At 60.7% G+C, this 57,671-nt stretch carries 49 protein-coding genes, 1 tRNA gene and 1 pseudogene (2 of these 51 cut by a window edge); 18 read left to right on the plus strand and 33 right to left on the minus strand.

Annotation, left to right across the window (positions count from 1 at the left end):
- On the plus strand, positions 1-761 hold the 3' portion of the coding sequence (locus ACM6I5_RS09020; protein ID WP_017339147.1) for a sugar kinase. 175 nt of this gene lie to the left of the window's left edge; 761 of the gene's 936 nt are visible here — the last part of the coding sequence; its start codon lies beyond the left edge, outside the window; it ends in the stop codon at positions 759-761.
- 163 nt (positions 762-924) lie between these two features.
- Here ACM6I5_RS09020 and ACM6I5_RS09025 read toward each other — a convergent pair whose 3' ends face one another.
- Both ACM6I5_RS09025 and ACM6I5_RS09030 read right to left on the minus strand, forming a co-directional pair.
- Entirely contained in the window at positions 925-1,200 is a 276-nt protein-coding gene (locus ACM6I5_RS09025; protein ID WP_007898282.1) for a peptidylprolyl isomerase, read from the minus strand.
- A 100-nt stretch (positions 1,201-1,300) separates the two neighbouring features.
- Positions 1,301-3,835 (minus strand): PAS domain-containing protein, encoded by a 2,535-nt coding sequence (locus ACM6I5_RS09030; protein WP_414883631.1) that lies wholly within the window; start codon positions 3,833-3,835, stop codon positions 1,301-1,303.
- 118 nt (positions 3,836-3,953) lie between these two features.
- Here ACM6I5_RS09030 and ACM6I5_RS09035 point away from each other — a divergent pair, with 118 nt between their 5' ends.
- Positions 3,954-5,063 (plus strand): PilT/PilU family type 4a pilus ATPase, encoded by a 1,110-nt coding sequence (locus ACM6I5_RS09035; protein ID WP_414883950.1) that lies wholly within the window; start codon positions 3,954-3,956, stop codon positions 5,061-5,063.
- 28 nt (positions 5,064-5,091) lie between these two features.
- Here the strand turns inward: ACM6I5_RS09035 and ACM6I5_RS09040 are convergent, their stop codons facing one another.
- From ACM6I5_RS09040 to ACM6I5_RS09090, 11 genes are all read right to left on the minus strand, one after another.
- Positions 5,092-7,047, minus strand: a complete 1,956-nt coding sequence (locus ACM6I5_RS09040; protein WP_017339144.1) for an acetoacetate--CoA ligase — start codon at positions 7,045-7,047, stop codon at positions 5,092-5,094.
- Positions 7,048-7,208: 161 nt separating this feature from the next.
- On the minus strand, positions 7,209-7,982 hold the full coding sequence (locus ACM6I5_RS09045; RefSeq protein ID WP_414883632.1) for a 3-hydroxybutyrate dehydrogenase: 774 nt from the start codon (positions 7,980-7,982) through the stop codon (positions 7,209-7,211).
- Between the two features lie 7 nt (positions 7,983-7,989).
- Positions 7,990-9,381, minus strand: coding sequence for a GntP family permease (locus ACM6I5_RS09050; protein ID WP_414879748.1), 1,392 nt, complete (start codon positions 9,379-9,381; stop codon positions 7,990-7,992).
- Between the two features lie 286 nt (positions 9,382-9,667).
- Positions 9,668-11,083 (minus strand): sigma-54 interaction domain-containing protein, encoded by a 1,416-nt coding sequence (locus ACM6I5_RS09055; protein ID WP_414883633.1) that lies wholly within the window; start codon positions 11,081-11,083, stop codon positions 9,668-9,670.
- Positions 11,084-11,128: 45 nt separating this feature from the next.
- Complete coding sequence (locus ACM6I5_RS09060; RefSeq protein ID WP_414883634.1) at positions 11,129-12,700, minus strand: ABC transporter ATP-binding protein; 1,572 nt, start codon at positions 12,698-12,700, stop codon at positions 11,129-11,131.
- Positions 12,701-12,716: 16 nt separating this feature from the next.
- Entirely contained in the window at positions 12,717-13,739 is a 1,023-nt protein-coding gene (locus tag ACM6I5_RS09065) for an ABC transporter permease (RefSeq protein WP_414879746.1), read from the minus strand.
- Complete coding sequence (locus tag ACM6I5_RS09070; RefSeq protein WP_414883635.1) at positions 13,739-14,800, minus strand: microcin C ABC transporter permease YejB; 1,062 nt, start codon at positions 14,798-14,800, stop codon at positions 13,739-13,741. The genes ACM6I5_RS09065 and ACM6I5_RS09070 overlap by 1 nt, the downstream gene beginning before the upstream one ends.
- Entirely contained in the window at positions 14,800-16,668 is a 1,869-nt protein-coding gene (locus ACM6I5_RS09075) for an extracellular solute-binding protein (protein WP_414883636.1), read from the minus strand. Before ACM6I5_RS09075 ends, ACM6I5_RS09070 begins: the two co-directional genes overlap by 1 nt.
- 137 nt (positions 16,669-16,805) lie before the next feature.
- Positions 16,806-17,087 carry a peptidylprolyl isomerase gene (locus ACM6I5_RS09080; protein ID WP_017339136.1) on the minus strand — a complete coding sequence of 94 codons (282 nt, stop codon included), beginning with the start codon at positions 17,085-17,087 and terminating at the stop codon, positions 16,806-16,808.
- 84 nt (positions 17,088-17,171) lie between these two features.
- Entirely contained in the window at positions 17,172-18,053 is an 882-nt protein-coding gene (locus tag ACM6I5_RS09085) for an esterase/lipase family protein (RefSeq protein WP_414883637.1), read from the minus strand.
- Positions 18,054-18,280: 227 nt separating this feature from the next.
- Positions 18,281-19,348 carry a 3-deoxy-7-phosphoheptulonate synthase gene (locus tag ACM6I5_RS09090; RefSeq protein WP_414883638.1) on the minus strand — a complete coding sequence of 356 codons (1,068 nt, stop codon included), beginning with the start codon at positions 19,346-19,348 and terminating at the stop codon, positions 18,281-18,283.
- 627 nt (positions 19,349-19,975) lie between these two features.
- On the opposite strand from ACM6I5_RS09090, the gene ACM6I5_RS09095 reads away from it, so the two are divergent.
- The 6 genes from ACM6I5_RS09095 to ACM6I5_RS09120 all read left to right on the plus strand — a co-directional run bounded on the left by ACM6I5_RS09095 (position 19,976) and on the right by ACM6I5_RS09120 (position 24,502).
- Entirely contained in the window at positions 19,976-20,734 is a 759-nt protein-coding gene (locus tag ACM6I5_RS09095) for a carbon-nitrogen hydrolase family protein (protein ID WP_414883639.1), read from the plus strand.
- A complete protein-coding gene (locus ACM6I5_RS09100) occupies positions 20,734-21,177 on the plus strand; it encodes a GNAT family N-acetyltransferase (RefSeq protein WP_414883640.1) in 444 nt (147 codons plus the stop codon). The genes ACM6I5_RS09095 and ACM6I5_RS09100 overlap by 1 nt, the downstream gene beginning before the upstream one ends.
- 126 nt (positions 21,178-21,303) lie before the next feature.
- Positions 21,304-21,945 carry a UvrY/SirA/GacA family response regulator transcription factor gene (gene uvrY / locus ACM6I5_RS09105; protein WP_008015884.1) on the plus strand — a complete coding sequence of 214 codons (642 nt, stop codon included), beginning with the start codon at positions 21,304-21,306 and terminating at the stop codon, positions 21,943-21,945.
- Between the two features lie 2 nt (positions 21,946-21,947).
- A complete protein-coding gene (uvrC, locus tag ACM6I5_RS09110; RefSeq protein WP_017339131.1) occupies positions 21,948-23,771 on the plus strand; it encodes an excinuclease ABC subunit UvrC in 1,824 nt (607 codons plus the stop codon).
- Positions 23,772-23,803: 32 nt separating this feature from the next.
- The gene (gene pgsA, locus ACM6I5_RS09115; protein ID WP_017339130.1) at positions 23,804-24,364 is read left to right on the plus strand and encodes a CDP-diacylglycerol--glycerol-3-phosphate 3-phosphatidyltransferase; all 561 of its coding nucleotides are present in this window, start codon (positions 23,804-23,806) and stop codon (positions 24,362-24,364) included.
- A gap of 62 nt (positions 24,365-24,426) precedes the next feature.
- Positions 24,427-24,502 (plus strand) — tRNA-Gly (locus tag ACM6I5_RS09120).
- A 182-nt stretch (positions 24,503-24,684) separates the two neighbouring features.
- On the opposite strand, the gene ACM6I5_RS09125 is transcribed toward ACM6I5_RS09120, so the two are convergent.
- The 7 genes from ACM6I5_RS09125 to ACM6I5_RS09155 all read right to left on the minus strand — a co-directional run bounded on the left by ACM6I5_RS09125 (position 24,685) and on the right by ACM6I5_RS09155 (position 32,324).
- Complete coding sequence (locus ACM6I5_RS09125; RefSeq protein ID WP_414883641.1) at positions 24,685-25,281, minus strand: sarcosine oxidase subunit gamma; 597 nt, start codon at positions 25,279-25,281, stop codon at positions 24,685-24,687.
- Positions 25,282-25,284: 3 nt separating this feature from the next.
- A complete protein-coding gene (locus tag ACM6I5_RS09130) occupies positions 25,285-28,182 on the minus strand; it encodes a 2Fe-2S iron-sulfur cluster-binding protein (RefSeq protein WP_414883642.1) in 2,898 nt (965 codons plus the stop codon).
- Positions 28,179-28,478 (minus strand): sarcosine oxidase subunit delta, encoded by a 300-nt coding sequence (locus tag ACM6I5_RS09135; RefSeq protein WP_123722572.1) that lies wholly within the window; start codon positions 28,476-28,478, stop codon positions 28,179-28,181. The genes ACM6I5_RS09130 and ACM6I5_RS09135 overlap by 4 nt, the downstream gene beginning before the upstream one ends.
- Before the next feature lie 13 nt (positions 28,479-28,491).
- Positions 28,492-29,733, minus strand: a complete 1,242-nt coding sequence (locus ACM6I5_RS09140; RefSeq protein ID WP_414883643.1) for an FAD-dependent oxidoreductase — start codon at positions 29,731-29,733, stop codon at positions 28,492-28,494.
- Positions 29,715-30,620 carry a bifunctional methylenetetrahydrofolate dehydrogenase/methenyltetrahydrofolate cyclohydrolase FolD gene (folD, locus tag ACM6I5_RS09145; protein WP_414883644.1) on the minus strand — a complete coding sequence of 302 codons (906 nt, stop codon included), beginning with the start codon at positions 30,618-30,620 and terminating at the stop codon, positions 29,715-29,717. Before folD (ACM6I5_RS09145) ends, ACM6I5_RS09140 begins: the two co-directional genes overlap by 19 nt.
- Positions 30,617-31,483, minus strand: a complete 867-nt coding sequence (gene purU, locus ACM6I5_RS09150; RefSeq protein WP_414883645.1) for a formyltetrahydrofolate deformylase — start codon at positions 31,481-31,483, stop codon at positions 30,617-30,619. The genes folD (ACM6I5_RS09145) and purU (ACM6I5_RS09150) overlap by 4 nt, the downstream gene beginning before the upstream one ends.
- Positions 31,484-31,724: 241 nt before the next feature.
- A complete protein-coding gene (locus ACM6I5_RS09155; protein WP_123366042.1) occupies positions 31,725-32,324 on the minus strand; it encodes a helix-turn-helix domain-containing protein in 600 nt (199 codons plus the stop codon).
- Positions 32,325-32,606: 282 nt separating this feature from the next.
- Here ACM6I5_RS09155 and glnT point away from each other — a divergent pair, with 282 nt between their 5' ends.
- From glnT to ACM6I5_RS09180, 5 genes are all read left to right on the plus strand, one after another.
- Positions 32,607-33,941, plus strand: a complete 1,335-nt coding sequence (gene glnT, locus ACM6I5_RS09160; RefSeq protein ID WP_414883646.1) for a type III glutamate--ammonia ligase — start codon at positions 32,607-32,609, stop codon at positions 33,939-33,941.
- Positions 33,942-34,013: 72 nt separating this feature from the next.
- Positions 34,014-34,919: a class II glutamine amidotransferase gene (locus tag ACM6I5_RS09165; protein WP_414883647.1), complete on the plus strand. Its 906-nt coding sequence runs from the start codon at positions 34,014-34,016 to the stop codon at positions 34,917-34,919.
- A gap of 11 nt (positions 34,920-34,930) precedes the next feature.
- The gene (locus ACM6I5_RS09170) at positions 34,931-35,614 is read left to right on the plus strand and encodes a protein glxC (RefSeq protein WP_414883648.1); all 684 of its coding nucleotides are present in this window, start codon (positions 34,931-34,933) and stop codon (positions 35,612-35,614) included.
- Positions 35,615-35,629: 15 nt separating this feature from the next.
- Complete coding sequence (locus ACM6I5_RS09175) at positions 35,630-36,958, plus strand: FMN-binding glutamate synthase family protein (protein WP_339491984.1); 1,329 nt, start codon at positions 35,630-35,632, stop codon at positions 36,956-36,958.
- A gap of 229 nt (positions 36,959-37,187) precedes the next feature.
- Positions 37,188-38,513, plus strand: a complete 1,326-nt coding sequence (locus ACM6I5_RS09180) for an ammonium transporter (RefSeq protein WP_414883649.1) — start codon at positions 37,188-37,190, stop codon at positions 38,511-38,513.
- 53 nt (positions 38,514-38,566) lie between these two features.
- On the opposite strand, the gene folD (ACM6I5_RS09185) is transcribed toward ACM6I5_RS09180, so the two are convergent.
- From folD (ACM6I5_RS09185) to ACM6I5_RS09225, 9 genes are all read right to left on the minus strand, one after another.
- Positions 38,567-39,490: a bifunctional methylenetetrahydrofolate dehydrogenase/methenyltetrahydrofolate cyclohydrolase FolD gene (gene folD, locus ACM6I5_RS09185; RefSeq protein ID WP_414883650.1), complete on the minus strand. Its 924-nt coding sequence runs from the start codon at positions 39,488-39,490 to the stop codon at positions 38,567-38,569.
- Positions 39,491-39,586: 96 nt separating this feature from the next.
- Positions 39,587-41,266 carry an APC family permease gene (locus ACM6I5_RS09190; protein WP_414883651.1) on the minus strand — a complete coding sequence of 560 codons (1,680 nt, stop codon included), beginning with the start codon at positions 41,264-41,266 and terminating at the stop codon, positions 39,587-39,589.
- Positions 41,267-41,341: 75 nt separating this feature from the next.
- Complete coding sequence (locus ACM6I5_RS09195) at positions 41,342-43,684, minus strand: DUF1989 domain-containing protein (protein ID WP_414883652.1); 2,343 nt, start codon at positions 43,682-43,684, stop codon at positions 41,342-41,344.
- A gap of 15 nt (positions 43,685-43,699) precedes the next feature.
- Positions 43,700-45,067: an NAD(P)-binding domain-containing protein gene (locus tag ACM6I5_RS09200; RefSeq protein WP_414883653.1), complete on the minus strand. Its 1,368-nt coding sequence runs from the start codon at positions 45,065-45,067 to the stop codon at positions 43,700-43,702.
- Positions 45,068-45,106: 39 nt separating this feature from the next.
- Positions 45,107-45,973, minus strand: a complete 867-nt coding sequence (gene purU, locus ACM6I5_RS09205) for a formyltetrahydrofolate deformylase (protein WP_414883654.1) — start codon at positions 45,971-45,973, stop codon at positions 45,107-45,109.
- Positions 45,974-46,004: 31 nt separating this feature from the next.
- Positions 46,005-47,135, minus strand: coding sequence for an aminomethyltransferase family protein (locus ACM6I5_RS09210; RefSeq protein ID WP_414883655.1), 1,131 nt, complete (start codon positions 47,133-47,135; stop codon positions 46,005-46,007).
- A 34-nt stretch (positions 47,136-47,169) separates the two neighbouring features.
- Positions 47,170-48,186, minus strand: a complete 1,017-nt coding sequence (locus tag ACM6I5_RS09215; RefSeq protein WP_414883656.1) for a heme-dependent oxidative N-demethylase family protein — start codon at positions 48,184-48,186, stop codon at positions 47,170-47,172.
- 9 nt (positions 48,187-48,195) lie between these two features.
- Entirely contained in the window at positions 48,196-49,125 is a 930-nt protein-coding gene (locus tag ACM6I5_RS09220) for a PDR/VanB family oxidoreductase (protein ID WP_414883657.1), read from the minus strand.
- Positions 49,122-49,634, minus strand: a complete 513-nt coding sequence (locus ACM6I5_RS09225) for a dimethylamine monooxygenase subunit DmmA family protein (RefSeq protein ID WP_414883658.1) — start codon at positions 49,632-49,634, stop codon at positions 49,122-49,124. The genes ACM6I5_RS09220 and ACM6I5_RS09225 overlap by 4 nt, the downstream gene beginning before the upstream one ends.
- A gap of 189 nt (positions 49,635-49,823) precedes the next feature.
- Here ACM6I5_RS09225 and ACM6I5_RS09230 point away from each other — a divergent pair, with 189 nt between their 5' ends.
- Genes ACM6I5_RS09230 through ACM6I5_RS09240 form a run of 3 tightly spaced genes read left to right on the plus strand, consistent with a single transcriptional unit; the run spans position 49,824 to position 52,368 of the window.
- Positions 49,824-50,969 carry an ATP-binding protein gene (locus tag ACM6I5_RS09230; RefSeq protein WP_414883659.1) on the plus strand — a complete coding sequence of 382 codons (1,146 nt, stop codon included), beginning with the start codon at positions 49,824-49,826 and terminating at the stop codon, positions 50,967-50,969.
- Entirely contained in the window at positions 50,938-51,609 is a 672-nt protein-coding gene (locus tag ACM6I5_RS09235) for a response regulator (RefSeq protein ID WP_414883660.1), read from the plus strand. The genes ACM6I5_RS09230 and ACM6I5_RS09235 overlap by 32 nt, the downstream gene beginning before the upstream one ends.
- Positions 51,610-52,368: a PAS domain-containing protein gene (locus tag ACM6I5_RS09240; protein WP_414883661.1), complete on the plus strand. Its 759-nt coding sequence runs from the start codon at positions 51,610-51,612 to the stop codon at positions 52,366-52,368.
- Positions 52,369-52,433: 65 nt separating this feature from the next.
- Here the strand turns inward: ACM6I5_RS09240 and ACM6I5_RS09245 are convergent, their stop codons facing one another.
- The 4 genes from ACM6I5_RS09245 to ACM6I5_RS09260 form a co-directional block, all read right to left on the minus strand.
- Positions 52,434-53,795 carry a purine-cytosine permease family protein gene (locus tag ACM6I5_RS09245; protein WP_414883662.1) on the minus strand — a complete coding sequence of 454 codons (1,362 nt, stop codon included), beginning with the start codon at positions 53,793-53,795 and terminating at the stop codon, positions 52,434-52,436.
- A 5-nt stretch (positions 53,796-53,800) separates the two neighbouring features.
- Positions 53,801-54,478, minus strand: a complete 678-nt coding sequence (locus ACM6I5_RS09250) for an isochorismatase family cysteine hydrolase (RefSeq protein WP_414883663.1) — start codon at positions 54,476-54,478, stop codon at positions 53,801-53,803.
- A 91-nt stretch (positions 54,479-54,569) separates the two neighbouring features.
- Positions 54,570-54,722 (minus strand): hypothetical protein, encoded by a 153-nt coding sequence (locus ACM6I5_RS09255; protein ID WP_197281746.1) that lies wholly within the window; start codon positions 54,720-54,722, stop codon positions 54,570-54,572.
- A 63-nt stretch (positions 54,723-54,785) separates the two neighbouring features.
- Positions 54,786-55,829, minus strand: coding sequence for an LLM class flavin-dependent oxidoreductase (locus ACM6I5_RS09260; RefSeq protein WP_414883664.1), 1,044 nt, complete (start codon positions 55,827-55,829; stop codon positions 54,786-54,788).
- Positions 55,830-56,041: 212 nt separating this feature from the next.
- Between ACM6I5_RS09260 and ACM6I5_RS09265 the strand changes: the two are divergent.
- Positions 56,042-57,130: pseudogene (locus ACM6I5_RS09265) on the plus strand (cache domain-containing protein); the annotation flags it as partial.
- Positions 57,131-57,259: 129 nt separating this feature from the next.
- Positions 57,260-57,671, plus strand: the 5' portion of a protein-coding gene (locus tag ACM6I5_RS09270; protein WP_414883951.1) for a methyl-accepting chemotaxis protein. The gene runs 317 nt beyond the window's last position; 412 of the gene's 729 nt are visible here — the first part of the coding sequence; the start codon lies at positions 57,260-57,262; the stop codon falls past the right edge of the window.

The following is a 57,671-nucleotide window of genomic DNA, read 5'->3' on the forward strand; positions in this document are numbered from 1 at the left end:
ACGTCACTGCCCTGGGCGATGACAGTTTCAGCGACGCCATGTGCCAGAGCTGGGCCGACGAAAACATCGGTCTGGGCAGGGTCCAGCGCTTGCCCGGCCGCTTGCCCGGGCTGTATTGCATCCAGACCGACGCCGCCGGCGAGCGCCGTTTTCTCTATTGGCGCAACGAAGCCGCGGTCCGTGACTGCTTCACCACCCCGGCGGCGGCCCCCATTCTCGCGGCGTTGCCGGACTACGACGTGCTGTATTTCAGCGGCATCACCCTGGCGGTGCTTGGCGTGCAAGGTCGGGCGAAACTGCTGGAAACCCTGATCGAAGCCCGGCAGCGCGATGCGCGCATTGTGTTCGATAACAATTACCGGCCACGTTTGTGGGCGTCGATCGAGGAGGCTCGGGCGGCTTATCGCAGCGTGTTGCCGTATGTCGACCTCGCGTTGCTGACGGTGGATGACGAGCAGGCGCTGTTCCATTTTTCCGGTTGCGAGGCGGTGTTTGCCGCTTACGCGCAAATGGGCACGCCGGAAGTGGTGCTCAAGCGCGGCGCCGAGGCGTGTCTGATTCGTTGTGACGGCGAGTCGTTCGAGGTGCCGGCGCACAAGGTTGAACGCGTGGTCGATACCACGGCGGCGGGGGATTCGTTCAGTGCGGCGTACCTTGCCAGTCGGCTCAAGGGCGGCAGCCCGGTAGAAGCGGCCGAGGCCGGGCATCGGTTGGCGAGTCGAGTGATTCAGGTGCCGGGGGCGTTGATCCCCAAAGACTGAGACGAATGATTTGTGGTGAGGGCGCTTGCTCCCGTTGGGCTGCGAAGCAGCCCCAATACCTGAAAGCACCTACTGTCAGGCACACCGCATTCTCAGGTTTTACGACTGCTTCGCAGCCGAGCGGGAGCAAGCTCCCTCGTCGCAGGAGGTCTCGGCCAACCGATCAATCCCGGTAAAACACCTGCACCAGGTGATACCCGAACTTGCTCTTGATCGGTCCGTGCACCACCCGCAGCGGTTTCTTGAAGATCACCGCGTCAATCACACCCACCATCTGCCCCGGCCGCACTTCACCCAGATCACCGCCGCGCTTGCCGGACGGGCAGGTGGAGTATTTCTTGGCCAGCACATCGAAGGCTTCGCCCTTGGCGATGCGTTGTTTGAGCTGCTCGGCTTCTTCCGAGGTTTTCACCAGAATATGGCGGGCTTGAGCTTTCATTGGGGCAGATACCTTGCAACGGTGGTGGCTATGCGGGTGCTAGCGTGGGGCGCGCGATTATGCCTTAACTCGCTGAAAAGATCGCAGCCTGCGGCAGCTCCTACGGTTGGCCGATCATCGCGCGAATCTTGTTGGCCAGCAGATCAATGGAAAACGGTTTGGCCACCATGTCCATGCCTTCCTCGAGGAAACCCTGGCGTTCGGCGGCTTTCTCCGCGTAGCCGGTCATGAACAGCACCTTGAGTTCCGGCCGGTGCTGGCGCGCGATTTCTGCCAGTTGCCGACCGTTCATGCCCGGCAGCCCGACATCGGTCACGAGTAGATCCACGCGCACGTCGGACTCCAGCAAGGGCAGGGCAGACTTCGCGTCCTCGGCTTCATGGGCGTGATAACCCAGCTCATTCAGCAAGTCGAGGACCAGCATGCGCACGGCTGGATCATCCTCCACCAACATCACGGTTTCACCGGCAATCGCCGCTGGCGCCTCGCCGCTGAAAGGCATTAGCGTGTTCTCCGGTTCCGGGAAATACAGCCGCGGCAGGTAAAGGCGAACGCAGGTGCCCTGGCCTGGAGCGCTGTGGAGTTTGACGTGGCCGCCAGACTGCTGGGCAAAACCATAAATCATTGACAAACCAAGCCCTGTGCCCTGGCCGATGGGTTTGGTGGTGAAGAAAGGATCGAACGCCTTGGCCAGCACCGACGGGGTCATGCCGGTGCCGTTGTCGCTGACGGCAATCATCACGTAATCCCCGGGCTTGACTGTTTCCAGGGTGGTGATATCGCTGCCTTCGAGGTAAACATTGGCCGTTTCAATCAGCAACTCGCCGCCATCGGGCATGGCGTCGCGGGCGTTGATCACCAGGTTGAGCAACGCGTTTTCCAGTTGGCTGACGTCGGTGCTGACCGGCCAGGCTTCATCGGCCAGTCGCAGCTTCAGCGCGATGTGATCGCCTTTGGTGCGGCTGAGCAGGTCTTCCAGGGAATGAATCAGCGCGTTGGCATTCAGCGTCTTGCGATCCAGCGACTGGCGTCTGGAGAATGCCAGCAGGCGATGGGTCAGGGCGGCCGCGCGGTTGGCTGACGACACGGCCGCCTCGGTGAAACGGCCGATCTCGGCGGCGCGACCGTCAGCGATGTAGCGCTGCATCAGGTCGAGGCTGCCGATAATCCCGGTGAGCATGTTGTTGAAGTCATGGGCAATGCCGCCAGTGAGCTGACCGACCGCTTCCATTTTCTGAGCATGGCGCAAGGCGTCTTCAGCACGTTCGCGCTCGAACATCTCGTTTTGCAGGCGCTGGTTCGCTTCGGCCAATTGCTGGGTGCGGGCGGCAACGCGTTCTTCAAGGGTTTCGTTGAGATTGCGCAAGGCTTCTTCGGTCTGTTTGCGTTCGGTTTCATCGATCACGAAAATGTAGAAACCGTTCACCGCGCCATCCGGCCCGTGGCGGGGCAGGTAGTTCATCAAGGCCTGACGGGTGCTGCCATCACGATGCGGCGTGCTGATGCTGAAGCAACAGGTTCTGCCTGCCAGTGCTTCGGCGATGTATTCGGCGCGCAAGGCGTAGGCTTCGTCACCCAGCACCTCACGAATGGTCCGACCGTAGAGTTCCTGGGGCGTCAGGCCGTACCAATCCAGGTATGCGGCGTTGTTCAGGCGAAAGCGTTCCTCGCTGTCGACGTAACTGATCAGGATCGGTATGGCGTGGATGATCAGTTGCAGCTCGGTCTGGCTCTGGCGCAACGCCTGTTCGGTGTGTTTGCGTTCGGTCAGGTCCAGGGCAGCGCCGAGGAAACGGATGGGCCGGCCATGGTGATCCTTGTAGCAGCGGCCCCGGGCAAACACCCAGCGCAGCTGACCGTCGGGTTGCAGCAGGCGATACTCCTCGGCGTATTCGGTTCCGTGGGTGATGCAATGCTTGATGCTGCGGGTGACCATCGCACGGTCTTCCGGATGCACTGCTCCCAGGTAGTCGCTGATTGGCAATTGGCTGGCGAGTAGCGGATCGATACCGTGCAACTGGGCAAAGTGGGCATCGGCAATGAAGCGGTCTTCGCTGATGTCCCAGTCCCAGGTGCCGACGGCGTCGGTGGCGGCCAGCGCCAATTGCAGGCGTTCCTCGGTTTCGCGCTGAGCCTTCAGGCTGGCGGCCGAGCGTTGTTCAAGTTCGAGGGCAATGCGTCGGCGTTCGTTGGTTTCGATGGCGGTGACCAGAATCCCGGCGACCTCGGCGCTTTCATCGCGGATCGGACTGTAGGTCAAATCCAGCCAGAAGTCGGACTCGTCATTGTCACGTTGCAGGGTAAAGCGCTGTTCGCTGTAGGTTCGCACCTGGCCCTGTAGGACGGCGCTGTAAATCGGGTCGGTAAAGTCTTTGAGTTCTGGCCAGATCTGGTGTGTCGGTTGTCCGAAAGCGTGCGGATGCTTGCTGCCGGCCAACAGGGCGAAGCCGTCGTTGTAGATCTGCGTGAGTTCCGGCCCCCACAGCAACAGCATCGGCATCGGTGAGTGAATCACGATGTCCACTGCCGTACGCAGGCTCTGCGGCCAGGCACTGGCGCTGCCGAGCGGGGTGCGCGACCAGTCCAGTCTGGCAATCAGGGCCTGGGCATCGCTGCCGGTGGGTGTTGCGTTCATCAAAGTGTTCCTGCACGTCAGTCAGTTTGGCGGCGTACTATCCTAGAGCGTTAGTCGCGGTATGACCCGTTTTTGGGGTCATTTCTGTTCATTCAATGCTTCGCGGGTGCTTTTTGCCATGGAAATCGATGGGCTTTTGAAGATTCTGGCCAGCCAGGAGGGTTCCGATCTGTACCTGTCCACCGGCGCGCCACCCTGCGCGCGGTTTGATGGTGTGCTTAAACCTTTGACCGACCAGCCATTCAAACCGGGGGAAATCACGGCGATTGCCATGTCCATCATGGACGCCGAGCAGCGGCTGGAGTTCGATCGGGAACTGGAGATGAACCTGGCGATCTCTTTGCCGGGTGTCGGGCGTTTTCGGGTCAACATTTTCAAGCAGCGCAACGACATGTCGATTGTGGTGCGTAATGTCAAACTCGACATTCCACGTTTCGAAGACCTCCGGTTGCCAGCGGTCCTGCTGGAAACGGTCATGCTCAAACAGGGGCTGATGCTGTTCGTCGGCGCCACCGACTCAGGCAAGTCTACCTCACTGGCGGCGTTGATCGATTATCGCAACCGCCACAGCAGCGGCCATATCATCACCATCGAAGACCCGGTCGAATACATTCATCGGCACAAGAAGTCGATCATCAATCAGCGCGAGGTCGGCGTGGATACCCGCAGTTTTCATGCGGCGTTGAAGAACACCCTGCGCCAGGCACCGGATGTGGTGCTGATCGGCGAGATCCGCGACCGTGAAACCATGGAGCATGCGTTGGCGTTTGCCGACACCGGGCACCTGGTGATTTCCACCTTGCATGCCCACAACGCCCATCAGGCGCTGGACCGTATCATCAACTTCTTCCCGGAGGAGCGGCGGACGCAACTGCTGCATGACCTGGGCAACAATCTCAAAGCGTTCGTTTCCCAACGGCTTGTGCGTACCCGTGATGGGCAACGGAGGGCGGCGGTGGAAGTGATGCTCGGTTCGCCGACCATTGGTGACTTGATCCGCCGTAACGAATTCGATGAGCTCAAGGGAATCATGGAGAAGTCCGTCGAGCAGGGCATGCAGACGTTCGATAGCGCGCTGTTCGCGTTGGTTGAAGAGGGTGCGATCGATGAGGAGGAGGCGCTGAAGCACGCGGACTCGGTGAACAATTTGCGCCTGCGACTGAAGCTGCATGCGGAAACATCCCCGGGCCCCCAAGCACCACCCGGCGAATGGGGACTGATGGACTGACACCGGCAGCTCCCGCCAGAGACGTTGTTCAGTCCTTGAGCTCGGGGCGGTCGCGGAACTGTTCCAGGGCCTCTGGATTGGCCAGCGCATCGGTGTTTTTCACCGGCTGGCCATGCACCACATTCCGCACCGCCAGCTCGACCACTTTGCCGCTGATGGTGCGTGGAATGTCCGTTACCGCGACGATTTTCGCCGGCACATGCCGTGGCGTGGTGTTGGCGCGAATGACCTGGCGAATCTGCTGTTGCAGGGGCTCGTCGAGTTCGACGCCATCGCGCAAACGCACGAACAGCACCACCCGCACGTCATCCTGCCACTGCTGGCCGATGGCCACGCTGTCGATCACCTGCGGGACTTTCTCTACCTGACGGTAGATTTCCGCTGTGCCGATGCGCACGCCGCCGGGGTTGAGTACGGCGTCCGAGCGGCCGTGAATCATCATTGCGCCGTGAGTCAATTGTTCGGCGTAATCGCCCTGGGCCCAGACGCCCGGAAACTGGCTGAAGTAGGACGCGCGGAGCTTTTCGCCGGTCGGGTCGTTCCACAGGCCGATGGGCATCGCCGGAAAGTGCCGGGTGCAGACCAGCTCACCTTTTTCACCCATTACGGGAGCGCCGGCGTCATTCCAGACCTCGACGGCCATGCCCAGGCTCTTGCCCTGGATTTCACCGCGACGCACCGGCAGCCACGGATTGCCGTTCACGAAGCACGAAACGATGTCGGTGCCGCCGGACATCGACGCCAGGCACAGGTCAGCCTTGAAGTCGCGGTAAACATAGTCGTAACTCTGCGGCGATAGCGCAGAGCCGGTGCACAGCAGGGTTTTCAGGCTACCAAGATCATGACTTTGCCGAGGTTTCACCCCGGTGCTTTCCAGTGTCGCGAGGTATTTGGGGCTGGTGCCGAACACACTGATTCGCTCGTCGTCGATCAGGTCGATCAAACGCTCGGGGCCGGGATGAAACGGTGAGCCGTCGTACAGCACCACGGCGCTGTCCACGGCCAGGGCCGAGACCAGCCAGTTCCACATCATCCAGCCGCACGTCGTGTAGTAAAACAAACGGTCGCCGGGGCCGAGATCGCAATGCAGGCCGTGTTCCTTGACGTGTTGCAGCAGTACGCCGCCGGTGCTGTGAATGATGCATTTGGGCACGCCGGTGGTGCCGCTGGAATAGAGGATGTACAGCGGGTGTGCGAAGGGCACGGCGACAAAATCCGGCTCGCCACCGGGTTCGTAGAATTCATCCCAGAGTGCCACGTCGGCGTGGGTGCAGAAGTCTGCGGTACGTGCCTGTGGTCGAGCGTAAGGCACGACGATCAATTGTTGCAGCGACGGCAGGCGTTCGAGGATTTCGTTGACCTTGGTGCGCTGGTCGATGTCTTTGCCGGCATAACGGTAACCGGCGCAGGTGATCAGCACCTTCGGTTCGATCTGGCCGAAGCGGTCGATCACGCCTTGGGTGCCGAAGTCCGGTGAGGAACAGGACCAGATCGCCCCGAGACTGGTGGTCGCGAGCATGGCCACCAGGGTTTGCCAGGTATTGGGCATGCACGCGGCGACGCGATCGCCGAGGCCGACACCGGCGGCGATCAGACTGTTTTGAAAGCCGGCGACATGCTCGGCCAGTTCGGCCCAAGTCAGCTGTTCACGCTGGCCGTTTTCGGCGATGGCGATAACGGCCACGGCATCGTCGCGACGGCGCAGCAGGTGTTCGGCGAAATTCAGGGTGGCGCCTGGGAACCATTGGGCGCTGGGCATATGATCGCCTTCGATCAACACCGCGTCGGGTTGATCGTGGAAGCGGATATCAAAGAAATCGACGATGGCTTGCCAGAAGTCGACCCGCTGCTCGATGGACCATTGATGCAGATCGGCGTAGTCGGCGATGTCGAGGTGGTGACGTTGATTGATGAAGCGCCGGAAGGCCTCCATGCGGGTTTTGGCGACGCGCTTGGCGTCGGGTTGCCAGAGAATGTCGGACATGGTTTGCCTCTTCTTCTATGTGTGCACACAGTCTTCTTTGGCGAGGGAGCTTGCTCCCGCTGGGTGGCGAAGCCGCCGCAAAAATGGTCGGATCAGCCAATTTGCGACTGCTGCGCAGCCGAGCGGGAGCAAGCTCCCTCGCCACAGGGGTTAGCGGTCCATCACTGCGCCAACCACCCCCCATCAATATTCCACGCCGCGCCCCGCACCTGACTGCCGGCCTCGCTGCACAGGAACAACACCAGCTCACCCAGTTGCGGCGGCGTGACGAACTCCAGCGACGGCTGCTTCTCGGCCAGCAAATCATGCTGCGCCTGCTGCGGATCAATCCCGGTCGCGATGCGGTCATCGATCTGCTTCTGCACCAGCGGCGTCAACACCCAGCCTGGGCAAATCGCGTTGCAGGTGACATTGGTCGTGGCGGTTTCCAGGCCGACCACCTTGGTCAAGCCGATTACCCCGTGCTTGGCTGCGACGTAAGCGGCCTTGCCCACCGACCCGACCTGGCCATGCACCGAGGCGATGTTGATGACCCGGCCCCAGCCTTTCTGGCGCATGCCCGGCAGGCTCAAACGGGTGCTGTGGAACACCGACGACAGGTTGATCGCAATGATCGAATCCCAGCGCTCCACGGGAAAGTCTTCCACTGGTGCCACATGCTGGATGCCGGCATTGTTCACCAGAATGTCCACGCTACCGAACTCGCGCTCGGCGTAGGCGATCATGTCGGCAATCTGCGCCGGGTCGCTGACATCGGCGGGGTGATGGCCGACCTTGCCACCGAACTGTCCAACCTCGGCAATCACCTTGGAGGCATCGCCGAAACCGTTGAGGATCAGGTTGGCGCCAGCCTTGGCCAGGCTGAGGGCGATGCCCAGGCCGATGCCGCTGGTGGAGCCGGTGACCAGTGCAGTCTTGCCCGTAAGAGTCGTCATGAATACCTCACACAATGCCAGTGGCGTAGAAAGTACCGATCACCACAAAGACCGCCAGGGTCTTGATCAGCGTAATACAGAAAATGTCTTTGTAGGCTTCGCGGTGGGTCAGGCCCGTCACCGCCAGCAAGGTGATCACCGCGCCGTTGTGCGGCAGGGTGTCCATGCCGCCGCTCGCCATCGCGGCAACCCGGTGCATCACTTCCAGCGGAATGTTGGCCGCATGGGCGGCGGCGATGAAGTCATTGGCCATGGCTGCCAGCGCAATGCTCATGCCGCCCGACGCCGAACCGGTGATGCCGGCCAGCAGGGTTACGGTAACCGCCTCGTTGACCAGCGGGTTGGGAATGCTCTTGAGCCAGTCGGCCAGTACCAGGAAGCCTGGCAAGGAAGCGATCACCGCACCGAAGCCGTATTCCGAGGCAGTGTTCATTGCCGCCAGCAACGAACCCCCGACCGCACTTCGACTGCCTTCGGCCAACTTGCCGCGAATCGCCTGGAAGCCGAACACCAGCACCATGATGATGCCGACCAGCAACGCGGCCTGAACCGCCCAGATCGCCGTGAGCTTGGCGATTTCAGTGGTCACCGGCGCCGCCATGCCCGGCAGTGCGAGGCTGTGGGTCTTGCCGTACCACTGGGGAATCCACTGGGTGAACAACAGGTTCATGATGCCGACGGCCAGCAACGGCGACAGTGCAATCCACGGATTGGGCAGTTTGATGTCGGCAGCGGTTTCCGGCTCGTTACGCAGTTCAGTGCCATAGCCCTCACCGGCGGCCTGAGCCTTGTTGCGCTGGCGCTGCAGAAACAGCATGCCGGCGCAGACCACGAAGATCGAGCCGATCAAACCCAGCCACGGCGCGGCCCAGGCGGTGGTGTTGAAGAAGGTGCTGGGAATGATGTTCTGGATCTGCGGGGTGCCGGGCAGGGCGTCCATGGTGAACGAAAACGCGCCGAGGGCGATGGTCGCCGGAATCAGGCGTTTAGGGATATTGCTCTGGCGGAACATTTCGGCCGCGAACGGGTAGACCGCAAACACCACCACGAACAGCGACACGCCGCCGTAAGTCAGCAGGGCGCAGACCAGGACGATCACCAGCATCGCCTGGCGGGTGCCGAGCAGACGAATCGCCGCCGCAACAATGGAGCGCGAGAAACCCGACAACTCAATCAGCTTGCCGAACACCGCGCCGAGCAGGAATACCGGGAAATACAGTTTGATGAAGCCGACCATTTTTTCCATGAACACCCCGGTAAAGGCAGGGGCGACGGCGGAAGGGTCGGTGAGCAGAACGGCGCCGAGGGCGGCAATCGGGGCAAAAAGGATAACGCTGTAGCCACGGTAGGCCGCGAGCATCAGCAGCGCAAGGGCTGCCAAGGCAATGATCACACTCATGGTGTGTCTCCTGGATTGTTATTTTTGTGTGGTGAAGCTGTGTGCGGGAGGGGCTATAGCGAGTTTCGTGCCACAGGAGCAACGTATTGAAATATAAGGATATTTTATCTGCGGAAGAGCGAAATTCAGTTTTTTGTCTCTGATTTGAGACTTTTTTAATGCTGCAGGCCTGATCGCGGGCAAGCCCGCTGCCACAGGTTGAGCAGGTTTTTCTCGAAGCATGCGATCCCTGGGGGTCGTGGGCTTGCCCTTGATGGTCTGTCTAACAATGGAGATTTATGTCTCGTTATAGAGACTCAGCAATCCCCAGCGCCACCATCTTCTTGTACAACGTCGACCGCCCAAGCCCCAACCGAGCCGCCGCCTCAATCACCTTCCCCCCGCATTGCGCCAGGGCAGATTCAATCAATTGCCGGTCAAACCGCTCCCGAGCCTCGCTGAAGGTCTCATGGGCAACCGATTCAATCATTAAGGGCGCGGTGCGTTCGACTGGCGTAAACGTACCAATCGCTGCACGAATATCCTGCACATTCAGCAACAGGTCGTCACTGAGCAACGCCGCCCGTTCCAGTACGTTGCGCAGTTCGCGAATATTCCCCGGCCAGGCGTGTTGTCCCAGTAGCTCCAGCGCTTCGCGGTTCAGTTCATGCTGACTGCGCAGCTCCTCGAGAATCGCTTCACTCAGGGCCGGTAAATCATCGAGGCGATCTCGCAACGGTGGTACCTGGATCGGCAGCACGTTGAGGCGGTAATACAGATCGGCACGAAACTCGCCGCGTTTGATCGCCGCTTCAAGGTCGGTCGAGGTCGCCGCGATCACCCGCACATCGCTCTGAATCACTTCGTTGGAGCCCACCGGTTCGAATTCTTTTTCCTGCAACACCCGCAGCAGTTTGCTTTGCAGGGGCAGCGGCATGTCGCCGATCTCATCGAGGAACAGCGTCCCGCCCTGGGCAATCTGCAGCTTGCCGGCACGGCCCTTGCGGTCTGCACCGGTGAACGCGCCGGGGGCGGTGCCGAAGAATTCGGCTTCCAGCAACGACTCGGGAATCGCTGCGCTGTTGATGCTGACGAAGGCTTTATGGGAACGTGGTGACGCCCCGTGAATAGCCTGCGCCAACAGCTCTTTGCCGGTGCCGGTTTCGCCGAGCAGCAGCACCGGCGAATCGGCGCTGGCACTGCGCCGGGCGCGGCGTTTGACTTCGAGGCTGGCCGCACTGGTACCGATGAAATGGGCGAAGTTGTACTTGGTCTGCCGTGCCCGCAGCAGCGAACGGGTGGAGGCCAGTTCTTCCTGCATGCTCATGTAGCGCTTGAGCATTGGCGAGAGGCTGCGCAACTCGTCGAACAGCGCAAAACCAATCGCACCGATCACCACGCCGGCATCGTCGTGAATCGGCAGGCGCATGACCACCAGCGGTTCCTTGGGGGTGTCCTGCATGTCGAGCAGAATCGGCCGACCAGTGCGCACTACCTCGCGCAGCAGGCTGCCGGGGATCACGCTTTCGCAAGCCTTGCCGATGGCCACTTCAGCCGACGCCAGACCGAAGCGCCTGGCATAGCGTTCGTTCATCCAGACGATGTTGGCGTCGCGATCGACGATCACCGTGCCTTCACTCGACTGCTCGATGATCTCGAACAACGAACGGATCGCCAACAGGCGAACGCGCTGGTAGTCCTTCAGGCTTTCGGTGGTGTTCATGTGGGCTGATCCTGATTGTGTACAAAGCCAGGCACTGGATTATGCCTACCGCGGATGCGCCGCCGCCAACAGCTCTTTGGTGTACGGATGCTGCGGTGATTCGAACACGTCGTGGCTGGCGCCGCTTTCCACCACCTTGCCGTCCTTGATCACGATCATGTCATGGGCGAGGGCGCGGACGACCGCCAGGTCGTGGCTGATGAACAGATAGGTCAGCCCGTGTTTTTCCTGAAGCTGGCGAAGGAGGGCAACCACCTGTTTTTGCACCGTGCGGTCCAGCGCCGAGGTCGGTTCGTCGAGCAGGATCAGCGCCGGTTTCAGCACCAGCGCCCGGGCAATGGCGATGCGCTGGCGCTGACCGCCGGAAAATTCGTGAGGGTAGCGATGGCGACTCTGCGGGTCGAGGCCCACTTCCTGCAGTGCACGAATCACCTCGGCCTTGCATTCGTCCGCCGTCAACTGGCTGTGAACCTCAAGGCCTTCGCTGATGATCTGCGCCACGGACATCCGTGGGCTGAGGCTGCCGAAAGGGTCCTGGAACACCACCTGCATTTTTTTGCGCCACGGCCGCAGCTGCTTTTGCGTCAGACCGTCCAGCGCTTCACCCTGAAAGCGAATGCTGCCTTCGGAGTCGAGCAGGCGCAGGATCGCCTGCCCCAGGGTGGACTTGCCGGAACCGGATTCACCGACAATGCCCAGTGTCTTGCCACGCTGGACATTCAGGCTGATGCCATCCACCGCATGCAAATACGTTTTGCGCTGGAACAGTCCGCCACTGAGGGCGAAGCGCACGGAAAGATTGTCCACTTCCAGTACGTTTTCGCGCGTGTCCCTGGCCAGCGCTTCACCTTCCGGTTCGGCATTCAGCAAGACGCAGCTGTACGGATGCTTCGGCTCGGTGAACAGCGCCTCGCACGGCGCCTGCTCGACGATTTCCCCAGCCTTCATCACGCACACGCGCTGGGCGATGCTACGCACCAGATTGAGGTCGTGGCTGATCAGCAGCAGCGACATGCCGAGTCGCTGTTGCAGGGATTTGAGCAGCAGCAGGATCTTGCGCTGCACCGTTACGTCCAGCGCCGTGGTGGGCTCGTCGGCGATCAGCAACTCCGGTTCGCAGGCCAGGGCCATGGCGATCATCACCCGTTGCCGCTGGCCGCCGGACAGTTGATGCGGGTACGCCTTGAGCCGTTCCTTGGGTTTCTGGATGCCCACCAGGTGCAGCAACTCAAGAATCCGTGCCTGCGCGGGTTTGCCAGTCATGCCTTTGTGCAACAGCAACGTTTCGCCGATCTGCTTCTCAATGCTGTGCAGCGGGTTGAGCGAGGTCATCGGCTCCTGGAAAATCATCGCGATGCGGTTGCCGCGCAACTCCCGCAGCACTTTGGAGGAGGCGCCGAGCAATTCCTTGCCGCGATAGCGGATGCTGCCGCTGGATTCGGTGCCGGTCTCGGGCAGCAATTGCAGGATCGAGTGCGCGGTCACCGATTTGCCGGACCCCGACTCACCGACCAGTGCCAGGCATTCGCCGGGGCGGATGTCCAGGCACAGATTGCGCACCACGGTCTGGCCGCTGAAGGCCACGCTGAGGTTGCGGATTTCGATCAGGTTACTCATATCAACATCCGCTTGTTCAAGACCGAGGATCAAAGGCGTCTCGCAACGCCTCGCCGATAAACACCAGTAACGAAAGAATCAACGCCAGGGTGAAAAACGCCGTCAACCCCAGCCACGGCGCTTGCAGATTCTGTTTGCCCTGACCGATCAGTTCGCCCAGCGATGCACTGCCGGCCGGCATGCCGAAACCGAGGAAATCCAGCGCGGTGAGCGTCGAAATCGCTCCGGTCAGAATGAACGGCAGGTAACTCAGGGTTGCGTTCATCGCATTGGGCAGAATGTGCCGCACGATGACTTTGCGGTCGGTCAGGCCCAGTGCGCGGGCGGCTTTGACATATTCCAGGTTGCGTCCGCGCAGGAACTCGGCGCGCACCACGTCCACCAGCGCCAGCCAGGAAAACAGCGCCATGATCCCCAGCAGCCACCAGAAATTCGGCTCGACGAACCCTGACAGGATGATCAGCAGGTACAGCACCGGCAACCCCGACCAGACTTCCTGCAAGCGCTGACCGATCAGGTCGACCCAGCCGCCGTAATAACCCTGCAACGCGCCGGCGGCGATGCCGATCAGCGCGCTGACAAACGTCAGCATCAACGCAAACAGAATCGACACCCGCGCGCCGAAAATCACCCGGGCCAGCACGTCGCGCGCCTGGTCGTCGGTGCCCAGCCAATTGACGCTCGAGGGCGGGCTCGGCGCCGGTTTGTTCAAGTCATAGTTAGGTGTGTCGTCGCTGAACGGGATCGGCGGAAACAACAGCCAGCCGCCATCCTTTTTGATCAGCTTCTGCACATAGTCGCTGCGATAGTCCGCCTGGAACGGCAGTTGCCCGCCGAATTCCTGCTCGGTGTAGCGCTTGAAAACCGGGAAGTACAACGAACCCTGATAACTGACCACCAGTGGTTTGTCATTGGCGATCAGCTCGCCGCCCAGGCTCAAGAGGAACAGGCCGATGAACAGCCACAACGACCACCAGCCACGACGGTTTTTCTTGAAACGTTCGAAACGGCGACGCGCCAGCGGCGAAAGCTTGAACATCAGGCATTCCTCGCGGCGAAGTCGATACGCGGGTCGACCAGGGTGTAGCAGAGGTCACCGACCAGTTTTATCAGCAGGCCGAACAGTGTGAAGATGAACAGCGAACCGAATACCACCGGATAATCCCGGGACACCGCGGCTTCGTAACTCATGCGGCCCAGGCCATCGAGGGAAAAGATCACTTCGATCAGCAGCGAACCGGCGAAGAACACACTGATGAACGCCTGGGGAATGCCCGACACCACCAACAGCATCGCATTGCGGAACACATGGCCATACAGCACGCGCCGTTCGCTCATGCCTTTGGCGCGGGCGGTAACGACGTATTGGCGGGTGATTTCATTGAGGAAGGAGTTTTTGGTCAGGATCGTCAGCGTGGCGAACCCGCCGATCACGAGCGCCGTCACCGGCAACACCAGGTGCCAGAAATAGTCGGCGATCTTGCCCACCGTGGACAGCGACTCGAAGTTGTCCGAGACCAGGCCGCGCACCGGAAACCAGTTCAGCGACGTGCCGCCGGCGAACACCACGATCAAGAACATCGCAAACAGGAACGCCGGCATCGCATAGCCGATGATGATCGCGGTGCTGCTCCAGATATCGAAGTGGCTGCCGTGATGCACGGCTTTGCGGATGCCCAGCGGAATCGACACCAGGTAAGTGATCAGCGTGGCCCACAGCCCGAGGGAAATGGTCACCGGCATTTTTTCCAGGATCAGGTCGGTGACCGTGGCGCCGCGGAAGAAGCTTTTGCCGAAATCCAGTTGCGCATAGCTTTTGAGCATCAGCCAAAGGCGTTCCGGGGCCGGCTTGTCGAAGCCGTACTGTTTTTCTATTTCCTTGATCAGTTGCGGATCCAGGCCGCGGCTGGCCCGCGAACTGACGCTCATGACTTCGCTGGAACCACCGCCGACACTGGCGCCGCCGATGCCTTGCAGGTGTGCGATCGCCTGTTCCACCGGACCGCCCGGCGCAGCCTGAACGATGACGAAGTTGACCAGCAGGATGATCACCAGCGTCGGAATGATCAGCAGCAAACGCCGCAGAATGTAAGCCCACATCAGTGCGGCCCTCCGGGTTTGCCGCGCTTGATCAGCTCGGCGGTCATCTGTTGGTTGGTCAGCGGCGTGGTGCTCACTTCCCACCAACTCTCGATGGCTTCGTCATTGGCGGCCTGCACGCTGGGAATCCCGAAGCGGTTCCACCACACGGTCGAACTGCCCGGCGGATAGTAGTTGGGAATCCAGTAGTAGTTCCATTGCAGCACCCGGTCGAGTGCATGGGCGTAGCGCAACATGTCGGCCTGGGTGGTGGCACGAACCAGGCCGTTGACCAGCGTATCGACCGCCGGGTTTTTCAACACCATGTAATTGTTGGAGCCCGGATCATTGGCCGCCGCGGAGCCAAAATAGTTGTTCAGTTCGTTGCCCGGCGAGGTGGTGACCGGATAGCCGGTGACGATCATGTCGTAGTCCCGGGACATCAGCCGATTGACGTACTGGGACGAGTCGATGCGGCGGATGTTCAGGTCGATACCGATCTGCTTCAGCGTGCGCTTGTACGGCAGCAGCAAACGGTCCAAGCCGTTCTGGCTGACCAGGAAAGTAAAGCTCAGCGGTTTGCCTTCGGCATTCACCAGTTGGTCGCCATCGGGTTTCCACCCGGCCTGCTCCAGCAAGTCCAGCGCTTGCAGTTGTTTGTCGCGGATCACGCCGCTGCCGTCGGTTTTCGGTGCTTCGAAGACTTTGGTGAACACTTCGTCGGGAATCTGTCCGCGCAAGGGTTCAAGAATCGCCAGCTCCGCGGCATCCGGCAGGCTGCGGGCGGCGAGTTCGGTATTGGAGAAAAAGCTCTGCTGGCGGATATAGAGGTCGCGCATCATCTGCCGGTTGCTCCATTCAAAATCCCAGAGCATCGCCAGTGCCTGACGTACACGGCGATCCTGAAACAGCGGATTTTGCAGGTTGAACACGAAGCCTTGCGCCGATTGCGGTGCGTTTTGCGCCAGATGCGCCTTTTGCAGGCGCCCGTCACTGAGCGCCGGGCTGTCGTAGCCGATGGAGTAACCGGTGGCGGAGAATTCACGGTTGTAGTCATAGGCGCCGCCGCGCAACACTTGGCGCGCCACGTCGGTATCGCCGAAGTACTCGATGCTGAAACGGTCGAAATTGTAGAGGCCGCGGCTGACCGGCAGGTCCTTGCCCCACCAGTCGGGATTGCGCTCGAAGGTGATACTGCGCCCGGAGTCGACCTTGCTCACCTTGTACGGACCGCTGCCCAGTGGTGGCTCGTAACCACCGCCGCTGGCGAAATCACGGGTTTTCCACCAATGCTCGGGAAACACCGGCAAGGTCGCGATGTCGAGGGGCAGGGTGCGGTTTTCGTTGCTCTTGAAGTCGAACCGAACGGTGCTCGGCGATTCCACTTCGACGCCTTTGACGTCGGCGAATTGCGTGCGATACCGCAGACTGCCCTGGGTCATCAGCAGGTCGAAGGTGTAGCGCACGTCCTCGGCGGTGATTGGCTTGCCATCGGCGAAGCGGGCCTTGGGGTTGAGGTAGAAGCGCAGGGACAACCCGTCATCCGAACGCTCCATCTTCTGCGCCACCAGGCCATAAACGGTGTAAGGCTCGTCCAGCGAGCGCTGGGCCAGGGGCGAATAGATCAAGCCGTCGATCTGCGTCACGCCGATGCCTTTGTCTATATAAGGCAGGACATGATCGAAATGCCCGATCTCGATCGCCGAGCGCCGCATCGTCCCCCCCTTGGGGGCCTGCGGATTGGTGTAGGCAAAATGACTGAAGCCGGCAGGGTACTTCGCCGGTTCGCCGTAGACGGTCAGCGCATGTTGGGGGGCGGCGTTCACACCGGCGGCGCCCAGCAGCAGGGCCACGGCAGTGAACAACAAAGTAGGGAAAGCCAGTCGCATTGTCAGCCTTAGAGCCGGGTGGTCGATAACCGCAATTTGTACGCTAGCGGCGCGTCCCTCGCCAGCCGTATCACGCATACGAAACACGACGGCCCACCAAAAAGGCGGGCCGTTGTGCGTAGAACTTGGCGATTGGATCAGTCCTGGCGGCTGGTCACTTCCAGCAAGTGGTAACCAAACTGAGTCTTGACCGGACCTTGCACCACGTTGATCGGTGCACTGAAGACCACGGTGTCGAATTCCTTGACCATCTGGCCTGGACCGAACGAGCCCAGGTCACCGCCTTGGCGGCTGGACGGGCAGGTGGAATTGGCTTTGGCAATTTCGGCGAAATCGGCACCCGCTTCGATTTGGGCTTTGAGTTCGTTGCACTTGTCTTCGCTGGAAACCAGGATGTGACGGGCAGTGGCTTTAGCCATGGGAAATACTCCTTTCAATGTTCAATAAACTGCGGAGCCTACCGGATTCAGTGGCCCATTTCTTCTCAAAGTTCCTTCCAATGCCTAAAGGCCAGCCTTTCGCAGGCGTTCGGCGTGCTGCACATACAAATCAATGGGGTTGATGCCCTTGCGTACCCGACCGGCTGTCTGGTTGATGCTGTCCAGATGGTCGAGCGGGTAGTCGGAACGGATCACTTTGCCCAAATGAGAGCTGAAGCGTCCGACCATGCCGTCGTTCTGGTCGGCTTCGGTGGTGAAATAGCGAGAAAACGCCCTTGCGAACCCGTTCAGCGGATCGAGTGCATCGAGCCCTTCATCGAGAGCGGTCCCTTGCAACGTGCCGCTCCAGGAATAGTAGCGAACCCCGTTGACCTGTTCCCGACCCTTGCCGCCCCAGTTTTTGGGCAAACCCTGGGGGTATTTCTCATTAAACCCGTAGACACCTTCAGTGGTCAGCGCATTCAACGCGGCGATAGCGTTCTGCGGCAGCTGCGGGTTGCCACTCAGCAACGACAGGAAATCGGCGAACAAGGTGGCGACCGCTTCGGCAGCGCGTTCCGGGAGGCGTCCGGGCGTCAGTGCCTTGCGCAGGAAGTCCGCCAGTTCCGAGCCGTGGTTCGGTCCGCTGACCGACGTCACCGACGCTACGATTTGCGGCGCTATCGCTGCGGCATAACGTGCGGCCAGTGCCCCCTGGCTGTGCCCGATCAGGTTGACCTTTTCTGCACCGGTACCTTCCAGCACGCGTTCGATCTGTGCCAGAAGCTGTTCGCCACGTGCTTCGTTGGTATGGGTAGCCGACAGGTGAGGTATGAATACCCTCGCGCCGTCACTGCGCAGTGCTTGCCTGATGTCCTGGAAGAGTTCGAACCGGCCGATCCGGTCGAAACCGAACAGGCCGTGAACCAGCAGGATGGGATAGAGAGTGCTTGCATTCCGTTGCATGTTCGTACCTTTTCGCGGGAGTTCGAGGAAGTGCTCGGGCCTCACTCTAAAACACTCGGGCGTTCGCGCGATGTCTGAAAATGCCGCGGTGAAGGGGTGAAAAACGGAATAGGTAAGGTAGGAATACTCGAATCAGCAGGAGGCTTTTTTCGGAATGCCCGGACGTCCTTTAACCGGAGGTAGCGCAGAGTTCTGCAATGCCCTACCTCCGACATGTCATTTGCCTGTCATACCGCTCGCAACCGTTCCGCCGCCGACCGCAACAACGCTTCCGTCCCGTCCCATCCCAGACAACCATCCGTTACCGAAACGCCATACCGCAGCGTCGGGCTCAACGGCTGGCACCCCTCGAACAAATGACTCTCGATCATCATCCCGATCAACGACCGATCACCCTGCAAACGCTGCTCAAGCACATCGTTGAACACCGCCGGTTGACGCAGCGGGTCTTTGCCGCTGTTGGCGTGGCTGCAGTCGACCATGATCCGTGCCGGGATCTTCAGTTTGGCCAAGTCGCTGTTCACTTGGGCGACGCTGTCGCGGTCGTAGTTCGGGCCGCGATGGCCGCCGCGCAGTACCAGGTGCGTATCAGGATTGCCCGGGGTCTGAATGATCGCCGGATGCCCCTGACTGTCGACACCGAAATGCCGATGCGGATGGGCTGCCGAGCGCATGGCGTCGCTGGCAACGCCGACGCCGCCATCGGTGCCGTTCTTGAAGCCGACCGGCATGCTCAGGCCACTGGCCATTTCCCGGTGGATCTGCGACTCGGTGGTGCGAGCGCCAATGGCCACCCAGCTGAGCAGGTCGTCGAAGTAACCGGCGGCCATCGGCTGCAACAGTTCGGTGGCGACCGGTAAACCCAGCTGGAGTATTTCGCGCATCAGCTCGCGGGACAGGGTCAGGCCGCCGGCCATGTCATCGCTGCCATCCAGGTGCGGGTCGTAGGCCAGGCCTTTCCAGCCAACCGTGGTTCGTGGTTTTTCGACGTAGGCGCGCATCACCAGCAGCATCTTGTCGCTGACTTCGGTGGCGAGGCGGGCGAGGTTGCTCGCGTATTCGAGGGCGGAGCGGGGATCGTGAATCGAGCAAGGGCCGACGATGACCAGCAAACGGGAATCTTCACCGTTGAGGATCGCGCGGACCGCGTCGCGGTGGGCGGCGACTTGGCGAGTCATGGCGTTGCTGAGGGGCAGTTGCTGTTTGAGTTGCAATGAGCTTGGCAGACGCAGGGTCAGCGCTTCATTGGCAGGGCTCAGGGTAGACAGCGGCAGAGCAGAGACGGACGAGTTCATATTCAGGCTTCCTGGGCGGGCGGCGGGTTTGTTCCCGCACGCTCGGCCCTACTGGGGTGTTCGACAATTGGCCGGATTGGCTGCGTGTGTGTGCTTGCCACCTGTGGGTGACCGATCGGAGGCGGCAGGCTGTCCCGAGCGGAGGCTGCTAAATCGCCAGGCGGTAAAACTGTCGTAACGGTAATAAGTGGCGTAGTTCATGTCGTGAATCCTCGAGTTGTCTGGTTATTGCTGAAAAGTGTCTGGGGCTGAAAAAACAAAACCCCCGGTCGGGAGGCCGACCGGGGGTTGAGAATTCTCTGGTGGCGACCCGTTTAAAATGGGCGCCGTGTGGGTATCAGGCGCGCCAGTGGCTAAACCAATACCCAAAATAAAAGCTGACCGGAGCGCAAACGACGTTCACCCGGGCAGCCGCAACCGAGCGCGGGGCGCTGGCGGAACGAAGCTGTGAGAGGGTGTTGAACATGGTCTGTCTCCGATGGATGCGCCGAGCTTACTAGAGGCCGGTACACGGATTCAATCACAAATTGCTATCGATCAGTCGCGGCGTTTTCTATTGCTTGAGTGCGTCGGGGGTTGTGACACACTCGCCATTTAAACAAATGCACCACGCCGTAAGGACGAACCATGACGACGCTGACCATCGCCGCCGCTCAATCGATCTCTATCGCGGGAAATCTGGCCGCCAATATCGCCTGGCATCAACGTTTCATGCAGGTGGCGGCGGAGCAGGGTGTGCAGTTGCTGGTGTTTCCGGAACTGTCGCTGACCGGGTACGAGCGCGGGCTGGCCGCTGAGCTGGCCATTGCGCCGGAGGACGCTGTGCTGAAACCGCTGCGGGATTTTGCGCTGGAAACTGGCGTAACGACCGTGGTCGGGATGCCTATTCGTCTGTCGGAGAATTCGCCAGTGTTGATCGGCGCGCTGATCTTCGGCGCCGATGGCTCGCTCGGGGTCTACAGCAAGCAGCATCTGCATCCCGGCGAGGAAGTAGCGTTTGCACCGGGCTACGGCGGTTCGACCCTGACCATCGGTGGCGATACGGTCGCTCTGGCGGTGTGCGCCGATTTTTCCCACGCCAGCCATGCGGCCGCAGCGGCTCAGCAGGGCGCCGACGTGTATGCCGCGGGCGTGCTGATTACCGAAAACGGTTACGCCCCCGATACTGCGTTGCTGCAGGGTTATGCCGTCACGCACTCGATGGTAGTGCTGATGGCCAACCATGGCGGTGCGACGGGGGGCTGGGAGTCGGCAGGACGCAGCGCCATCTGGGCGTCGGACGGTTCGCTGATTGCCGTCGCACCCGGCACCGGCGATCTGCTGGTCGTTGCTCAACGCAAGGCTGACGGCTGGGCGGGGCGCGTCGTCGCCGTCGCGGAGGCCTGATGGGGTTCGATTTACGTCCGGCGGCGGCGCAGGATCTCGACTTTGCTCGTGAGCTGACCTGTACAACCATGCTCCGCTACTACATTCAGCACGATCTGCTGTGGCAGGACGAGGCCTTTGATGTGGCCTGGGCGGGACGGGAAAACTGGCTTATCGTGCGCGATGATGTGCGGCTGGGGTATGTGAGCCTGAGCCGAGACGCAAGGGCCTTGTACATCCGCGAATTGCACGTGCTCGAAGGCTACCGGGGGCAGGGTGCCGGTTCCTGGGCGATCGATCAGGTATTGGCAATGGCGTGCAAGGAGCGGCGACCGGCATTGCGCTTGACGGTTTTTGAAAATAATCCGGCAAAAGTGTTGTACGAGCGAAAGGGCCTGACAGTGGTCGGTAAAGACGAGTGTTTCCTGAGAATGCAGCGCGATGTCGATGCCTCGTATCGCTGAAACACGCATAAGACAAGCCTTTCAAGATGAATTGAAACTTTTTATATGACGCTTGCCGCTAGGTCTGCCAGTCGCTTTTTGCTAAGGTGTCGGCAACTCAATAAGACCATATCGCGAGGTGTCTGCTTGATTAGGGTGCTAGTAGTCGATGACCATGATCTCGTTCGTACAGGCATTACACGAATGCTGGCTGACATCGATGGCCTGCAAGTGGTCGGCCAGGCCGAGTCAGGCGAAGAATCCCTGCTCAAGGCGCGTGAGTTGAAACCCGATGTGGTGCTGATGGACGTCAAGATGCCCGGTATCGGCGGTCTTGAGGCCACCCGCAAATTGTTGCGCAGTCATCCGGATATCAAGGTGGTTGCGGTCACCGTGTGTGAGGAAGATCCGTTTCCTACACGGTTGTTGCAGGCGGGAGCCGCAGGTTACCTGACCAAAGGTGCCGGGTTGCCGGAAATGGTCCAGGCCATCCGCCTGGTGTTTGCGGGGCAACGCTACATCAGCCCGCAAATTGCCCAGCAACTGGCGATCAAATCCTTTCAGCCGACCAACGATTCGCCGTTCGACGCCTTGTCGGAACGGGAAATCCAGATCGCACTGATGATTGTCGGCTGCCAGAAGGTGCAGATCATTTCCGACAAGTTGTGCCTGTCGCCCAAAACCGTGAACACCTACCGTTACCGAATTTTCGAAAAGCTTTCGATCAGCAGCGATGTCGAGTTGACGCTGTTGGCGGTTCGTCACGGCATGGTTGATGCCAGCCTCTGATAATGACTGACACCTTTGATCCAAGTGCTTTCCTGTCGACGGTCAGTGGACGCCCCGGCGTCTACCGCATGTTCGACAGCGACGCGCGCCTGCTCTATGTCGGCAAGGCCAAGAACCTCAAGAGTCGCCTGTCGAGTTACTTCCGCAAGTCCGGGCTCGCTCCGAAGACCGCTGCACTCGTGGCACGTATTGCCCAGGTCGAAACGACGATCACGGCCAACGAAACCGAAGCCTTGCTGCTCGAGCAGACGCTGATCAAGGAATGGCGCCCGCCCTACAACATCCTGCTGCGCGATGACAAATCCTACCCGTACGTGTTTCTCTCTGATGGCCAGTTTCCACGCCTGAGTATTCATCGCGGTGCGAAGAAGGCCAAGGGCAAGTATTTCGGTCCCTATCCCAGCGCCGGTGCGATTCGCGAAAGCCTGAGCCTGCTGCAAAAGACCTTTTTCGTGCGCCAGTGCGAAGACAGCTATTACAAGAACCGCACGCGGCCGTGCCTGCAATATCAGATCAAACGCTGCAAGGCGCCCTGTGTCGGCCTGGTGGAGCCCGAGGTGTACGCCGAAGATGTGCGGCACTCGGTGATGTTCCTCGAGGGGCGCAGCAACGCGCTGACCGACGAGTTATCCGCCGGCATGGAAGAGGCAGCGATCAACCTCGAGTTCGAGCGTGCCGCCGAATTGCGCGACCAGATCTCGTTACTGCGCCGGGTCCAGGATCAACAGAGCATGGAAGGCGGGACGGGTGACGTCGACGTGATCGCCGCATTCGTCAACCCGGGCGGTGCCTGTGTTCATCTGATCAGTGTGCGCGGCGGCCGGGTGCTGGGGAGCAAGAACTTTTTCCCGCAAGTGGGTATTGAAGAAGACGTTTCCGAAGTCATGGCCGCGTTTCTCGGTCAGTACTTCGTCAGCAGCCCTGAACGGGATTTGCCGAGCGAGCTGATCGTCAACGTGGTTCACGAAGATTTTCCGACGCTGATCGCGGCCATTGAGGAGTTGCGTGGTCGCGAACTGACCATCAGCCACAGGGTTCGCGGGACGCGGGCCCGCTGGCAGCAATTGGCCGTGACCAACGCCGAGCAGGCACTGGGCGCGCGCCTGGCCAACCGCCAACACGTCGCCGCGCGTTTCGATGCGCTCGCCGACGTGCTGAAACTGGATGAGCCACCGCAGCGCCTGGAGTGTTATGACATCAGTCACTCCAGCGGCGAAGCGACCGTGGCGTCCTGTGTGGTGTTCGGTCCCGAAGGCCCGATCAAGTCCGACTACCGGCGCTACAACATCGAAGGCGTCACGCCGGGCGATGACTATGCCGCGATGCACCAGGCCCTGACCCGACGTTTCAGCAAGCTGAAGGACGGGGAGGGCAAGCTGCCGGACATTCTGCTGGTGGACGGCGGCAAGGGGCAGTTGTCCATGGCGCGCGATGTGCTCAATGAGCTGGCGGTGCCCGACCTGATTTTGCTGGGCGTGGCCAAGGGAGCGACGCGCAAGGCCGGTTTCGAAACCCTGTACCTCAACGACGCCGCCCACGAATTTACCTTGCGTGGTGATTCCCCGGCGTTGCATTTGATCCAGCAGATCCGTGACGAAGCCCACCGATTCGCAATCACCGGGCACCGTGCCCGTCGTGGCAAAACGCGTCGCACGTCTACACTGGAGGGCGTTGCAGGCGTTGGACCAACACGCCGGCGCGATTTGTTGAAACATTTTGGTGGATTGCAGGAGCTGTCTCGTGCCAGCATCGACGAGATCGCCAAAGCCCCCGGGATCAGTAAAAAGCTCGCAGAGTTGATTTATGCAAATCTGCACAGCGAGTAGAATGCCACCTCACCTCGTAGCCAGTTGTGCCGATGAATATCCCTAATCTGATTACCGTTCTACGCGTCCTGCTTATCCCGATCTTCATTTTACTGTTTTACCTGCCTTACCAATGGAGCTACCTGGCGTCCGCTTCGGTCTTTGCGTTTGCCGCCGCCACGGACTGGCTGGACGGTTATCTGGCTCGACGTCTGGAGCAAAGCACGCCGTTCGGGGCTTTCCTCGATCCGGTGGCCGACAAACTGATGGTCGCCGTGGCGCTGGTGTTGCTGGTGCAGGAACACGGTAACCTGTGGCTTACGCTGCCGGCCGCCGTGATCATCGGTCGAGAAATTGTCGTCTCGGCGCTGCGGGAGTGGATGGCCGAGCTCGGTGCTCGTGCTCACGTCGCGGTGTCGAACCTGGGCAAATGGAAAACCGCTGCGCAAATGCTGGCGCTGGTGATCCTGCTGGCCAATCCGTCGGATTTCACGTTCTGGGTTCTGGTGGGTTACGCCTTGCTGCTGATCTCTGCGGGCCTGACGCTGTGGTCCATGGTTCAATATTTGCGGGCTGCCTGGCCGCATCTGAAGACCGACGTGGAAAAGAAATAAACTTTTTTGAATCAAAGGGTTGACGGGGCCTCTGGATTCTATAGAATGCGCCTCACCAAGACGCGGGAATAGCTCAGTTGGTAGAGCACGACCTTGCCAAGGTCGGGGTCGCGAGTTCGAGTCTCGTTTCCCGCTCCAAGATTCACAAAAAGCGCCACTCAATGAGTGGCGTTTTTTTGTGCGTGGTATTTACGTTCAGCGTTGAAAAGAGAGGCTTCGGCCTCTTTTTTCGTTCCAGCGAGTTTTGCTGACCACTTTTTTTGTACGTTAAAACGTACATCGATTTCGTCTCAACATACACGATCAGTAGGGCGGCAGAATCAGCGCGCTGTCACAGCCGTAGCCAGACCTGAATACTCCTGCATTGCATCCTCCAACGCCTCCCGAAAATACTCCTGCGACGCCCGGTCACAGAGGATGTGCAAGCTCGCCTGCTGCACGGTGCCTGAATTGATGACGATCACGTTGATGCGTGCCGCCGACGTCTGGGCCACCGCTCCCGAGCCGAACGCCTGCGGGCTCAGATCAACCCCGCAGAGCTTGGCCAATACGTCGCTCAGATGATTCCCCATCAGCTGAAAACAGGCATGGCTGTCCTGACGAGGCAGCAGATAGTTGGCTTGATGGTCGAGTTCCCAGCGGGCCTCTTCATCCGCCATTCGTTGGCCCTGATCCTCTGGACTGCCCAGCAGTAGGTACTCGGTCTGCGACAGCCGCGCCACCTGACTGCCATCGGCTTGAATCACCGCACGGTTGGGCGCATCTGGCAGGGCGAAGCCGCGACTGCGCAGGTACTCGGCACTGTAGGCGCCGCGAAAACCGACCCGCGGCAGGTCGGTCAGGTCCGCCAGGCGGCACCCCGGCAGCGGTGCCAGGGCTTGCCGGGCGATGCTGTGTTGTTCTTTCAGACTGGTCATGACTCAAAGCTCCTGGCGTTGGTTGTCGGGATCGAAGAAGGGCAACTGCACCACCTCGGCCTGGACCACGATGCCGCCTTCGACGCGGATCGGAATTTGTTGCCCAGGCGTGCTCTGGTCGATGCCGGCGTAGGCCAGGCCGATGATCTTGCCCAGGGAGGCGGAATACTCGCAGGATGTGACGTTGCCGCTGATGTCCGGGCCGTTAAGGACCAGATGGCCTTCCAGCGGTTGCAGGCTGCCTTTGGGCAGGCTGAAACCCACCAGTTTGCGTTTCAGTGGCTGGGCTTCGAGGATGTCCACCGAACGGCGGCCGACGAAGAACGGCTTAGTGCGGCTGATCGCCCAGCCCATGTCGATTTCCGCCGGGTGAGTCATTCCGTCGGTGTCCTGGCTGATGATCACGTGGCCTTTTTCCAGGCGCAGCAGGCGCTGGGTTTCGACGCCGAAGGGGCGGATGTCATGTGCTTTGCCGGCCTCAATCAGTGCGTCCCAGAGCTTGAGCCCGTGACGCGCGGGTACGTGAATTTCATAGCCCAGCTCGCCAACAAAACCGACTCGCAACAACCGGGCCTTGATGCCGGCCACGGTGCCTTGACGGACGCCCAGGTAAGGGAAGGCTTCGGCGCTGAGATCGAGGTCGGTGCAGACCTGTTCCAGCACCTTGCGCGAGTCCGGCCCCGCGACGTTGACCGCGCAAATGGCCGCGGTGACGTTGGCGACGTCCACGTCCAGGCGCCACTGTGCATTCCACTTGAGCATCTGCTGATAGATCCGGTCGACGCCGCTGGTGGTGGCAGTGACGTAGAAGTGATTTTCGGCAAACCGCGCGCAGACCCCATCGTCGATCACCACCCCATGCTCATTGGTCATCAGCGCATAGCGAGAACGGCCGATCGGCTGTTTGAGGAAGGCAAAGGTGTACATCCGGTTGAGCAGTTCGGCGGCGTCCGGGCCGCGCACGTCCAGGCCGCCGAGGGTCGAGACGTCGATGAGGCCGACCTTGTTCCGCACGTGCAAGGCTTCGGCTTGCATGCAGCGTTCGCGATCCTTGGCGTTGCCGTAGTAGGCCGGGCGTTGCCAGATTCCGGCGGGCATCATCTTCGCCCCGGCTTGCAGGTGTCGGGCATGCATTGGCGTTTGCCGGTACGGGTCGAACGCGCGACCGGCGACATGCGCCAGTTTTTCAGCCACAAACGGTGGTCGCGCCGTGGTCACGCCAGTTTCGCTGATGTTGCGTTGGGTGGCCCAGGCCACCAACCGCGCGGTCGGCAGCGCCGAGTGACGACCTTGAGACGGGCCCATGCCGACGGTGGAGTAGCGCTTGACCAGTTGCACGTCGCGATAGCCGATCCGGGTGGCGTTGACGATGTCGGCCACTTGCAGATCCTCGTCGAAGTCGACGAAGTCCTTGCCCTTAGGGTGCGGGAAGATTGGCCAATTAAAGTTGACCCGCGCCTCGCCGCTGAATGGCGCGCGTTGCGTGTCGACTGTCAGACCCAGCGCGAGGGCGGCTTCGGCACCGGCATTCACACCATCGGCAATCACGTTATCCAGCTGGTGACGACCGTTGACCGAGCCGGCGACATTCAGATTCTTTGGCAGGCCGCTGAGCGTGAACTCGGCACGCTGATCGTCGTAGGCCAGCTTGCCGCCAGCCTGGCAAAGCAGTTGATAGACCGGCATGTAGCCGGCGGACATGCACAGTAAATCGCACTCCAGGTGTTGCCCGCTCTCGGCGACCTGGCCTTGTGCGGTGATCTTGCGCACGTCGACGCCGTTGATATGGCGCATGCCTTTCTCGTGCTGGGCCTCATATACGGTGCTGTTGCTCTGATGGTAGATCTTGCGTTGTGCCAGTGCGAGCAGCAAGGATTCGTCCGAAGGACCATGGCGCAGGTCCACCACAGCGACGACCTCCACGCCCTGGTCATGCAGATCCAGCGCGGCGAGGTAACCGTCATCGTTGCCCGTCAGCACCACGGCGCGGTTACCGGGTTTGACCGCATACAGTTTCATCAGCCGTTGCGCGGCGCTGGTCAGCATCACGCCCGGCAGGTCGTTGTTGCGAAAGATCACCGGCTGATCGAAAGCACCGCTGCACACCAGGCACTGGCGGGCGCGGACCTTGTACATGCGTTTGCCCTGAATCACCGGCAGGTAATTGTCGGTAAACCAGGCGTTGCAGGTGGCCTCGGTCAGGATCTGGATATTGGCGTGTTGCTCTACTGCAGCGAGCAGTTCGCGGCGCAGGTTTTCAGCCTTGTTGCCGTCGATGTCGAAGCGCGCGTAGTTCAGCGAACCGCCGAGAACCGGTTGTTGCTCGATGAGCAACACTTTGGCCCCCGCGTCGGCTGCCGTCAGCGCCGCATGAAGCCCGGCGGGGCCTGCGCCGATGACTGCCAGGTCGGTGAAAAGGTAGGCCTTGTCGTAGTACTCGGGCTGGAACTTCAGGTCGAGCACGCCGAGGCCGGCCTTCTTGCGAATGATCGGTTCCCATACTTTCCACATGCCCTTGGGCTTGTAGAACGAGCGGTAGTAGAAACCCACCGGCATGAATTTCGAGAACTTGCCGAGGTAGGCATCCTTGTCGTTATCCAGCGAGCCGTTGACGTTCTGCGCTGTCACCTGCAAACCGGCGGACAACGCGTGTGCGTCGGCCAGCACGTTCGGCTCTTCAGACAACTGTACCAGGCTGTTGGCGTCCTGACCGGCCATGGTCAGCGGGCCGCGGGGGCGATGGTATTTGAACGAACGGGAGATGAGGAAACGCCCGTTGGCCAACAGGGCGCTGGCGATGCTGTCGCCTTGCAAACCTTGGTAGCGCTGGCCGTCGAAGCTGAAGTCCAGTGGTTGATCACGGTCGATCAGCAAGCCCATAGGGGCGGGTAGACGATTCATCCTGCGATCTCCTTGGCGGCGCTAAAGTCGACACGGGCGGTGAACAGCTCTTTGGGGTCGAAGGTCCGCAGGATTTCGTCGGTTACGGTGTGCCGCTCCGCCAGAAACCAGTAGCTGGATGGAGTGTGCATCCACCACTCGCGCACCACGCCGGCGAGGTTGTCGGTATTGAACACGTAGTCCGCCCAATCGCCGTCGCTGCACGTGACGGGGTCGGGCATGGGTTTGAATTCACCACCATAGGTGAACTCGCTGATATTGCGCGGCCCATTGAGCGGGCACGTCATGATTTTCATCGTCTGCTCTCCGTCAGTGGCTGGCCGCCGTGGCGCCCATTTCGTTGACTTGCTGGAAGGTCGAGAAACGTTCGAGGCCGAAAGGTTTGATCAGCTCCGGCACCTTGCCGCCGCTGGCGACCAACTCGGCCATGGTCTTGCCGCAGATCGGCGTGGCCTTGAAACCCCAGGTGCCCCAACCGGCGTCGAGGTAGTAATTCTTCACCGGCGACAGGCCCATGATCGGGCTGTAATCCGGGGTCATGTCGGTGATGCCGGCCCATTGGCGCATCAGCTTGGCGTTGGCCAGGAACGGGAACATCTCGATCGCATGGGCGATCAGGCTTTCCTTGAGGTCCAGCGTCGAGCGGGTGTTGAACAGCGGATAGGGATCGGAGCCACCGCCGAAAACCACTTCACCACGGCTGGTCTGTTGCACATAGCAGTGCAGGGCAGAGGAACTCACCAGCGGATCGAGAAACGGTTTGAACGGCTGGGTGACCATCGCTTGCAGCGGGAAGGTCTGGATCGGCGAACGGATCCCGGCCTTGGCCATCAGCAACGAACTGTGCCCGGCAATCGCCTGCACCGCACAACCGCATTTGATGGTGCCTCGGTTGGTCTTGACGGCGGTGATGGCGCCGTTCTCGATGATCAGGTCCTGGACTTCGGTGAGCTGATGGATTTCCACGCCGCGCTTGGCGGCTTGTTTGGCATAACCCCAGGCCACCGCGTCATGGCGCGCGGTGGCGCCGTCGATGTGCCAAAGCCCGGCGATTACCGGCAAGTGGCCGGGATCGAGGTTGAGGCTGGGCACCAGTTCACGGATCTGCTGCCGGTCGATCATCTCGGTACGGCCGCCAAAGTGTTTGTTGACCTCGGCGCGCTGCCGGAACGAACGCACCGTGGCATCGGTGTGGGCCAGGGTCAGTTGGCCGCGCTCGGAGTACATGATGTTGAAGTCGAACTCGTTGGACAGCGACTGGAACATTCGCACCGACTCGGCATAAAAGCGCACACCTTCGCTGGTCAGGTAGTTGGAGCGGATCACCGCGGTGTTGCGCGCGGTATTGCCGCCGCCCAGGTAAGACTTTTCCAGCACCGCGATGTTGGTGATGCCGTGGTACTTGGCCAGGTAGTAAGCGGTGGCCAGACCGTGGCCGCCGGCACCGATGATCACCACGTCATAGCTCGACTTGAGTTCCTTTGGTGGCGGCAAATCCACTTCTACCGGGTACTCCGAACTCAGCCCGTACTTCAATAGATTGAATGGCATAGGGCCTCCGATTGGTTGTGTAGAGCCTGGTGTTGCGCAAGGGCAGCGGTGACAGTGTTTTTCATCAGAAAGGCGATGGTCATCGGCCCGACACCACCAGGGACCGGAGTGATCGCTGCGACATGGGGTAGGGCGCTGTCGAAGTCGACATCGCCTACCAGGCGGCTGCGGCCATCGTCTTCGATGCGGTTGATGCCGACGTCAATCACCACGGCGCCTGGCTTGAGCCAACTGGCGTCGATCAGCCTTGGGCGCCCCACGGCGGCGATGACGATGTCTGCCTGCCGGCATAGAGCCTGCGGGTCCGGGCTGCGCGAATGCAGGAGGGTCACCGAGCAGTCGGCCTGCAGCAACAACGCTGCCATGGGTTTGCCGACGATGTTCGAGCGGCCGATCACCACTGCGTGCTTGCCGCGCAAATCGCCGCAGGTTTGTTCCAGCAAATACAAACAACCACTGGGGGTGCAGGGCGCGAGCACCGTGCGACCCTGGCTGAGACCACCGACGTTCTGACTGTGGAACCCGTCTACATCCTTGTCCGGAGCGATAGCTTCCAGTGCACGTAGTTCATCGATATGCGAAGGCAGCGGCAGTTGCAGGAGAATGCCGTGGATCGAACGATCGGCATTCAATCGGGCGATCAGAATGAGTAATTGTTCAGTGCTGGTGTCCGTGGACAGCCGATGTTCCAGCGAGCGGATACCCACCTCTTCGGCGCGCAGGATCTTGTTTCGCACGTAGACCTGGCTGGCCGGGTCGCTGCCCACCAGAATCACCGCCAGTGCCGGTTGAATGTCTTGCTCGCGCAGGCGCTCCACGTCCTTGCGGACCTGTACCAGCACGCGGGCAGCAGTGGCCTTGCCGTCGATCAGCTTGTGCGTGTTCACCGGAAGATCACCGTTCTGTCCTGGTTGAGGAAAACCCGGTGCTCCAGGTGGTACTTGACCGCCTTGGACAGGGCCACGGTTTCGGTGTCGCGGCCGGTGGCGACCAGGTCGTCGGGTAGGTAGACGTGATCGACGCGCTGTACTTCCTGCTCAATGATCGGTCCCTCGTCGAGGTCGCTGGTGACGTAATGGGCGGTGGCGCCGATCAGTTTCACGCCGCGCTGGTAGGCCTGGTGATAAGGCTTGGCGCCTTTGAAGCCGGGCAAGAAAGAATGGTGAATGTTGATCGCCCGCCCCGAGAGTTGCTTGCACAGGTCATCGGAGAGGATCTGCATGTAGCGCGCCAACACCACCAGCTCAGTGTTGGTGTCGTCGACAATCTTCATCAGCTCGGCTTCCTGTCGAGCCTTGGTGTCCTTCGTCACCGGCAAGTAGATGAAGCGAATGCCCTCGCGTTCGGCCATGGGTCGCAAGTCGAGGTGGTTGGAGACGATGGCGGTGATGGTCATGTCCATCTCGCCCTTGTGGTAGCGGTAGAGCAGGTCAGTCAGGCAGTGGTCGAACTTGCTGACCATCAGCAGCACGCGCATCGGTTCGCGGGTGTCGTGCAATTCCCAGGTCATCTCGAACGCCTTGGCGACGTCGGCGAAGCCGTCCTTGATCTGCTGAATGTCGCCCTGATGGCCGTCGTTGAAGCGGAACACCGCACGCATGAAAAACCGGCCGCTGAAGTCGTCGTCGAATTGCGCCATCTCCCCGATGTAGCAACTGTTGTCCGCCAGGTAGGTGGTGACGGCAGCGACAATGCCGGACACCGCGGGACAGGTGATCTTAATGATGAAATGGTTTTTTTCGTGTTGCATGACACGTCCTCGGGATGATGGCGGCAGCTCATCGCATAGCGAAAAAAGTGTCAGCGGACAGCAGGCTCATTCCTTGAGCACGTTTTCTTGTGAGGAATAAATTATTCCTGTTGGTGGCTTTATAGGGGAAATGGGTGTGTCACGTCCAGAGCTTTTAAGAAAGTTTTTTAACTGACAGGAAAATGCGTGAGGCCGACGTGGGTCGGCCTTAAGGCGGGGCAAAGCAGGGGAAGAGGGGGCGTTACTCTTTGTCGCTGCCGTAATTCATGATCGAGAGCAGGCGGATCGGCACTTGCACCAGTTGCTCGGGGCCGTGAGGAATTTCGCCTTCAAACGTCAAGCTGTCGCCAGCCTCCATGCGGTACAACTGATTGCCGTGGCGATAGATCAGTTCACCTTCCAGCAGGTGGAGGAATTCGGTGCCAGGGTGGGAGAAGGTCGGAAACTCCTCACTCGCGTCATCCATGCTGACCATGTAGGCCTCGAAGCTCTTCTTCGGCCCACGGGTGTGGTTGAGCAGATGGTACGTATGGCCTTTCTCGGTGCCGCGGCGCACCACTTCCATGCCCTGATCGGCCTTGACCAACAGCGCGCTGCCGTCCTGCTGGTCATATTCGCTGAACAACTTGGACAGTGGCAGGCCAAGCACGTCGCACAGACGGCTCAGGGTATCGAGGCTGGTGGACACCTGGGCGTTTTCGATCTTGCTCAACATGCCCTGACTGATATCGGCAATCTTGGCCACGTCAGACAATTTTAGATCCTGAGCCTGGCGCTGGCGCTTGATCTGCAATCCCAGATATTGCTCAAGCTTGAGGCGCGGGGCGGTTTCGGTCGACATAGTCATCAGATCCTGCACACTTTCCGTTCAGTAATATTAGTTTCGCACTGAGAAAGTGCAAATGGCGACGCTTGTCGCCTGCCCTGCGGGCAGTATTCCCACAGGGAAAAGAATATTCCCATATATACAGCACAAAAGCGCCTGTCACGGCGTTTCGACGTTCCACTCGCGAATCTGGCAAGGGCTTTGCATTCCTATTGGGAAAATAACTTTCTTTTTAGGAATAAAAAGACGGTCAAGGCCCATCCAGAATGTTTTGCCTTTCGCGAGGAGTGACGAGCAATGTTGCCAGCAGAAACCCAGCGCATCATCGACAAGCACGGGATCAAGTACGTGCTTGCGCAATTTGTGGATATTCACGGTGCGGCCAAGACCAAGTCGGTGCCGATCTGTGGGCTCAAGACCGTCGCCGAAGAGGGGGCGGGTTTTGCCGGGTTCGCGATCAGTGGCATGGGCATGGAGCCCCACGGTCCGGACTTCATGGCTCGCGGCGACTTGTCCACCCTGGCTCCGGTGCCCTGGCAGCCGGGTTACGGGCGGGTGGTGTGCGTCGGCCACGTCGACGGTAAGCCGCATCCGTATGACAGCCGTTATGTGCTGCAGCAACAGGTGCAGCGCCTGGAAGAAAAGGGCTGGACCCTCAACACCGGCCTGGAACCCGAGTTCAACCTGATGCGTCGCGACGAGCAGGGCAAGTTGCAATTGGTCGACCCCAGCGACAACCTCGACAAGCCTTGCTACGACTATAAAGGCCTGTCGCGCTCCCGGGTGTTTCTTGAACGCCTGACCGAAGCCTTGCAAGCAGTGGATTTCGAGGTCTATCAAATCGACCACGAAGACGCCAATGGCCAGTTCGAAATCAACTACACCTACAGCGACGCCATGACCTCGGCGGACCGCTTCACCTTCTTCCGCATGGCCGCCGGCGAAATCGCCAATGACCTGGGCATGATCTGCTCGTTCATGCCCAAGCCCGACCCGAAACGTGCCGGCAACGGTATGCACTTTCACCTGTCGATCAGCAGTGCCGACAACAAGAACCTGTTCCATGACGCCAGTGATCCGAGCGGCATGGGGCTGTCGAAAATGGCCTATCACTTCGCCGCGGGCCTGCTTGCCCACGGCCCGGCGCTGTGTGCCTTCGCCGCGCCGACGGTCAACTCCTACAAGCGTCTGGTGGTGGGTAATTCGTTGTCCGGTGCGACCTGGGCGCCAGCCTTTATCGCCTTCGGCGCCAACAACCGTTCGGCCATGGTGAGGGTGCCTTACGGGCGCCTCGAATTCCGTCTGCCGGACGCTGGTTGCAACCCTTATCTGGTCAGCGCCGCGATCATCGCCGCCGGCCTGGATGGCATCGATCGGCAGCTGGAAATCGACCACGTCTGCAATGAAAACCTCTACAGCCTGAGCCTCGAGCAGATTGCCGCGCGGGGCATCAAGACCCTGCCGCAATCGCTCAAGGAAGCCTGCGACGCGCTCGAAGCCGACCCCTTGTTCGCCGAGGTGCTTGGCCCCGAGATCGTTGGCGAGTTCATCAAGCTCAAGCGCATGGAGTGGGTGGAATACAGCCGCCACGTCTCCGATTGGGAGATCCAGCGCTACACAGAATTTTTCTGATTTTCTATTTTGATAACCATTCGGGCACCCGGCACGGCGCCGGGCGTTCACTGCCTCCGAAGGAGACTTGATATGTGTGGAATCGTAGGTCTTTACCTGAAAAATCCGCAGCTGGAATCCCAGCTCGGCAAGCTTTTCGAACCGATGTTGCAGGCCATGACCGATCGTGGCCCGGACAGTGCCGGCTTCGCCATTTACGGCGATGAAGTGGCGGACGGCTGGGTCAAGCTGACCTTGCAGGCGACCACCGAAGGCTTCGACTGGAAAACCCTGATGGGCGAACTGGAAGGGCGCCTGGGCTGTTCGCTGGAGTGGTTCCAGAACGCCAGTGCCGCGGTGTTGAAGATCCATGCCGAAGAGGCGCCGGTACGCCTGGCCCTCGCTGAACTGGCACCGAGCCTGCGCATCATGAGCGCCGGGCAAAGCATCGAAATCCTCAAGGGCATGGGCTTGCCCCAGGAGATTTCCCAACGCTTCGGCCTGGCCGGCATGAAGGGTAGCCACATTATTGGCCACACCCGCATGGCCACCGAAAGCGCGGTAACCATGGAGGGCAGCCATCCGTTTTCCACTGGCTCCGACCTGTGCCTGGTGCACAACGGCTCGTTGTCGAACCACTTCCGCCTGCGTCAGGAACTCAAGCGCGAAGGCATTCACTTCGAGACCGACAACGACACCGAAGTGGCCGCCGGCTACCTGACCTGGCGCCTGCAGCAGGGCGATTCATTGAAGGAAGCGCTGGATCACTCGCTGGAGGATCTCGACGGTTTCTTCACCTTCGCCATCGGCACCCGCAACGGTTTTGCGGTGATCCGCGACCCGGTCGCCTGCAAGCCGGCGATCCTTGCCGAGACGGACGACTACGTCGCCATGGCCTCCGAGTATCAGGCCTTGTCGAGCCTGCCGGGAATCGAAAACGCCAGAATCTGGGAGCCTGCACCGGCCACTCTCTACATCTGGGAACGCGAGTCAGCTTAAGGAGCGCACACATGAAAACCATCGATCTTTCCACTGCCACCGTGCGTGACCTCAATCAGGCGCTGCACGATCAGGTCAATAACGTGACCGATCACGAGTGGGTGGTGACTCACTCCGATGGCAAGCACAACCTCGCGGTCGGGGTGAATGAAGCGGTGTCCATCGATATCCAGGGTCACGCCGGCTACTACTGCGCGGGGATGAATCAAAAAGCCGCGATTACCGTCCATGGCAACGTCGGTGTCGGGTGTGCCGAAAACATGATGTCCGGCTACGTCCGGGTTAAAGGCAGCGCCTCTCAGGCGGCCGGTGCTACGGCCCATGGCGGGTTGCTGGTGATTGAAGGCGACGCTGGGGCGCGTTGCGGGATTTCCATGAAGGGCATCGACATCGTTGTCGGCGGCAGCATCGGCCACATGAGCTGCTTCATGGGGCAGGCCGGTCGCCTGGTGGTCTGCGGCGACGCCGGCGATGCGCTGGGCGATTCGTTGTATGAAACCCACATCTACGTGAAAGGGACCGTTGAGTCCCTGGGCTCGGATTGCATCGAGAAAGAGATGCGCGCCGAGCACCTGGAAGAGCTGCAAGGGCTGCTCGACCGCGCCGGTTTCGAGCACAAGGCGGCTGACTTCAAACGCTACGGTTCGGCCCGTCAGTTGTACAACTTCAAAGTCGATAACGCGTCCGCGTACTGATCCAGGAGCCATAACATGAGTGAGAAAACCCCTCCAGTGCTGCGCGAGTCAGCCACCTTCGACCGCCTGACCATCCAGGAAATCCAGCGTGCCGCGGAAACCGGCATCTACGATATTCGCGGTGGTGGCACCAAACGCAAACTGCCGCATTTCGATGACCTGCTGCTGCTCGGCGCCAGCGTTTCGCGCTACCCGCTGGAAGGTTATCGGGAGAAGTGCGGCACCGATGTCATCCTCGGCAACCGCTTCGCCAAGAAGCCGATTCACCTGAAGATTCCGGTGACCATCGCCGGCATGAGCTTCGGTGCTTTGTCGGCCAATGCCAAGGAAGCCCTGGGCCGTGGCGCGACCATCGCCGGCACCAGCACCACCACCGGTGACGGCGGCATGACCCCGGAAGAACGCGGCCAGTCGCAGCATTTGGTGTATCAGTATTTGCCGTCCCGCTATGGCATGAACCCGGACGATCTGCGCAAGGCCGACGCCATTGAAATCGTCCTGGGGCAGGGCGCCAAACCCGGTGGCGGCGGTATGTTGCTGGGCATGAAAGTCACCGAACGCGTGGCTGGTATGCGCACCTTGCCGATCGGTGTCGACCAGCGCAGCGCCTGCCGTCACCCTGACTGGACTGGCCCGGATGACCTGGCGATCAAGATTGCCGAGTTGCGGGAAATCACCGATTGGGAAAAACCGATCTACGTGAAGATCGGCGCCAGCCGGCCTTACTACGACGTCAAGTTGGCGGTAAAAGCCGGGGCTGACGTGATTGTGCTCGACGGCATGCAAGGCGGCACCGCAGCGACTCAGGAAGTGTTCATCGAACACGTCGGGATCCCGATTTTGTCGGCCATTCCGCAAGCGGTACAAGCTTTGCAGGAGATGGGCATGCATCGCAAGGTTCAGCTGATTGTTTCTGGAGGGATTCGCAACGGTGCCGACGTCGCCAAGGCGATGGCGCTGGGTGCGGATGCGGTGGCCATCGGGACGGCCGCGCTGATTGCCTTGGGCGATAACCATCCACGCCTGGACGAGGAACTGAAGAAAATCGGCTCGGCCGCCGGTTTCTACGATGACTGGCAGAACGGCCGCGACCCGGCCGGGATCACCACGCAGGACCCGGAGCTGTCCAAGCGCCTGGACCCGGTGGAAGGTGGTCGGCGTCTGGCCAACTACTTGCGCGTGTTGGTGCTGGAAGCCCAGACCATGGCCCGGGCTTGCGGCAAGTCGCACCTGCACAACCTCGATCCCGAGGATCTGGTGGCGCTGACCGTGGAGTCGGCTGCCATGGCGCGGGTGCCGCTGGCGGGAACCAACTGGATTCCGGGTTCCGGTACCGGTTACTGACAAAAACCTGTGGCGAGCGAGCTTGCTCGCGCTGGGCTGCAAAGCGGCCCCAAGAATCTTTGCGAGTGCTACGCACTCGAGCGCGAGCAAGCTCGCTCGCCACAGTTATAAGCGGGTCTGAAAGACCGCGGCATGTTCATTCAACGACCAAGAGGTCTCTCAAGAGGCCCGTGCACACTCACTTTGCTCGCTGCCAGACACTTTCCATTCTTTTGCAGGAGCTTTGAAAATGGTCAATCGTCTTCTCGGCAAATCCCTTCTTGTCTTATTGGCGGCCGGCGCGCTCGCGCCGCTCGCCCAGGCGGCCGATGCACCCACCTTGAACACCGGCAGCACCGCCTGGATGGTGACCGCAGCGGTGCTGGTGCTGTTCATGTGTCTGCCGGGCCTCGCTTTGTTCTACGGAGGTCTGGTGCGGGCGAAAAACATGCTCTCGCTGTTCACCCAGTGCTTCGGCATCGCCGGCCTGGTCGGTGTGCTGTGGGTGATCTATGGCTACAGCATGGTGGTCGACAGCGCCGGCATGGTCGAGGGGCAGGTGACGTTCAACAGTTTCGTCGGTGGTTTGAGCCGGGCCTTTCTGGCTGGCATGACCCCGGAGAGCCTGGTCGGTGACATTCCGGAAGGCGTGTTTGTGACCTTCCAGATGACCTTCGCGATCATTACCCCGGCGCTGATTGCCGGTGCATTCGCCGAGCGCATGAAGTTCTCGGCGGCGCTGTGGTTCATGGCCCTGTGGTTTACCCTGGTTTATGCGCCCGTCGCCCATATGGTCTGGGGCGGTTCGGGCGCTTTGATGCATAACTGGGGCGTTCTCGATTTTGCCGGTGGCACTGCGGTGCATATCAATGCCGGCGTCGCTGCTTTGGCTGCGTGCCTGATTCTCGGCAAGCGCAAGGGTTACCAGAATACGCCAATGCCCGCCCACAACTTGAGCTTGACCATGGCCGGCGCGGCCATGCTCTGGGTTGGCTGGTTCGGCTTCAACATCGGTTCCGGCGGCGGTCTCAATGGCACTTCGGGCATTGTCATGCTCAACACCCAACTGGGCGCTTGCGCGGGGATTCTCGGCTGGATGTTCACCGAGTGGTTCAAGGTCGGCAAGCCGAGTGCCTTGGGCCTGGCCAGCGGTGCTTTGGCCGGTTTGGTCGGCATTACTCCGGCGTGTGCGTATGTGGGCGTCGGCGGCGCATTGGCCATCGGTCTGCTGTGTGGGGTGTTCTGCTACTTGAGCGTTACTGTGCTGAAACGCCGCTTTGGATATGACGACAGCCTCGACGTGTTTGGCTTGCACGGTATCGGCGGAATGATTGGTGCAGTATTGACCGGCGTGTTCTGCGTGCCGTCCCTGGGTGGACTGGTGGAAGACGTGACCATGGGCGCTCAGGTAGTGGCGCAGATCAAGGGCGTGTTGCTGACGACGGTGTACTGCTTCGTCATCAGCTGGATCATTCTCAAGGTGATCAACGCCGTCATCGGCTTGCGTGCCGATGAATCGGTGGAGGACATGGGGCTGGACCTGGCTGAACACAACGAGAGTGCCTACAACCACTGATCGTTACTATTGAACGACACGGCCCACCTTCGAGTGGGCCGTTTTCGTGGTGCTCAGCTCAACGCTGCATCACTGATCGACTTACGCTCGCGCGCTACGGCGGCACGCTGCAATTGACTGGCGATCAGGGTGTTCTTCAGCAGATACGCAATGGTCATCGGCCCGACCCCACCGGGTACCGGCGTGATCGCGCTGGCAACAGTGCGCGCACTGGCGTAATCGACATCACCGACCAGACGATTTCCCGACGCGTCGGTAATGCGATTGATGCCTACATCGATCACCACCGCTCCGGGTTTGAGCCAGCTGGCGTCGATCATCTCAGGTCGACCCACCGCCGCAACCACGATGTCCGCCAACCTGCACAACGCCGGTGCATCGACGCTGCGCGAGTGCACCACGCTGACCGAGCAGTTGGCCTGCAGCAACAAGGTTGCCATGGGTTTGCCGACAATGTTCGAACGACCGATGACCACCGCGTGCAAGCCGCTCAAGTCACCGCAGGTTTCATGCAGCAGACGCATGCAGCCGCTGGGCGTGCAGGGTGTCAGGACTTCGATGCCTTGCACCAGGCCGCCGACGTTTTCCCGATGAAATCCGTCCACGTCTTTGATCGGGTCGATGGCGTGAATCACTGCCGCCTCGTCGATATGTCCTGGCAGGGGCAACTGCACCAAAATGCCGTTCACCGTGGCATCGGCATTCAGTTGGGCAATCAGTTCCAGTACTTGCGCCTGGCTGGCGTCGTCCGGCAGACGGTATTCAAGGGAGCGAATGCCGACTTCCTTGGCCCGCAGCAGTTTGTTGCGCACATAGACCTCGCTGGCCGGGTCTTCACCGACGAGCAGCACGGCCAGGGCCGGGTAAATCTGCTGTCCGGCCAAGACCAGAACTTCTTCTCGAACTTCGTCGAGAACCTGGGCAGAGATGGCTTTGCCGTCGATAACGCGGGCAAGTGCAGGGGTGGTGCTGATCAAAAGAGTCACCGTCGTTTTGATTGATAGGGGGGCGAAGTGATCATCGAGGCGTCGTTGCGCCCCGATGATCCATCAGAGACCAGCAGGCAAGGACGCTCAGGCTACCAGTTGATGGCAACCGTACACCACCAGTACACCCGCGATCAGCGTTGCATAAGGCAGCCAACCGGCGCGTTTTTGTCCGGCATCGGTCTGAATGTACAGGTCGCTGAGCATCGCTTCCGGGAAGCGCCCCTTGTCCTGCACATAGTGGCGGTAGCAGAACACCGGAAGAATCAACAGCGCCAGCAACAGGCCGGTCACCAGGGTGCCGGCGCCCCAGATATCGGCTCCCAGCCCCATGCACGCCAGGTTGACGAAGCTCAGTACGCCACCCGCGACCAACAGCACGGTCGGGGCCTTGTACGGGCGTATCCAGTCGGGACGGTCCAGGCGATGGATCCAGCCGGCATTGAGGTTTAGAAAATTGAAGATGATGTAGCTGACGTTGGACGCGGCCAGCACGAACACATAATCGGACATCAGCAACAGCAGCAGGTTGAACGACAAGTCGGTCCACATCGCTGCGGTAGGCGCGCCATGTTCGTTGGTGCGCCCCAGGTATTTCGGCAACCAGCCATCCACCGATGCCTGATACAGGGTGCGCGAGGAGCCGGACATCGAGGTCATGATCGCCAGCAACGTGGCCAGGACCAACATGATCAGCACGATGTTGGCCACCAGCTTACCGCCGCCGATGCTGTCCGCCATGACCTGGCCCACGCCCATGCCGCTGTAGATCGCGGGTGACAACAGACCGCTATAGACCGCCGGTGTGACCACCGCGCCGCTGGCATCGAGCACCGCCGGTGTCACCAGTTGGCCGAGTCCGAGGCTGCCCTGAAACGCCAGGGGCACCAGGGTGAACACCAGAATGCACAGCAGGCCGGCGTAAAAAATGGCCTTGAACGTGTCACGCTTGGGGTCCTTGAATTCCCGGGTGTAGCACACCGCGGTTTCGAAACCGTAAGTGGACCATGCAGCCATGAACAGGCCGCCAGCCATCAATGACCACCCGGAAATATCCCAAGGCCCGTCGATCACTTGCCCGGCCGCGTCATGGGCCAGCGGGTACAACGGCAGGAAGTTGGCCTGGGCCGCGTCCCCGGTGAACAACGGCACCACGCCCACCAGCAACAAAGGAATCAGCGAGGTCACGCCAAGCACCAGGGTCAGGCGTGCCGAGCGCAAGATGCCGCCATGCTGCACGGCGAACACCGTCAGTAAAATCAGCAGGCCGATGGCGAACGTCGCGTTGATCCGTAGCGACAGGCCGCTTTTGACCCAGCCCAGGTCAAGCAGGGTCAGTTGCCAGGTATTGATCAACGCATCAGCGGGGAACAATGCGGTGAGGATGTAACCGGCTGCCAGCCCCGAGCCAATGGACAAAACCGGGGACCAGGCCAGCCAGTTGCACCACACCGAGACCGGTGCGATCAGCTTGCTGTAGCGCACCCAGGCGACTGCACCGTAGACCGACGCGCCACCGGATTTGTGCGGGAACAGCCCGGCGATTTCGGCATAGGTGAAGGCCTGGATGAAGCCGAACAGAATCGACACAATCCAGACGATCCAGGCCGGTTTGCCTACCGTGGCGGCAATCGCGCCGATAGAGAACAGGACCAGGGCGGGCACGCCACTGGCGACCCAGAAAGCCCCGCGCCAATCGATTTTGCGGTGCAGGCTGCCCACTGAGCTGGCGGCCTGCGGTACGGCCTCGAACGTAGTCGCTTCCATCTTCGTATTCCCATGTCTGAGTAGAGTGGTAGTGGGGCAGTCAAAGTCGGGTGGCGCTTAAGTTCATGTGATCGATCAACTGCGTACCCGGCTCTTGTCGGGGTCGTAGAAAATCGCTGCGGTGACCGTGGCGCTGATGCGCTTCTGCAGGCCATCGACTTTGCCGATCTCCAACGCTGTGCCGACGTCGGCGCAGGCCACGTCGACCCGGCACAGCGCGATATTGCTGGCCAGCAGCGGCGAGCGGCAGGCACTGGTGATGACCCCGACCTGGGCTCGGCCGCGGTACACCGGGTCGCCGTGGTCGGCGCCTTCGTTGCCGCTCAGTTGCAGACCCACCAGTTTGTGAGCGGGATGGGCACTGCGCCGTAGCAGGGCGTCGCGGCCGATGAAGTCATCGGTTTTGCCTTTCAACGGAACGCAAAAGCCGATACCGGCCTCGAACGGATCGGTCTGGTCGCTGAATTCGTAGCCGGCGAAAATCAGCCCGGCTTCGATACGCAGCATGTCCAGCGCTTCCAGGCCCAACGGCACCAGGCCCAACGGTTGGCCCAGCGCCCAGATTCGGTCCCAGATCCGCTCGGCATCCTCAGGCTGGCACCAGACTTCGTAGCCCAGTTCGCCGGTGTAACCGGTGCGCGAGATCATCAGCGGGCAGCCGTTGTACCCGTCCAGACGGCCCACCAGGAAACGGAACCAGCCGAGGGTTTCCAGGCTCGGTTGGGTCGGCGGGGTCCAGACCATCTGTTTGAGCAGCTCGCGGCTCATCGGGCCTTGCACCGCCAGGTTGTGGATCTGCTCGCTGGCGGATTTGACCCAGACCTTCATGCCAAGCTTTTGCGCCTGTTCGCGCAGCCAGACTCCGGCGTAATCCTCGCCGCAGATCCAGCGAAAATTGTCCGGGCCCAGGCGCAGCAGTGTGCCGTCGTCGAGCATGCCGCCGTGCTCGTGACATATCGCCGAATACACCACTTGACCCACCGCCAGGCGCCGCACATCGCGGGTCAGGCAGTACTGCAACAACGCTTCCGCGTCGGGGCCGATGATTTCGAATTTGCGCAGGGCGGTCAGGTCCATCACCGCCACTCGCTCGCGGCAACCAAGGTATTCCTCGATTGCGCCATAGCCGTCATAGCGCAGCGGCAGCCACCAGTTGCGGTAGTCGACGAAGCTGCCGGTCAAGGCGCTGGTGCGTGAGTGAAACGCGGACTCACGGGTGAGTATCGGGTCGGCATCGGCCGTGGTTCGAGTGCTCATGGCGATGGAAAAATGCTCCTTTTCGCTGTAGATGCGGACATGGATATCGGTCGGGTTCCAGCCATTGGCCGGGTCGATGTCATCCGGGCACGAGGTGCTGCCGCACAGCAGGTCGGTCATGGCCCGCAGCAGCACGTAGTCGCCGGGGCGCGACCAGGGTTCATCCAGGGTCATCTGCTGGTGCGCGTCGATTCCGGTATTGAAAAAGAAATTGATCGCCGGCCAGCCATTGCGGGCCTTGACCCCATGGGATGCGAGCACTCGGCTGAGGTTGTCGCTGCAGTTGTCGTGCCCGAAGTAGCCATGGCTCTCGTAGTAGCGCGCGGCGCAGGCCAGGGCGAAGGAATCGTGGCGGCCGACGGTGTCACGCACCACCTCCAGCATCGGTTGCATCTGCCGGTCAAAAAACTTTGAGAACAGTCCCGGTGCCGGGTAGGCGCTGCCGTTCAGGGTGCGGGTTACGGTCTGGTCCAAGTCCAGCTCCAGACCGCGATCCAGTGCCCGTCGATCGAGGGCGACGAAGTCCGAGCATTGGCGGCCGGCGACGTCCAGCACCTGCACGTACTGCCCTTTGCCGACGGTGTAACTGTGGGCGGTGCCGGCGCTAATGGTGAATTCGTCAATTAACTCGCCCAACGGTTCGGGCAACACCGGGAGCAGTAGCGGCGAAGGATTGGCTCGTGTCACCCACAACCTCAGTTCGCTGGGCCGATACTGCCGGTCGACGGCTGTTGGCCCGGCGGGCGCAGCGACAATCACCAGCAGTTCATCGCTGGCGACAAAGTGGCGACTGAAGTCGGCAGGGCTGTCCTCGTCCCAGAGTGAAGCCGCGCTGAGCAGGTGGTACGGATCAATGCCGCGTCGGCTCAAAGCCTGGTTGATACGCCGAGCCTGCAAGGTCGGTTCGGCGAGCCGTGCGCCGATAAACCCGCAGGCCGTCGAACCGCTCAGCGTCCAGGCCGCCAGGGCGCTGCGACCCAGCGTATCGATGGCCAGCAATTCGCAGGGTTGCCGGCCTTCGAGGTCTATCACTTGCAGGCTGTCGCCGGGCTGCAGCGCGACAAGGGTCAGGCCGCCGGCGGCCACCCGATAGCGCTCCAGGGCCGGGGCCCGGGCAAAGAGACCGGGCTCCCGCGGGCGGGAAACACGAGGTGCGTTCATGGTGAGGCTCCCGGGTCAACCGATCGACTTGACGGACATCGGCGGTTCAGCGAGGTACGCCGCCATGGAGTCGTCAAGGGCATGCAGCCAAGGCGTGTGGTGGGGTGGCGACTGGGTGCCGGTCATCAGCGATCGGTAGGACTTGTCGCGGTAACCCATGATGTTGTGGGCCTTGTCGTGCTTCCAGTGCAGGAAGGTGTCGTTGACCGCGGCGATATCGAAGTTCGGGTAGTCGGTGGCGTCCACCAGTTGCTGGATATAGGCGCCCTGGTATTCGAACATCTGCTGGTTGGTTTCAAGCTGCTGCTCACGGGCATGCCATTGCTGACTATCGGCGGCCCTTTGTGCCTGGTCGGGTAGAGTGATGCGTTGCAGGATCACGTCGCGGGCGTACCAGGCCTGGGCGTCGAACATGTTGAACGAGTACCACTGGTCCTGCATGCCGAGGTAGATCAGTTGCGGGTTGGGCTCCCAGAAAATGCCCTTGTACAGGTTCATCGGCCATAGCCGGTTGTCGGTCTTGAGGCACAGTTCGTCCGGCAGGAAGGGGAAGTGATGTTTGTAGCCGGTGCACAGGATCACCGCATCGATGTGCTTGTGGGTGCCGTCGATAAAGTACGCGCGGTTTTTTTCCAGGCGCTGCAGCAGCGGTTTTTCTTCCCAGTTGGCGGGCCAGTCATAGCCCATGGGCGCGGTGCGGTAGCAGCTGGTGATGCTACGGGCGCCGTATTTGTAGCACTGGGAACCGATGTCTTCGGCAGAATAGCTGCTGCCGACGATCAGCAGATCCTTGCCCTTGAACTCCAGCGCCTCGCGGAAATCATGGGCGTGCAGGATGCGTCCGCCGAACTGCTCGAATCCGGGGAAGTACGGCATCTTCGGCGTCGAAAAGTGCCCGCAGGCGTTGATCACATAGTCGAACTCTTCCGAGGTCTGGGTATCGCTGCCGTGGTCGTGGACGACCACCGTGAAGCGGCGAGTCTCTTCGTTAAAGGTGACCTGGCGCACCACGTTGTTGAAACGGATGTAGTCGCGAACCCCGGCTTTTTCGACGCGGCCCTTGATGTAGTCCCAGAGCACTTCCCGTGGCGGGTAGGAGCCGATGGGGCGGCCAAAATGTTCTTCGAAGGTGTAGTCGGCGAACTCCAGGCATTCCTTCGGGCCGTTCGACCACAAATAGCGGTACATGCTGCCGTGCACCGGTTCGCCGTTTTCATCCAGGCCGGTGCGCCAGGTGTAATTCCACATGCCACCCCAGTCTTGCTGTTTTTCATAGCAGACCAGTTCCGGGATGGGCGTTCCCTGGTCCCTGGCCGATTGAAATGCCCGCAATTGAGCCATGCCGCAAGGGCCGGCGCCGATGATTGCTACGCGTGTGGTCATGGTCGTTTCTCGTGGCTGTGATTCGGAAAAAAGGCTCGCTCAGCGAAAAATCACCGTCTTGTCCTGGTTGATGAATACTCGGTGTTCCAGGTGGTATTTCAGGGCTTTGGAAAGCGCTACGGTTTCGGTGTCGCGGCCGATGGCAACCAGCGAGTCGGGCAGGTGGGTATGGTCGACCCGCTGGATTTCTTGCTCGATGATTGGTCCCTCGTCGAGGTCGCTGGTGACGTAGTGAGCGGTGGCGCCGATCAGCTTCACGCCACGGTCGTAGGCCTGGTGATAGGGCTTGGCGCCCTTGAAACCGGGCAGGAACGAGTGATGAATGTTGATGGCCCGGCCGGACAGCTGCTGGCACAGTCCGTCGGACAGAATCTGCATGTAGCGGGCAAGCACCACCAGATCGGTCTGAGTGTCCTCGACGATGCGCATCAACTCGGCTTCCTGGCTGGCCTTGCTGTCCTTGGTGATCGGCAGGTAGATGAAGCGAATGCCTTCGCGTTCGGCCATGGCTCGTAGGTCCAGATGGTTGGAGACCACTGCGGTGATGTGCATGTCCATCTCGCCTTTGCGATGGCGGTACAGCAGGTCGGTCAGGCAGTGGTCGAACTTGCTGACCATCAGCAGCACCCGGGTCGGCTGACTGCTACAGAACAGCTGCCACTGCATGTCGAAGCCGCCGGCCAGGTCGCCCAGATCCTCGCGCAGGGCACCGATATCGCCGGTCACTCCGGTGTTGAAGCGGAACACCGCACGCATGAAGAACTGCCCGGTGAACTCGTCGTCGAATTGCGCCAGCTCGCTGATGTAGCACTGCTGTCCGGCCAGGCAGGTGGTGATCGCGGCAACGATGCCGGACGCTGCCGGGCAATTGATCTTGAGAATGTAATGTTCGTTGGAAGTGTCCATCGAAGGTCCCTTGGATAAAGTGGTTGGAGGCTCAGCCCTTGGCTGTGCGCTTGGTTTTTTCCGGGTCGTCGAAGGGCAAGGCGTGGGTCACAGCGGCGCTTTCCTGGCTGCCGCGCACCTGCAGGGCAATGCCTGGATTCGAGCAGGCGACGCTCATCCGGGCGATGGCCATGGAGCGCTTGCTCAGGCGCGAATACATGCCGCAGGTGATCACCCCGACTTGCTGGTTGCCCTGCCACAAGGTGTCGCCGGCCTCCGCGGCGCGGACACCTTCGAGCAACACGCCGGTGATCTTGAAGCGCTCCTGACCGCGCAACCGAAAGTGCTCTTCGGCGCCACGGAATTCGCGCTTGTCCGGGGAAACGGTGAAATCCAGGCCCATTTCCCACAGGGTGTCGCCAGCCTTCTGATCGGCGAAGGGGTACATCTGCGAGTTGTCGTAGGGGAAAAACATCAGCGAGCTTTCCACCCGCAACCAGTCCAGGGCAGTAAAGGCGCAAGGGATGATGCCCAGGCCCGCGCCTTGTTCGAGGATCGTGTCCCACAGCGCTGGGGCATCGGCGGCCTTGCAGAAAATCTCGTAGCCGCGCTCGCCGGTGTAGCCGGTGCGAGAGATCATCACCGGACGGTCGAACAGGCGGGTTTGCAGGTGATGGAAGTAAGGCAGTTGACGGATCCCGGGCACGTGCTCGGCGAGAAAATCCACCGCCAGCGGCCCTTGTAGGGACAGGTCGTGCAGGTCGTCATCGAACAGTACCGCCACTTGCCGGCCCTGGGATGAGCGCACCAGCATTTCGTGGCCGCTGCCGGCACCGTGCACCACCATGAACGCGTTAGGTCCGGTGCGGTAGACGATGCAGTCATCGACGAACTTGCCGTCCTCGTCGAGCATCGAGGCGTACACCGACTTGCCTGGGTAGAGCTTGGCGATGTCGCGGGTGGTTGCCCATTGCAGCAGGCTCTCGGCGTGGGGGCCAACGTAGTGGACTTTTTTCAGTCCGGACACGTCCATCAATCCGGCCCGTGTACGGATCGCCTGATGGTGATCGGCCAGGTCACTGTCGTAGGTCCAGGCAGTGCCCATGCCGTTCCAGTCTTCGAGGTTCGAGCCGAGTGCGCGGTGCCGTTCGGCCAGTGCAGAAATACGCCATGAATGCGCCATGTGAAGATCCTTGTCGGTGAAAGTGGGTCAGGGTTCAGGCTTGCGGATCGAAGCGGGTCAGCCACTCGACCAGGGTCTGTCGGTAGCGGCTCATGCCTTTGTAATCGGCGATCGGCTCGGGCAAGTCGCGCAGCACACGGTGCAGGCGGCAGCCCCAGCCGGGCTGAGTGACCAGCTCATCCATGCTGATCAGGTAGGTGCGGATGCTGAACATCACCGCGTTGCTGCGGGGTAGACGGACCATCACTTGCAACTCGACCCGCAGGTGAACCTGTTGCCCGACGTTCTCGGCGGTGATGCGGCCGCGGTCGGCGCCCCATTCATGGAAAGTCTCAGGGGAGGAGTCCAGGCGCGGGTTGATGGTCAGCGTCCAGTTCAGGCGTCGCACCGGCTGCCCCACCTGCAGGTTGAGCAGGTACTTCAGCGCGCGGTCGAAGACGCCCATCTGGTGGGCCATGGGCACCGGAGAATGCCACTGCTTGAAACTCATGCCGGCGTCGAAGGCCAGGGACCAGTCGGCCGGGCTGGTGACCAGGCCGGCGTCCATGTACAGATCGCCGTCGCGTTGATCGAGCAGGGCGAAATCCCCCTGCACCTGTCGGCCAATGAACTCCAGCGGTTCGCAAGGCAGGGTCGCGGCATCACCGAACACAAAGCGCTGATCGATATCCAGCAGGGTGTTGCGCCAATGCCAGTGCTCAGCGTCACGCTCAAGGGTGAACCACTGCGGATAGTCGGCGGCCAGGTGCTCCATGAGCATCTGCAGCGCATCCCAGGCCGCCACTTGCATGTGCGGCAGCACCAGGTAGCGGCGTGGATCCTTGTCCAGCACCAAGGCGCGTTCGGCCATTTCCGAGCGGTAGTGTTCGTCGATGTCGAACCCGTGCTGGTAGATCGAGCCGGGATCCCGGGAAGTCGCCGGTTCGATGTTCACCGAATACAGGTAGCTGTCCTCGGTGAAGGGGAAAGGGAAACGACTGATGGCAGCTGGGCTGTTGCGAAAGCTGAAATCGTCTCGATAGCTCTGTACGGGGCTTGGTTGAATGGTCATGGTCGACTCCTAAAGATCCAGCGAAACGGTAGGGCCGCAGCCGCGGGAGACACAGGGCATGAGAAAGTCGGCCTGCTCGGCGGGGCTAAGGAAACTGTCGCGGTGTTCGATATCACCGCCCACGTGGCGGGTCATGCATTGGCCGCAGGCCCCTCCACGGCACAGGTTGGGGATCTGCAGCCCGGCGGACTCCAGGGCTTCGAGCAGGCTCTGATCGGGGCCGACCCGCAGGCGCCGGCCGCTGCGCAGCAGTTCCAGCTCGAAGGGCCGGCCCGGTTGTGCGGCATTGAACGCTTCCCAGTGCACACGGCTGGACGGCCAGCCGAGTGCCTTGGCCTGTTGCCGAACCGCGTCGAGCAACGGTTGCGGGCCGCAGGTGTAAACGTGGCTGCCCAGCGGTCGATCACGCAGGATGTCGCTCAGGTCCGGGCGGCTGGCGTAGATGTGCAGGCGCGATCCCAGCCGCTGTTGCAACGCCTCGACATAGGCATCGCTCAGGCCCGGACGACAGAGGTAGTGCAATTCGAAGTGAGCCTGGCGTTGTTCCAGGGCCGCGATGTAGGCCATGAACGGCGTGATGCCGATGCCTCCGGCGATCAGGATGTGCAGGCTGGCGGTAGAGTGCAGGGCGAACAGATTGGCCGGTGGCGAGATCTCCAGCCTGTCGCCGATCCGGACCTGCCGATGCAAGTAGTGAGAGCCGCCGCGGGAGGCCTCCTGCAGGCGTACGGCGATGCGGTAATGCTGGTTGTCCGCCGGGTCGCCGGTCAGTGAATAGGCATTGCGCACCTTGCCCTCGGCCAGCGGCAGGTGAACCTGCACATGACTGCCGGGGGAGAAAGCCGGCAGGGGCCCGGCGCACGTCTGCAGGGTGAATTCGCGCACCACTGGGGTAAGCATCCTTGCCGCACTGACCCGCACTTCGATGAAGGCGCTCATGACCGGACTCCGGCGTAAGGCTGGTCGGGGTTGGTGCAGACACCGAGGTATGCCCCGAGGCGGCGGGAAAAGTGCTCCCGGACTTCCAGTCCGACTGCGCAACCGATGCAGCTCAGCAGCGGCTCCGGCCCGGCGGCCTGAGTCAGGCCGCAGTGCACGCAATACACCTGGCGCTGGCCGGCAATCGTACGGGTGATGTCGATCTCGTCATCTTCCAGTCCGGCGCTGCGGGCCTCGCCGTGGATACGCCAGATAAAGGCCTCGTCGCCCATGATGTAGAGATGGTTGCCGACGGTAGCGCTAACCAGCACCTGATGCAGGCGGCGGGAAAAGTCGGCGCTCTCGCCATTCAGCACCAAGGGCTGTTCCAGTTCCCCGACAAAGGGCGTGCAGACGGCCGCCGATTGCATGACCACGATGTGCCGGGTGACGCTTTCACGAGGCAGCGGTTGTCGATAGCACGGGAGGCTGTGAAGTCGGTCCGGGGCAGCGCTGTGTCTATCCGTCATGTGGGCTTTCCTGGCGTTGAACTGGGAATTTGTTTCCTGTTGGGGAAGATACTTTCCTATGGGGAAAATCTTCTCAATCCGGAAAAAGGGCTACGCCTTTGGAGATAAGCCCTGAACAACGCCTGTTCGGGGCATGGAAGTTGCTGGTCTTTGCTCAAGGCTGAGCAACCGGACGGGGAGTTATCGATAGTGCGAACAAAACCGCAGTGGTGGCCGCTCTGGTTGGGGCGTATCCGCCCCGAACAGGCACGCAGTGTGCGCAAACTACTGACCGGATTGCCCTTGTGTCAGGTGCACGCTGACGGTGCCTTGTCAGGTTTTCTGGACCGTTTCGAAGCAGTGTTGCCGACCTGCAAACTGAGTCTGATCCTGGGCGGCGAAGACCTGGGGCCGACGCGGCGCGGATTGATCGAGGGCTGCCAGGACGTGGAACGCTGCCCTTGGCGTGATTCGACACTGGATGATGCGGCTCAGGTCTGTGGCCCTTGTCGGCAACGGGGCGTTCATCGCCTGGTATGTGCCTTGCCGCAAAGTGATGATTCGAACAAAGGGGTGTTGTTGCTGGATACCCCTCAACCGGTCCACGCAAGCTGGCGCCAGTTGCTGGAAGAGGCGGCGCAGGCGATCGGCGTCACCGTGCGCTTGCGCTGCTACACCCGTGAGCAACAGCGCAAACAGGCGACCTCCCGGCACGGCGCCCTGGCTCGTGAGTTGCACGATTCGGTGGCTCAGCAGTTGGGTTATCTGTCGTTCCAGGCGCGTTTGCTGCAATCGCAGTTGGGCGAGCCTGCGCACGCCAACGCCGCGTTGCAGGAACTGTGCGGCGGCTTGAGTCAATTGCAGCGTCAGGTGCGGGAGCTGATTACCAGCGCTCGTCTGACCATGGACGGGCGCTCGCTGCGTCAGGCTCTGGCCGACTCTGTCGCTGAGTTCTCGCGGCGCTGCATCATCGTTTTTGAACTGGACAATCGCCTGGCTGATGATGCTTTGAGCCCGGAAACCGAATTGCAGATTCTGCAGATCATTCGCGAGGCACTGGCCAACGCGGTACGCCATTCCCATGCACGGCATGTGCGCATCGAGTTGCGGCAAAACCAGGACGGTGAAGCCTGCGTATCGGTGGAGGATGACGGCATCGGACTGAGCCCGGCGTCAGGGGAGGAAAACCATTTCGGCTTGGCGATTATCCGCGAACGCGCCGCGAGCATTGGCGCCCGACTGACCATTGAGGCGATCCGCCCGCACGGGGTTCGCGTACACCTTGGCCTTCGCCGCCACCAAGACCTGCCACAGGGGAGTTTCGATGGACTGCACGACCTTACTACTGATCGATGATCACCCGTTGTTTCGCAAAGGCCTGGCACAGCTGTTCAGCGCCAGCGACGACTTTGAAGTGGTGGGGCAGGCCGCCAGCGGCCGCGAAGGCATCAACCTGACGGTGAGCCTGGCGCCGCAGCAGGTCTTGCTGGATCTGCACATGCCCGGCTTGAGCGGTTTGCAGGTGCTCGATGAACTGCGTCAGTTGCGCCTCGACTGTCAGGTGGTGGTGCTCACCGCATCGATGGATCGCGCCGAGCTGTTGACGGCCCTGCGCCTGGGCGCCAGTGGTTATGTGCTCAAGGAAACCGAGCCTGATGCGTTGTTGGCTTACATGCGCAATTGCCACAAGGGCGCGATTGTTCTGGATTCAACCCTGATTGCGCTGCTGGCCGATCAGCGCGAGTCGGTGACCCGCCCTGCGCACGATGCGGATCCGCTCGACACCGGCAACCTCACCGAGCGCGAGGGGCAGACCCTGGCCCTGATCGCTGCGGGCATGAGCAATAAACAGATCGGCCGTGAACTGGGCATCAGCGATGGCACGGTCAAAATCTATGTGAGGAATCTCTTGCAGAAGCTCAGCCTGCACTCGCGCCTGGAACTGGCGGCGTGGGTGCACAACGGCGCGTCGGTGAGACACGAGGAGCGTCATTAGATGATGGAACGACCAGAGGCATTTGTGCAGACACTGCCCTTGCACTTGATGGATCGCTTTCCTGCGGCGTTGCTCGAACTGCGCGATAACGGTCAGATCGCCCACTTCAACTTGGCCTGGGTCGAGCTGATGGATCTGCCAGGTACGGAACGCAACCTCATCGACTATGTGCACCACGAAGACCGTTCGTTGTGGCGTCAGGCCCTGCATGAACTGCGTCGGCACCCCGAAACCTCCTTCAATCAGCGGCTGCGTTTTGTTCACCCTTCGGGGGAGCTGCGCTGGTTCGACGTCAGCCTGAAGCGCGGGCTTCAGGCTTTTTATCTGGTGGCCGGCGACATCACTGCGCACAAGCGGCGCGAGATTGCCTTGCAGGCCAGCCAGCGCAGCAGCATGAGCCTGCTCGACAGCATGCCGGGGCTGATCTATCGCGGCCGCAACAACCGCGACTGGACCATGGAATTCGTCAGTGCCGGTTGCCTGCAACTGACCGGGTATCCACCGGAGCGGCTGGTGGACAACCATGAGTTCACCTACAACAGCCTGATCCTGGCCCAGGATGCCGATTACGTCTGGCGCGAGGTGCAATATGCCCTGTCACGGCAGGAACCGTTCGAACTCCATTACCGGATACGCTGCGCAGATCAGTCGATCAAGCATGTTTGGGAAAAGGGAGTGGGGATTTATGCCGACACCCGGGAAGTGTTGGGTATCGAGGGCGCGATTTTCGAGCGCTGCATGGATCGGCGAGCGAGCTGAATACACCGTTGCGCGAGGGTACAACGCCGGGCATCGCACCCGGCGTTGGGGCTTTCAGGGGGTTATCAGGACAATTCGCCGACTCCCTGGGCGCGCTTGCCCAGTTTCATCAACCCGTAATAGCTGAGGGCGGGCACCAGCAACCCGACAATCCAGGCCAGGTCTACGCCATCCAGGGCGTTGGCCACCGGGCCGACATACAACGTGGTGTTCATGAAGGGGATTTCCAGGGCGATCGCCAGCACGAAACTGCCGCAGGCGATCCAGTTGATACGCCCGTAGATCCCGTCCTTGTCGAAGATGTCAGCTATCCGGTACTGCCCTTTGCGCAGGCAGTAGTAATCCACCAGGTTGATCGCGGTCCAAGGAATCAGGAAATAGCTCATGAAGAAAATGAAGTTGAGGAAGAAGTTGATGAAGTCATCCTGACTGATGGTGCACAAGGCCGTGGCCACCAGGCTGATCACCAGCATGAACAAGCCGCGTACCCGCGGTGTCACCTTGAGCCGGGCAAAGGGTTCGATCACGGTAATGGTCGACATGAAGGCGCCGTACAGGTTGAACACATTGATCGACACCTGGCCATAGACGATGAAGGCGAACAACAGCAGTGCGCCGCCACCAAACAGCCCGGCGACATGGCTGCCGACGTTGCTGGAAAAGTCGCTAATGCCGACGCTGAGGATCGCCCCGAGAATCATCATCCAGGCACCGCCGCTGACCGTGCCGGCGTAGCTGTACCAGAACACTTTTGCGGTTGGCGTACTGCTCGGCAGGTAACGCGAGTAGTCGGCCACATACGGCGCATAGGACAGTTGCCAGGTCACGGCAATGCTCACCGCCGCCAGAAACTTCGACAACGAGAAACCCGTCGGCAGCCATTGTTCCGCCGGGATCGGCAGCTGCAAGGCGAGCACCGTAGCGGCGATGAACACCAACAACGAAAGCAGTGACAGCACTTTCTGCAGGCGATGGATCAGGCGATAACCATAGAGCGCGACGACAAAGCACAACGCCCCGATCAGGTAGATGTTGCCGGTGGCCGGTAACGGACTGACGGACTCCAATGCCTGGGCGGCGAGCAAGGTGTTGCTGACGAAAAACCCCAGGTGAATGAGCATCACGAACAGCAGCGGCAACACCGCCCCCAGCACGCCGAACTGGGCCCGGCTCTGGATCATTTGCGGGATGCCGAGTTTCGGCCCCTGGGCGGAATGGGATGCCATGAAAATCGCCCCCAGCAGCGAACCGATGATGATCGCCAATGCGCTCCAGAACAGATTGAGCCCCATCACCACCGGCAACACGCCGGACGCGATGGTCGTGATGTTCATGTTGGCGCCAAACCAGATGAAGAACAGCGAGCCGGGTTGGCCATGGCGTTCGGCTTCAGGGATGAAATCGATGCTTCTTTTTTCCACTTGCATGGCGATTACTCCTGAGTCCGGGCGAGGTGGGTTTGCAAACGGGCGATGGTGTTTTCCAGCTCATGCGGCTGGTGGGCGAACAGGTCCGGGCGCTCGGGGATCAGGCTTAGATACTCGCGGTTTTCCATGGCTCGAAGGCATTCGGCGCAGGTCAGGATTTCCAGGGCGTAGACCCAGTTGGCCATGATCAGCAGCGCCGAGTAATGTCCCGCCAGCGTGGTCGTGGTGCAGGCGTCGCTGACCAGGCGAATGTGAAAACCCAGGGCGAAGGCATCGAACACCGTGCTCAGTACGCAGACATCGGTCAGTACACCACATACGATCAAGGTATCGACCTGGAGTGCCTCGAGTCGGGCGTCCAGGTCGGTTCGGTGGAAGGCGCTGTAACGGCCCTTGTCGATAATGAGTTCATCTGGCTGCGGCGCCAGACGTTCGGTGATTTCCACTTGCCGGGTGCCGGCGCGATAACTGCTGGGGCCGCCGTCGGCCGCTCGCGGTTCGCCGCGCGGCAAGTCAATGCCGTCGGCCTGATTGATGTGGCGGGTATAGATGACAGGCACCCGTTGACGGCGGGCAGTCTCGAGCAGGGCGGCGGTGTTGGCCTCCACGGTGTCGAAGTGTTCCAGGACGAAACCGTCCTCCTGCTGCATGTCGATGATCAACAGCGCGTTTTTATTGTTCATTGAGCAAACCTGATCATGGGCGAAGCACAATGCACCGGACACGCTTCGCGATAACGAGACGTGGGATGCGTGAATTCCAGTTCGGGTGGGCTCAGTGAACCAGCTGCCAGAAGCCGTTCTGCTTGGCGGTAACGCTGGCGCGCAGGCGCTTGAAATGCAGATGCGAAGCGGTCCATTCGCCGCGCAGATAAACCTGCTCGGCGCCGGAGGGAAGGGCGAGTGATGGGCGGCGATCATTGATCATTGGAATCGACCCTACACGTCAGTCAGCCCCCCGGCTTCGCGTCCGAGGGGCAGGGTGGTTGACTCAGCGGAACGCCGGGACCACGTGTTTGATGAACAGCTCCAGGGATTTTTTCTTCTCCGCGTGGGGCAGGCTGTTATCGCACCAGAAGCTGAACTCGTCGACCCCCAGTTCCTGGTAATACTTGATGCGCGGGATGATTTCTTCCGCGGTGCCGATCATCGCCGTCTTGTGCAGACTCTCCAGTTCGAACTCTGGTCGCGCGGCGAATTTTTCTTCCGGGCTCGGCGCCAGGAAGCCGTTGACCGGCACTTCCTTATTACCGAACCAGGCATCAAAAGTGCGATAGAACTTCGAGATCGCCTTGGCCCCGACTTTCCAGCCTTCGGGGTCATCGACCGCGTGGACGTGGGTGTGACGCAGCACCATCAGTTGTGGGCGCGGCACATCTGGATTGTTGTCCAACGCAGTCTGGAATTTATTCTTCAGGTCGAGGACTTCTTCGTCGCCTTTCATCAGTGGCGTGACCATGACGTTGCAGCCGTTGGCCACCGCGAAGTTATGCGAATCGGGATCGCGAGCGGCGATCCACATCGGTGGATTAGGCTTCTGGATCGGCTTTGGCACACTGGTTGAGGTCGGGAACTTCCAGATGTCACCGTCGTGGGCGTAGTCGCCTTGCCACAAGGCGCGAACCACTGGAACCATTTCCCGCAGCGCCTGACCACCGGAAGAGGCAGGCATGCCACCGGCCATGCGGTCGAATTCCACCTGATACGCGCCGCGGGCCAGACCGACTTCCATGCGACCGTTACTGATCACGTCCAGCAGTGCGCATTCGCCGGCGACGCGCAACGGGTGCCAGAACGGCGCGATGATGGTGCCGGCGCCGAGGTGAATGGTGGTGGTCTTGGCGGCCAGGTAGGCCAACAACGGCATCGGGCTCGGCGAGATGGTGTATTCCATCGCGTGGTGTTCGCCGATCCAGACGGTGCTGAAACCGCCGGCTTCAGCCATCAGGGTCAGTTCCGTCAGGTCTTCGAACAACTGACGGTGGCTGATGCTTTCGTCCCAGCGTTCCATGTGCACGAACAATGAAAACTTCATGACGCTTACCTCGGATCTTTTGTTGTCGGCCTGTCGACTGCAGGCCTGTTGCCTGGAATGAGCGCTAGGCGCTCCCGGGAGTTCTCGCCGGTTGAAGCGCGTCGCTGAGAACGGCTATTCGGCTGATTCGTTATTGGTATACCATAATATGGAATATCCACAAAATATTTCTCTCCGACGGTCCTACTCACCTCACAAGGAAGGCGAGCTTGATGAACATAAAACAAAAACTGATCCTCGCATTTGCGGCGATCGCCAGCCTCCCGGTTATTCTGGTAGCTGTGCTGATCATCCTCAACGTACGCCAAGAGGCACGGGAAACGTTTAGCGACAGCAGTGGACGGGAGATCCGTCAGGTCGAAAACGCCATGCAACTGTTCTTCGAAGGCATCAGCCAGAATGTCGCCTACCTGGCCGAACATCCGCAATTGCAGAGTATTGATGCCAGTCTCAAACGATATATGGCGAGTGACGCGGCCCAAATGCCCATGGGCGAGCATGATCAGCAACTGTTTCAGCTGTTCTCGGGGTTGGCCAGGAGTCATTCGGCCTATGCCTATCTGTCACTGGGTACTGAAGACGGCGGTTACGTGTTCTGGCCGGGTGATCCCAAGCTCTCCGGGTACGATCCTCGTACACGGCCCTGGTACAAAACTGCGATGGCGCAGCCGGGCAAGACTCTACGAACTGATGCCTATTACTGGGCGGCCGACGATGTGGTGCTGGTCAGCACCGTCCAGAGCTTCACCAATCGCCTGGGCAGTAATGCCGGGGTGGTGAACATCGACGTCTCGCTCAAGCAATTAACCGACCTGGTCAAGCAGATCAAGCTTGGTGACAGCGGCTATTTGCTGTTGATGGAAGGCAATGACACGGTACTGGTCGATCCGAATGAGCCGTCCCACAACTTTAAAAAGCTCAGTGAGCTGGGTGATGGTTACCGCGAGTTAAGTGAAGCCGGCAAGGGGCTGGTTGAAGTCAAACTGGCGGGCGAGCGCTACATGGCTTTTGTTTGGCCGTCCGAAGCGCTGGGCTGGCGCTTTGTCGGTGTGGTCCGGGAAAGTGAAGTGATGGCCGGTGCCACTCGATTGACTTGGATCATTGCTGCGATCGCCTTGGTCTGCGCCGGATTTTTTGCCATGGGCGGAGCCTGGTTTGCCGGGTTGATTGTCAAGCCGATTCGGAGCGTGGCTAGCGGTCTGGAAGGAATCGCTCAAGGTGAAGGCGACCTGACTGCACGTCTGGCAGTGCGTGGGCGGGATGAAACGGCGCAGTTGGCTGGCTGGTTCAACCAGTTTCTCGAAGCGATCCGAACGTTAATCCAGCGCATCGGCCAGGCAGCGGGGCAGATTCACAGCAGTTCCGGCAGCGCCACTGAAGTCTCGGTGGAAATGGCCGACGTTGCGTCTCGTCAGCGTGAGGCGGTGGACATGGTGTCCACCGCGTTTCATGAGATGGTGGCCACGTCCAATGAAGTCGCGCGCTCCTGCAGCCGGGCTGCCGACTCGGCCGATAATGGACAGCGCCAGGCGCATACCGGGCAGCAGCAAATCGATGCAGCAGTGAACAATGTCGGGCGTCTGAGCCAAGAGATTGAGCACTCCGCCCAGGCGATGGAGCAACTTGAAAAAGACAGTAACGACATACAGTCGATTCTCGGCACGATTCGTTCGATTGCTGAACAGACCAACCTGCTGGCGTTAAATGCTGCCATCGAGGCGGCACGTGCCGGTGAGCAGGGTCGCGGTTTTGCTGTGGTGGCCGATGAGGTGAGGGCGTTGGCCAAGCGCACCTCCGACTCCACGGGTGAGATCGATGGCTTGCTCGGTAATCTGGCACGGC

This window comes from Pseudomonas sp. IT-P171 (assembly GCF_949767765.1).
GTDB lineage: Bacteria > Pseudomonadota > Gammaproteobacteria > Pseudomonadales > Pseudomonadaceae > Aquipseudomonas > Aquipseudomonas fluorescens_B.

Coding starts and splice junctions, on each gene's coding strand:
- ACM6I5_RS09085 (WP_414883637.1), bottom strand. CDS start 18,053: ATGCAACGGAATGCAAGCACTCTCTATCCCATCCTGCTGGTTCACGGC.
- ACM6I5_RS09250 (WP_414883663.1), bottom strand. CDS start 54,478: ATGAACAATAAAAACGCGCTGTTGATCATCGACATGCAGCAGGAGGAC.
- ACM6I5_RS09140 (WP_414883643.1), bottom strand. CDS start 29,733: ATGCCATTCAATCTATTGAAGTACGGGCTGAGTTCGGAGTACCCGGTA.
- ACM6I5_RS09170 (WP_414883648.1), top strand. CDS start 34,931: ATGAAAACCATCGATCTTTCCACTGCCACCGTGCGTGACCTCAATCAG.
- ACM6I5_RS09055 (WP_414883633.1), bottom strand. CDS start 11,083: ATGAACACCACCGAAAGCCTGAAGGACTACCAGCGCGTTCGCCTGTTG.
- ACM6I5_RS09070 (WP_414883635.1), bottom strand. CDS start 14,800: ATGTGGGCTTACATTCTGCGGCGTTTGCTGCTGATCATTCCGACGCTG.
- purU (WP_414883645.1), bottom strand. CDS start 31,483: ATGCAACACGAAAAAAACCATTTCATCATTAAGATCACCTGTCCCGCG.
- ACM6I5_RS09080 (WP_017339136.1), bottom strand. CDS start 17,087: ATGGCTAAAGCCACTGCCCGTCACATCCTGGTTTCCAGCGAAGACAAG.
- ACM6I5_RS09165 (WP_414883647.1), top strand. CDS start 34,014: ATGTGTGGAATCGTAGGTCTTTACCTGAAAAATCCGCAGCTGGAATCC.
- ACM6I5_RS09245 (WP_414883662.1), bottom strand. CDS start 53,795: ATGCAAGTGGAAAAAAGAAGCATCGATTTCATCCCTGAAGCCGAACGC.
- uvrC (WP_017339131.1), top strand. CDS start 21,948: ATGACTGACACCTTTGATCCAAGTGCTTTCCTGTCGACGGTCAGTGGA.
- purU (WP_414883654.1), bottom strand. CDS start 45,973: ATGGACACTTCCAACGAACATTACATTCTCAAGATCAATTGCCCGGCA.
- ACM6I5_RS09200 (WP_414883653.1), bottom strand. CDS start 45,067: ATGACCACACGCGTAGCAATCATCGGCGCCGGCCCTTGCGGCATGGCT.
- ACM6I5_RS09090 (WP_414883638.1), bottom strand. CDS start 19,348: ATGAACTCGTCCGTCTCTGCTCTGCCGCTGTCTACCCTGAGCCCTGCC.
- pgsA (WP_017339130.1), top strand. CDS start 23,804: ATGAATATCCCTAATCTGATTACCGTTCTACGCGTCCTGCTTATCCCG.
- ACM6I5_RS09065 (WP_414879746.1), bottom strand. CDS start 13,739: ATGTTCAAGCTTTCGCCGCTGGCGCGTCGCCGTTTCGAACGTTTCAAG.
- ACM6I5_RS09225 (WP_414883658.1), bottom strand. CDS start 49,634: ATGACGGATAGACACAGCGCTGCCCCGGACCGACTTCACAGCCTCCCG.
- ACM6I5_RS09125 (WP_414883641.1), bottom strand. CDS start 25,281: ATGACCAGTCTGAAAGAACAACACAGCATCGCCCGGCAAGCCCTGGCA.
- ACM6I5_RS09255 (WP_197281746.1), bottom strand. CDS start 54,722: ATGATCAATGATCGCCGCCCATCACTCGCCCTTCCCTCCGGCGCCGAG.
- ACM6I5_RS09025 (WP_007898282.1), bottom strand. CDS start 1,200: ATGAAAGCTCAAGCCCGCCATATTCTGGTGAAAACCTCGGAAGAAGCC.
- ACM6I5_RS09240 (WP_414883661.1), top strand. CDS start 51,610: ATGATGGAACGACCAGAGGCATTTGTGCAGACACTGCCCTTGCACTTG.
- ACM6I5_RS09040 (WP_017339144.1), bottom strand. CDS start 7,047: ATGTCCGACATTCTCTGGCAACCCGACGCCAAGCGCGTCGCCAAAACC.
- ACM6I5_RS09260 (WP_414883664.1), bottom strand. CDS start 55,829: ATGAAGTTTTCATTGTTCGTGCACATGGAACGCTGGGACGAAAGCATC.
- ACM6I5_RS09210 (WP_414883655.1), bottom strand. CDS start 47,135: ATGGCGCATTCATGGCGTATTTCTGCACTGGCCGAACGGCACCGCGCA.
- ACM6I5_RS09190 (WP_414883651.1), bottom strand. CDS start 41,266: ATGGAAGCGACTACGTTCGAGGCCGTACCGCAGGCCGCCAGCTCAGTG.
- ACM6I5_RS09180 (WP_414883649.1), top strand. CDS start 37,188: ATGGTCAATCGTCTTCTCGGCAAATCCCTTCTTGTCTTATTGGCGGCC.
- ACM6I5_RS09075 (WP_414883636.1), bottom strand. CDS start 16,668: ATGCGACTGGCTTTCCCTACTTTGTTGTTCACTGCCGTGGCCCTGCTG.
- ACM6I5_RS09235 (WP_414883660.1), top strand. CDS start 50,938: ATGGACTGCACGACCTTACTACTGATCGATGATCACCCGTTGTTTCGC.
- glnT (WP_414883646.1), top strand. CDS start 32,607: ATGTTGCCAGCAGAAACCCAGCGCATCATCGACAAGCACGGGATCAAG.
- ACM6I5_RS09060 (WP_414883634.1), bottom strand. CDS start 12,700: ATGAGTAACCTGATCGAAATCCGCAACCTCAGCGTGGCCTTCAGCGGC.
- ACM6I5_RS09095 (WP_414883639.1), top strand. CDS start 19,976: ATGACGACGCTGACCATCGCCGCCGCTCAATCGATCTCTATCGCGGGA.
- ACM6I5_RS09215 (WP_414883656.1), bottom strand. CDS start 48,186: ATGACCATTCAACCAAGCCCCGTACAGAGCTATCGAGACGATTTCAGC.
- ACM6I5_RS09155 (WP_123366042.1), bottom strand. CDS start 32,324: ATGTCGACCGAAACCGCCCCGCGCCTCAAGCTTGAGCAATATCTGGGA.
- ACM6I5_RS09035 (WP_414883950.1), top strand. CDS start 3,954: ATGGAAATCGATGGGCTTTTGAAGATTCTGGCCAGCCAGGAGGGTTCC.
- ACM6I5_RS09130 (WP_414883642.1), bottom strand. CDS start 28,182: ATGAATCGTCTACCCGCCCCTATGGGCTTGCTGATCGACCGTGATCAA.
- ACM6I5_RS09100 (WP_414883640.1), top strand. CDS start 20,734: ATGGGGTTCGATTTACGTCCGGCGGCGGCGCAGGATCTCGACTTTGCT.
- ACM6I5_RS09045 (WP_414883632.1), bottom strand. CDS start 7,982: ATGACGACTCTTACGGGCAAGACTGCACTGGTCACCGGCTCCACCAGC.
- ACM6I5_RS09050 (WP_414879748.1), bottom strand. CDS start 9,381: ATGAGTGTGATCATTGCCTTGGCAGCCCTTGCGCTGCTGATGCTCGCG.
- ACM6I5_RS09030 (WP_414883631.1), bottom strand. CDS start 3,835: ATGAACGCAACACCCACCGGCAGCGATGCCCAGGCCCTGATTGCCAGA.
- ACM6I5_RS09220 (WP_414883657.1), bottom strand. CDS start 49,125: ATGAGCGCCTTCATCGAAGTGCGGGTCAGTGCGGCAAGGATGCTTACC.
- ACM6I5_RS09135 (WP_123722572.1), bottom strand. CDS start 28,478: ATGAAAATCATGACGTGCCCGCTCAATGGGCCGCGCAATATCAGCGAG.
- ACM6I5_RS09195 (WP_414883652.1), bottom strand. CDS start 43,684: ATGAACGCACCTCGTGTTTCCCGCCCGCGGGAGCCCGGTCTCTTTGCC.
- ACM6I5_RS09175 (WP_339491984.1), top strand. CDS start 35,630: ATGAGTGAGAAAACCCCTCCAGTGCTGCGCGAGTCAGCCACCTTCGAC.